The sequence below is a fragment of the Streptomyces sp. NPDC051563 genome (genome assembly GCF_044454225.1).
GTDB lineage: Bacteria > Actinomycetota > Actinomycetes > Streptomycetales > Streptomycetaceae > Streptomyces.
The window spans coordinates 57,672-114,483 of the sequence record NZ_JBITDL010000006.1 but is presented as its reverse complement, the minus strand read 5'-3'; the positions used below and the strand labels follow the sequence as shown (position 1 = coordinate 114,483).

52 protein-coding genes and 1 tRNA gene (2 of these 53 only partly in view) are annotated in these 56,812 nt (G+C 71.9%); 38 read left to right on the top strand and 15 right to left on the bottom strand.

What is annotated here, in order from left to right:
* Window positions 1-415 carry the start of a sensor histidine kinase gene (locus ACIA8F_RS09890; protein WP_399377770.1) on the bottom strand. The gene continues 797 nt to the left of window position 1, outside the view, so only the first 415 of its 1,212 coding nucleotides appear in the window; the start codon lies at window positions 413-415; its stop codon lies off the left edge, out of view.
* Window positions 416-549: 134 nt separating this feature from the next.
* Between ACIA8F_RS09890 and ACIA8F_RS09885 the strand changes: the two genes are divergently transcribed.
* On the top strand, window positions 550-1,641 hold the full coding sequence (locus ACIA8F_RS09885; RefSeq protein WP_399377769.1) for an ABC transporter permease: 1,092 nt from the start codon (window positions 550-552) through the stop codon (window positions 1,639-1,641).
* A complete protein-coding gene (locus ACIA8F_RS09880) occupies window positions 1,638-2,330 on the top strand; it encodes an ABC transporter ATP-binding protein (RefSeq protein ID WP_399377768.1) in 693 nt (230 codons plus the stop codon). Before ACIA8F_RS09885 ends, ACIA8F_RS09880 begins: the two co-directional genes overlap by 4 nt.
* Window positions 2,331-2,525: 195 nt before the next feature.
* Here the strand turns inward: ACIA8F_RS09880 and ACIA8F_RS09875 are convergent, their stop codons facing one another.
* A complete protein-coding gene (locus tag ACIA8F_RS09875) occupies window positions 2,526-3,329 on the bottom strand; it encodes an IclR family transcriptional regulator (RefSeq protein ID WP_399377767.1) in 804 nt (267 codons plus the stop codon).
* A gap of 337 nt (window positions 3,330-3,666) precedes the next feature.
* Here ACIA8F_RS09875 and allB point away from each other — a divergent pair, with 337 nt between their 5' ends.
* Window positions 3,667-5,001 carry an allantoinase AllB gene (gene allB / locus ACIA8F_RS09870; protein ID WP_399377867.1) on the top strand — a complete coding sequence of 445 codons (1,335 nt, stop codon included), beginning with the start codon at window positions 3,667-3,669 and terminating at the stop codon, window positions 4,999-5,001.
* A gap of 2 nt (window positions 5,002-5,003) precedes the next feature.
* A complete protein-coding gene (gene alc, locus ACIA8F_RS09865) occupies window positions 5,004-6,122 on the top strand; it encodes an allantoicase (protein ID WP_399377766.1) in 1,119 nt (372 codons plus the stop codon).
* Between the two features lie 134 nt (window positions 6,123-6,256).
* Here alc and ACIA8F_RS09860 read toward each other — a convergent pair whose 3' ends face one another.
* Window positions 6,257-6,991 carry a 3-oxoacyl-ACP reductase family protein gene (locus tag ACIA8F_RS09860; RefSeq protein ID WP_399377765.1) on the bottom strand — a complete coding sequence of 245 codons (735 nt, stop codon included), beginning with the start codon at window positions 6,989-6,991 and terminating at the stop codon, window positions 6,257-6,259.
* A gap of 172 nt (window positions 6,992-7,163) precedes the next feature.
* Complete coding sequence (locus tag ACIA8F_RS09855) at window positions 7,164-7,919, bottom strand: GNAT family N-acetyltransferase (RefSeq protein ID WP_399377764.1); 756 nt, start codon at window positions 7,917-7,919, stop codon at window positions 7,164-7,166.
* A 144-nt stretch (window positions 7,920-8,063) separates the two neighbouring features.
* Here ACIA8F_RS09855 and ACIA8F_RS09850 point away from each other — a divergent pair, with 144 nt between their 5' ends.
* From ACIA8F_RS09850 to ACIA8F_RS09840, 3 genes are all read left to right on the top strand, one after another.
* The gene (locus tag ACIA8F_RS09850) at window positions 8,064-8,492 is read left to right on the top strand and encodes a universal stress protein (protein WP_399377763.1); all 429 of its coding nucleotides are present in this window, start codon (window positions 8,064-8,066) and stop codon (window positions 8,490-8,492) included.
* A 151-nt stretch (window positions 8,493-8,643) separates the two neighbouring features.
* Complete coding sequence (locus tag ACIA8F_RS09845; protein WP_399377762.1) at window positions 8,644-9,558, top strand: DMT family transporter; 915 nt, start codon at window positions 8,644-8,646, stop codon at window positions 9,556-9,558.
* A 54-nt stretch (window positions 9,559-9,612) separates the two neighbouring features.
* On the top strand, window positions 9,613-10,797 hold the full coding sequence (locus ACIA8F_RS09840; RefSeq protein ID WP_399377761.1) for a cytochrome P450: 1,185 nt from the start codon (window positions 9,613-9,615) through the stop codon (window positions 10,795-10,797).
* A 32-nt stretch (window positions 10,798-10,829) separates the two neighbouring features.
* Here ACIA8F_RS09840 and ACIA8F_RS09835 read toward each other — a convergent pair whose 3' ends face one another.
* Window positions 10,830-11,834: a Gfo/Idh/MocA family oxidoreductase gene (locus ACIA8F_RS09835; RefSeq protein WP_399377760.1), complete on the bottom strand. Its 1,005-nt coding sequence runs from the start codon at window positions 11,832-11,834 to the stop codon at window positions 10,830-10,832.
* Window positions 11,835-12,040: 206 nt separating this feature from the next.
* Between ACIA8F_RS09835 and ACIA8F_RS09830 the strand changes: the two genes are divergently transcribed.
* The 13 genes from ACIA8F_RS09830 (at window position 12,041) to ACIA8F_RS09770 (ending at window position 22,304) form a co-directional block, all read left to right on the top strand.
* Window positions 12,041-13,060, top strand: coding sequence for a sugar ABC transporter substrate-binding protein (locus ACIA8F_RS09830; protein ID WP_399377759.1), 1,020 nt, complete (start codon window positions 12,041-12,043; stop codon window positions 13,058-13,060).
* On the top strand, window positions 13,057-14,118 hold the full coding sequence (locus ACIA8F_RS09825) for an ABC transporter permease (protein ID WP_399377758.1): 1,062 nt from the start codon (window positions 13,057-13,059) through the stop codon (window positions 14,116-14,118). Before ACIA8F_RS09830 ends, ACIA8F_RS09825 begins: the two co-directional genes overlap by 4 nt.
* A gap of 2 nt (window positions 14,119-14,120) precedes the next feature.
* On the top strand, window positions 14,121-15,002 hold the full coding sequence (locus ACIA8F_RS09820) for an ATP-binding cassette domain-containing protein (protein ID WP_399377757.1): 882 nt from the start codon (window positions 14,121-14,123) through the stop codon (window positions 15,000-15,002).
* Between the two features lie 16 nt (window positions 15,003-15,018).
* Window positions 15,019-16,182 (top strand): ROK family glucokinase, encoded by a 1,164-nt coding sequence (locus ACIA8F_RS09815; RefSeq protein WP_274550214.1) that lies wholly within the window; start codon window positions 15,019-15,021, stop codon window positions 16,180-16,182.
* The gene (locus ACIA8F_RS09810) at window positions 16,179-16,769 is read left to right on the top strand and encodes a hypothetical protein (protein ID WP_399377756.1); all 591 of its coding nucleotides are present in this window, start codon (window positions 16,179-16,181) and stop codon (window positions 16,767-16,769) included. The genes ACIA8F_RS09815 and ACIA8F_RS09810 overlap by 4 nt, the downstream gene beginning before the upstream one ends.
* A 48-nt stretch (window positions 16,770-16,817) precedes the next feature.
* Window positions 16,818-16,892 (top strand) — tRNA-Trp (locus ACIA8F_RS09805).
* A 51-nt stretch (window positions 16,893-16,943) separates the two neighbouring features.
* Window positions 16,944-17,576, top strand: a complete 633-nt coding sequence (locus ACIA8F_RS09800) for an MBL fold metallo-hydrolase (protein WP_399377755.1) — start codon at window positions 16,944-16,946, stop codon at window positions 17,574-17,576.
* 30 nt (window positions 17,577-17,606) lie between these two features.
* Complete coding sequence (locus ACIA8F_RS09795; RefSeq protein WP_399377754.1) at window positions 17,607-18,386, top strand: exodeoxyribonuclease III; 780 nt, start codon at window positions 17,607-17,609, stop codon at window positions 18,384-18,386.
* A 97-nt stretch (window positions 18,387-18,483) separates the two neighbouring features.
* Entirely contained in the window at window positions 18,484-18,924 is a 441-nt protein-coding gene (locus ACIA8F_RS09790) for a DUF6278 family protein (RefSeq protein ID WP_399377753.1), read from the top strand.
* A gap of 143 nt (window positions 18,925-19,067) precedes the next feature.
* Window positions 19,068-19,811, top strand: coding sequence for an amino acid ABC transporter ATP-binding protein (locus tag ACIA8F_RS09785; protein WP_266885175.1), 744 nt, complete (start codon window positions 19,068-19,070; stop codon window positions 19,809-19,811).
* A gap of 23 nt (window positions 19,812-19,834) precedes the next feature.
* Entirely contained in the window at window positions 19,835-20,758 is a 924-nt protein-coding gene (locus tag ACIA8F_RS09780) for a glutamate ABC transporter substrate-binding protein (protein WP_399377752.1), read from the top strand.
* Between the two features lie 17 nt (window positions 20,759-20,775).
* Window positions 20,776-21,420, top strand: coding sequence for an amino acid ABC transporter permease (locus ACIA8F_RS09775; protein ID WP_274550219.1), 645 nt, complete (start codon window positions 20,776-20,778; stop codon window positions 21,418-21,420).
* Entirely contained in the window at window positions 21,417-22,304 is an 888-nt protein-coding gene (locus ACIA8F_RS09770; protein ID WP_399377751.1) for an amino acid ABC transporter permease, read from the top strand. The genes ACIA8F_RS09775 and ACIA8F_RS09770 overlap by 4 nt, the downstream gene beginning before the upstream one ends.
* A gap of 50 nt (window positions 22,305-22,354) precedes the next feature.
* On the opposite strand, the gene ACIA8F_RS09765 is transcribed toward ACIA8F_RS09770, so the two are convergent.
* Entirely contained in the window at window positions 22,355-23,968 is a 1,614-nt protein-coding gene (locus ACIA8F_RS09765; RefSeq protein ID WP_399377750.1) for a CocE/NonD family hydrolase, read from the bottom strand.
* A 158-nt stretch (window positions 23,969-24,126) separates the two neighbouring features.
* Complete coding sequence (locus tag ACIA8F_RS09760) at window positions 24,127-25,341, bottom strand: Ig-like domain-containing protein (RefSeq protein ID WP_399377749.1); 1,215 nt, start codon at window positions 25,339-25,341, stop codon at window positions 24,127-24,129.
* A 226-nt stretch (window positions 25,342-25,567) separates the two neighbouring features.
* Here ACIA8F_RS09760 and ACIA8F_RS09755 point away from each other — a divergent pair, with 226 nt between their 5' ends.
* The 6 genes from ACIA8F_RS09755 to ACIA8F_RS09730 all read left to right on the top strand — a co-directional run bounded on the left by ACIA8F_RS09755 (window position 25,568) and on the right by ACIA8F_RS09730 (window position 32,542).
* Window positions 25,568-26,743 carry a lipid II:glycine glycyltransferase FemX gene (locus ACIA8F_RS09755; protein ID WP_399377748.1) on the top strand — a complete coding sequence of 392 codons (1,176 nt, stop codon included), beginning with the start codon at window positions 25,568-25,570 and terminating at the stop codon, window positions 26,741-26,743.
* The gene (gene murJ / locus ACIA8F_RS09750) at window positions 26,689-28,461 is read left to right on the top strand and encodes a murein biosynthesis integral membrane protein MurJ (protein WP_399377747.1); all 1,773 of its coding nucleotides are present in this window, start codon (window positions 26,689-26,691) and stop codon (window positions 28,459-28,461) included. Before ACIA8F_RS09755 ends, murJ begins: the two co-directional genes overlap by 55 nt.
* Before the next feature lie 76 nt (window positions 28,462-28,537).
* On the top strand, window positions 28,538-29,221 hold the full coding sequence (locus ACIA8F_RS09745) for a response regulator (protein WP_399377746.1): 684 nt from the start codon (window positions 28,538-28,540) through the stop codon (window positions 29,219-29,221).
* A 9-nt stretch (window positions 29,222-29,230) separates the two neighbouring features.
* Window positions 29,231-30,679: an ATP-binding protein gene (locus ACIA8F_RS09740; protein WP_399377745.1), complete on the top strand. Its 1,449-nt coding sequence runs from the start codon at window positions 29,231-29,233 to the stop codon at window positions 30,677-30,679.
* Window positions 30,676-31,215: a hypothetical protein gene (locus ACIA8F_RS09735; RefSeq protein WP_399377744.1), complete on the top strand. Its 540-nt coding sequence runs from the start codon at window positions 30,676-30,678 to the stop codon at window positions 31,213-31,215. The genes ACIA8F_RS09740 and ACIA8F_RS09735 overlap by 4 nt, the downstream gene beginning before the upstream one ends.
* A 70-nt stretch (window positions 31,216-31,285) precedes the next feature.
* Window positions 31,286-32,542, top strand: coding sequence for a cytochrome P450 (locus ACIA8F_RS09730; protein ID WP_399377743.1), 1,257 nt, complete (start codon window positions 31,286-31,288; stop codon window positions 32,540-32,542).
* Here the strand turns inward: ACIA8F_RS09730 and ACIA8F_RS09725 are convergent.
* Entirely contained in the window at window positions 32,502-33,227 is a 726-nt protein-coding gene (locus ACIA8F_RS09725; RefSeq protein WP_399377742.1) for a hypothetical protein, read from the bottom strand. The two genes, ACIA8F_RS09730 and ACIA8F_RS09725, sit on opposite strands and share 41 nt — an antisense overlap.
* Before the next feature lie 101 nt (window positions 33,228-33,328).
* On the opposite strand from ACIA8F_RS09725, the gene ggt reads away from it, so the two are divergent.
* A complete protein-coding gene (ggt, locus tag ACIA8F_RS09720; protein ID WP_399377741.1) occupies window positions 33,329-35,128 on the top strand; it encodes a gamma-glutamyltransferase in 1,800 nt (599 codons plus the stop codon).
* A gap of 2 nt (window positions 35,129-35,130) precedes the next feature.
* On the opposite strand, the gene map is transcribed toward ggt, so the two are convergent.
* Window positions 35,131-35,898, bottom strand: a complete 768-nt coding sequence (gene map / locus ACIA8F_RS09715) for a type I methionyl aminopeptidase (protein WP_399377740.1) — start codon at window positions 35,896-35,898, stop codon at window positions 35,131-35,133.
* Window positions 35,899-35,962: 64 nt separating this feature from the next.
* Here map and ACIA8F_RS09710 point away from each other — a divergent pair, with 64 nt between their 5' ends.
* Window positions 35,963-36,214, top strand: a complete 252-nt coding sequence (locus ACIA8F_RS09710; protein ID WP_383947188.1) for a helix-turn-helix domain-containing protein — start codon at window positions 35,963-35,965, stop codon at window positions 36,212-36,214.
* A 142-nt stretch (window positions 36,215-36,356) separates the two neighbouring features.
* Window positions 36,357-37,574, top strand: coding sequence for an alginate lyase family protein (locus ACIA8F_RS09705; RefSeq protein WP_399377739.1), 1,218 nt, complete (start codon window positions 36,357-36,359; stop codon window positions 37,572-37,574).
* Window positions 37,575-37,622: 48 nt separating this feature from the next.
* On the opposite strand, the gene ACIA8F_RS09700 is transcribed toward ACIA8F_RS09705, so the two are convergent.
* The gene (locus ACIA8F_RS09700) at window positions 37,623-38,513 is read right to left on the bottom strand and encodes an MBL fold metallo-hydrolase (protein ID WP_399377738.1); all 891 of its coding nucleotides are present in this window, start codon (window positions 38,511-38,513) and stop codon (window positions 37,623-37,625) included.
* Between the two features lie 134 nt (window positions 38,514-38,647).
* On the opposite strand from ACIA8F_RS09700, the gene ACIA8F_RS09695 reads away from it, so the two are divergent.
* From ACIA8F_RS09695 to ACIA8F_RS09665, 7 genes are all read left to right on the top strand, one after another.
* Window positions 38,648-39,091 (top strand): MarR family winged helix-turn-helix transcriptional regulator, encoded by a 444-nt coding sequence (locus ACIA8F_RS09695; RefSeq protein WP_399377737.1) that lies wholly within the window; start codon window positions 38,648-38,650, stop codon window positions 39,089-39,091.
* A 10-nt stretch (window positions 39,092-39,101) separates the two neighbouring features.
* Window positions 39,102-39,500 carry a PPOX class F420-dependent oxidoreductase gene (locus ACIA8F_RS09690; protein ID WP_399377736.1) on the top strand — a complete coding sequence of 133 codons (399 nt, stop codon included), beginning with the start codon at window positions 39,102-39,104 and terminating at the stop codon, window positions 39,498-39,500.
* Window positions 39,501-39,545: 45 nt separating this feature from the next.
* Window positions 39,546-41,705, top strand: a complete 2,160-nt coding sequence (locus ACIA8F_RS09685) for a hypothetical protein (RefSeq protein WP_399377735.1) — start codon at window positions 39,546-39,548, stop codon at window positions 41,703-41,705.
* A 174-nt stretch (window positions 41,706-41,879) separates the two neighbouring features.
* Window positions 41,880-42,722, top strand: coding sequence for a nitrilase-related carbon-nitrogen hydrolase (locus ACIA8F_RS09680; protein ID WP_399377734.1), 843 nt, complete (start codon window positions 41,880-41,882; stop codon window positions 42,720-42,722).
* The gene (locus ACIA8F_RS09675; RefSeq protein ID WP_399377733.1) at window positions 42,719-44,014 is read left to right on the top strand and encodes an aspartate aminotransferase family protein; all 1,296 of its coding nucleotides are present in this window, start codon (window positions 42,719-42,721) and stop codon (window positions 44,012-44,014) included. The genes ACIA8F_RS09680 and ACIA8F_RS09675 overlap by 4 nt, the downstream gene beginning before the upstream one ends.
* A 17-nt stretch (window positions 44,015-44,031) precedes the next feature.
* Window positions 44,032-45,432 carry a dihydropyrimidinase gene (hydA, locus tag ACIA8F_RS09670; RefSeq protein WP_399377732.1) on the top strand — a complete coding sequence of 467 codons (1,401 nt, stop codon included), beginning with the start codon at window positions 44,032-44,034 and terminating at the stop codon, window positions 45,430-45,432.
* 35 nt (window positions 45,433-45,467) lie between these two features.
* Complete coding sequence (locus ACIA8F_RS09665) at window positions 45,468-46,484, top strand: TIGR03842 family LLM class F420-dependent oxidoreductase (protein ID WP_399377731.1); 1,017 nt, start codon at window positions 45,468-45,470, stop codon at window positions 46,482-46,484.
* Between the two features lie 137 nt (window positions 46,485-46,621).
* On the opposite strand, the gene ACIA8F_RS09660 is transcribed toward ACIA8F_RS09665, so the two are convergent.
* The 3 genes from ACIA8F_RS09660 to ACIA8F_RS09650 are packed head-to-tail and all read right to left on the bottom strand — an operon-like array spanning window position 46,622 to window position 49,382.
* A complete protein-coding gene (locus tag ACIA8F_RS09660) occupies window positions 46,622-47,320 on the bottom strand; it encodes a response regulator (RefSeq protein WP_399377730.1) in 699 nt (232 codons plus the stop codon).
* On the bottom strand, window positions 47,317-48,552 hold the full coding sequence (locus ACIA8F_RS09655; protein WP_399377729.1) for a histidine kinase: 1,236 nt from the start codon (window positions 48,550-48,552) through the stop codon (window positions 47,317-47,319). Before ACIA8F_RS09655 ends, ACIA8F_RS09660 begins: the two co-directional genes overlap by 4 nt.
* 26 nt (window positions 48,553-48,578) lie before the next feature.
* Entirely contained in the window at window positions 48,579-49,382 is an 804-nt protein-coding gene (locus ACIA8F_RS09650) for a lysostaphin resistance A-like protein (protein WP_399377728.1), read from the bottom strand.
* Window positions 49,383-49,766: 384 nt separating this feature from the next.
* Here ACIA8F_RS09650 and ACIA8F_RS09645 point away from each other — a divergent pair, with 384 nt between their 5' ends.
* Together ACIA8F_RS09645 and ACIA8F_RS09640 are read left to right on the top strand one after the other, a co-directional pair.
* On the top strand, window positions 49,767-50,888 hold the full coding sequence (locus tag ACIA8F_RS09645; RefSeq protein ID WP_399377727.1) for a glycoside hydrolase family 19 protein: 1,122 nt from the start codon (window positions 49,767-49,769) through the stop codon (window positions 50,886-50,888).
* 137 nt (window positions 50,889-51,025) lie between these two features.
* Window positions 51,026-54,253 carry an FG-GAP-like repeat-containing protein gene (locus tag ACIA8F_RS09640; RefSeq protein WP_399377726.1) on the top strand — a complete coding sequence of 1,076 codons (3,228 nt, stop codon included), beginning with the start codon at window positions 51,026-51,028 and terminating at the stop codon, window positions 54,251-54,253.
* 211 nt (window positions 54,254-54,464) lie between these two features.
* On the opposite strand, the gene ACIA8F_RS09635 is transcribed toward ACIA8F_RS09640, so the two are convergent.
* Window positions 54,465-56,063: an alpha/beta fold hydrolase gene (locus ACIA8F_RS09635; protein WP_399377725.1), complete on the bottom strand. Its 1,599-nt coding sequence runs from the start codon at window positions 56,061-56,063 to the stop codon at window positions 54,465-54,467.
* 235 nt (window positions 56,064-56,298) lie between these two features.
* On the bottom strand, window positions 56,299-56,812 hold the 3' portion of the coding sequence (locus ACIA8F_RS09630; RefSeq protein ID WP_399377724.1) for a 4'-phosphopantetheinyl transferase family protein. 95 nt of this gene lie beyond the right edge of the window; the window shows 514 of its 609 coding nt (coding positions 96-609); the start codon falls outside the window, past its right edge — the gene reads right to left on this strand; the stop codon is at window positions 56,299-56,301.

Here is a 56,812-nt window from a genome sequence, read left to right as displayed (position 1 = left end):
GGAACCCGCCGATCGCCGCCGCGGCCGTCGCCGCGACGGCGGCCACGCCCCAGCGCAGCCGCAGCAGGTGCAGCTCCAGGAAGTACAGCGGGAAGGCGATCCACAGCCCGTCGGGGGAGACCACCAGCAGCGCGGCCCAGGCCGCGCACACTCCGGCCAGCCACACCGCCCCGGCCCGCGCCGAGCGGTGCACCGCGGGGGTCCGTACGCCCGCGAGGTACACGGCGGCCAGCAGCGCGCAGGCCGCGACCACCCAGCCGGCGTCCGGCGCGGAGTCGGCGACGGCCCGGCCGGCGGCGAGGGCGAGCAGGCCGAAGAGCAGCGCGTGCAGGCACAGCCGCAGGATCCGGGAGACCGGGGTGAGGGTGCGGACGCCGGCGGGCGTCGGCGACGGGGGCGGGAGGGCAGCAGTCATGGCCTGACCAGCGTAAGTCCGGGTCCGGGGGCCCCGGTCAACCAAAGGATTGATGTCTTGGTGCGCCCTTCGATACGAGGATCTCTCCTGTGGCGCGATGCCTTGTGTCCACGCGGAACACCAAGGTGGGGAACATGTTCGTCGCATGGAGAGATCTCCGGTTCGCCAAGGGCCGCTTCGCCCTGATGGGCTCGGTCGTACTGCTGATCACGCTGCTGGTCGGCCTGTTGTCCGGGCTCACCGCAGGCCTGGCCCGGGAGAACATCTCGGCCATCACCGGCCTGCCCGCCACCACCCGCCTCGCGTTCGCCGCGCCCGCCGGGGACCAGAAGGTCTCCTTCACCAACTCCCAGGTGCCCGAGAAGGCCTGGCTGGCCTGGCGGGAGCGGCCCGGGGTGACCTCGGCGCAGCCGCTGGGCATCCGCACCACCAACGTCGTCTCGGGTGAGCGCACGGCGGCCGTGTCCGTCTTCGGCGTGGATCCGGCGGGCTCCCTCGCACCCCGGGGGAGCGGCCTCGCCCAGGGCGGGGTGGTCCTGACGCAGAAGGCGGCCGAGGAGCTCGGCGGGCTGACCGCCGGAGCCAGGATCAGGATCGGCCAGGTCGAGATGACCGTGGCCGGCGTCTCCGGCACCGCCTCCTACAGCCACACCCCGGTCGTCTGGATGGACCTCAACGACTGGCAGCGCGTCGGGAACCCCGGCACCTCCATCGACACCCTCGCCACCGTCGTGGCCCTGGACGGCGAGGACGGGACCGACTGGGCGGCCGGCGACGAGGCCACCGGCACCAGGGCGCAGACCGTCGACGAGGCCCTGAGCGCGATCGGCTCGTACACCTCGGAGAACGGCTCGCTCCAGCTGATGCGCGGGTTCCTCTTCGCCATCTCGGCCCTCGTCATAGGAGCCTTCTTCACCGTGTGGACCATCCAGCGCAGCGGGGACATCGCCGTGCTGAAGGCCCTGGGCGCCTCCACCCCGTACCTGCTCAAGGACGCCCTCGGGCAGGCCGTGGTGATGCTGGCCCTCGGCACCGGCGCGGGCACCGCGCTCGCGGCCGGCTTCGGAGCACTGATCAGCGGCGGTGACGTGCCCTTCGTGCTCGACGCCGCCACCGTGCTGGTCCCGGCCGCCGTCATGATCGCGCTCGGCGCGCTGGGCGCCGCCCTGTCCATCCGGCGGATCACCGCCGTAGACCCCCTGACCGCTCTCGGGAGCGCCCGATGACCCTGCTCGTACACGACGTCACGCTCACCTACCCGGACGGCGACGGCCGGCTGACGGCACTGGACGCGGTCGGCCTGGAGGTGCCCGCCGGCACCCTGACGGCCGTGGTCGGCCCGTCCGGTTCCGGCAAGTCCAGCCTGCTGGCGGTCGCCGCCACCCTCGTGACGCCCGACGCGGGCCGGGTGGTCGTCGCCGGGCAGGACACCTCGGCGCTCGGCCCGGGCGAGAAGTCGGCGCTGCGCCGCGAGAAGATCGGCATCGTCTTCCAGCAGCCGAACCTGCTGGCCTCGCTCACCGCCGCCGAACAGCTCCAGGTGATGGCCCACCTCTCCGGCCGGCCCGCGCGGGCCCTGCGCCGGCGGGCCCTGGAGCTGCTGGACGCCGTGGGGCTGGCCGACAAGGCCGACAAGCGGCCGCACCAGCTCTCCGGAGGGCAGCGCCAGCGGATCAACATCGCCCGCGCCCTGATGAACGAGCCCGCCGTCCTGCTGGTCGACGAGCCCACCAGCGCCCTCGACCACGAGCGCGGCTCCGCGATCCTGGACCTGCTGGTCACCCTCACCCGGGAGCGCGCCACCGCCACCGTGCTGGTCACCCACGACCACGCGCACCTGGAGCGGATGGATGCCACGGCGACGATGACCGATGGCCGTCTGACGCGGAGCGCGCGGTCCGTCCCCGCGGCCTGAACCGCGCGGTCTGCCGCGTTTCCCCGTTTCCCCGTTTCCCCGTTTCCCCTCCGGCGGCCCGGCCGCCGGAGGGGTTTTCGCTGCGGCCCCGGGCGGACCCGGCCGCCGGACCCCGCCCCGGGGAGTACGCGAGAGCCCGGCGCCCCCATGGGAGTGGGCGCCGGGCTCCTTCCGCGTCTACCGCCAGGCCAGGGCCTACGCCGGGTTCTGGCTCTGCAGGGCCACCGACAGCTCGGCCGCGACGCCCTGGAGGATCGGCACGAAGGACTCGGCCACGGCCTCGGTCACCCGGCCGGCCGGGCCGGAGATGGAGATCGCGGCGGCGGTCGGCGAGTTCGGCACGGAGACCGCCAGGCAGCGGACTCCTATTTCCTGCTCGTTGTCGTCGACGGCGTAGCCGACCCGCCGGACGACCTCCAGGGCGTCCAGGAAGCCCTCGGGGGTGGTGATGGTCTTCTCGGTCGCGGCGGGCATCCCGGTGCGCGAGAGGAGCGCCCTGACCTCGTCCGCGGGGGTGTAGGCGAGCAGCGCCTTGCCCACGCCGGTGGAGTGCGGCAGCACCCGGCGGCCGACCTCGGTGAACATGCGCATCGAGTGCTTGGACGGCACCTGGGCGACGTAGACGATCTCGTCCCCGTCGAGCAGGGCCATGTTCGCGGTCTCGCCGGTCTCCTCCACCAGGCGCGCCAGGTAGGGGCGGGCCCAGGTGCCCAGCAGCCGCGACGCGGACTCGCCGAGGCGGATCAGCCGGGGTCCGAGGGAGTACCGTCGGTTGGGCTGCTGCCGGACATAGCCGCACGCCACGAGGGTGCGCATGAGGCGATGGATGGTGGGCAGCGGCAGACCGCTGGCGGCGGAGAGCTCGCTGAGGCCGACTTCGCCCCCCGCGTCGGCCATGCGTTCGAGCAGATCGAAGGCGCGCTCGAGGGACTGGACGCCACCGCTGGCGGCGGTGGGCTTGCTGGAGGCGTCGGTGGTGCTGGCGCTGGACGTCGGCACGGGCGCGGTCCTTTCGGTGCTGGCAGGCAAGCAAGCAGCCTACCGGTCGGTCTGCGTCGGCCCTAGAGCCGGGGCGATGCCGTCCCCGCCGGTCAGAGGCGGTTTGTCCGGGTGGCGGACGCCCTCGGGAAGTTGCCCGTCCGGTTCCTGGTGGTGGTAGCTACATTCTGCATAGCGAAATCTTAATTCCATCCTGTGGAAACATCCAATTGCGGTACGTGGTCGTCAGTGGTCCGTCCGGGCGCTCTTGACTGGTTCCGGATCGACGGGAAGACTCCGTCAACAGAACGTTGAATTTCGCTCTGTGGAAGTAGATGGGGAGGTTCCGGTGTCCGACCTGGCTGTGGAACTGGTACTGCGCTCGACGCGCGTCATCACCCCCGAGGGGACGCGTGCCGCTTCGGTGGCCGTCGCCGGCGGGAAGATCGCGGCCGTGCTGCCGTACGAGGCCGACGTACCGGCCGGTGCCCGGCTGGAGGACTTCGGCGACGACGTGCTCCTCCCCGGCCTGGTCGACACCCACGTCCACGTGAACGACCCCGGTCGCACGGAGTGGGAAGGCTTCTGGACGGCCACCCGCGCCGCCGCGGCCGGTGGCATCACCACCATCCTCGACATGCCGCTCAACTCCCTGCCGCCGACCACCACGACCGCCAACCTGGTGGTCAAGCAGGACGTCGCCCGGGCCAAGGCGCACGTGGACGTGGGCTTCTGGGGCGGTGCGCTGCCGGACAACGTCAAGGACCTGCGCCCGCTGCACGACGCCGGCGTCTTCGGCTTCAAGTGCTTCCTGTCGCCCTCCGGCGTCGACGAGTTCCCCCTGCTCGACCAGGAGCAGCTCGCCGCCTCGCTGGCCGAGATCACCGGCTTCGGCGGCCTGCTGATCGTGCACGCCGAGGACCCGCACCACCTGGAGTCCGCGCCGCAGAACCCGGGCCCCAAGTACGCGGACTTCCTGGCCTCGCGTCCCCAGGACGCCGAGAACACCGCGATCCAGAACCTGATCGACCAGGCGAAGCGGCTGAACGCGCGCGTTCACGTCCTGCACCTGTCCTCCGCCTCCGCGCTGCCGCTGATCGCCGCGGCCAAGGCCGAGGGCGTACGGATCACGGTCGAGTCCTGCCCGCACTTCCTCACCCTCACGGCCGAGGAAGTCCCGGACGGCGCCACCGAGTTCAAGTGCTGCCCGCCGATCCGCGAGTCCGCGAACCAGGACGTCCTGTGGGACGCGCTCGCCGACGGCACGATCGACTGCATCGTCTCCGACCACTCTCCGTCCACCGCGGACCTCAAGACCGGCGACTTCGCCACCGCGTGGGGCGGCATCTCCTCCCTCCAGCTCGGCCTTCCGGCCATCTGGACCGAGGCGAAGAAGCGCGGCCGCACCCTCGAGGACGTCGTCCGCTGGATGTCCGCCGCACCGGCCGCCCTCGCCGGTCTGGCGAGCAAGGGCGCGATCGAGGCCGGCTGCGACGCCGACTTCGCCGTCCTGGCCCCTGAAGAAACGTTCACTGTGGACCCGGCCCACCTGCACCACCGCAACCAGGTCACGGCGTACGCGGGCAAGACCCTGCACGGCGTCGTGAAGTCCACCTGGCTCCGCGGAGCGCAGATCGCCGACCACGGCACCCCGTCCGAGCCCACCGGCCGACTCCTTGAAAGGCAGAACTGACAGTGGCGATTGAATCCTTCACCGGCAACGCGAACCCGTACGGAGGCGGCGACCCGTACGCGGACTACCGCAGCGCGGACTTCCCGTTCACCCAGTACGCGAACCTCGCCGCCCGTGAGCTCGGCGCCGGTGTCATCGAGGCCAACGACGAGTTCTTCGCCCAGCGCGAGAACCTGCTGATCTCCGAGGCCGCGCACTTCGACCCCGAGGACTTCGGCCACAAGGGCAAGGTCATGGACGGCTGGGAGACCCGCCGCCGCCGCGGCATCTCCGCCACCCAGCCCTGGCCGACGCCCGAGGACCACGACTGGGCGCTCGTGCGCCTGGGCGCCCCCGGTGTCATCCGCGGCATCGTCGTCGACACCGCCCACTTCCGCGGCAACATGCCGCAGGCCGTCTCCGTGGAGGCCACCAACTGGGAAGGCGCCCTCGCGCCGACCCCGGCGGAGCTCCAGGGCGACGACATCAAGTGGACGACCATCGTCGCCCGCACCCCCGTCGGCGGCCACGCGGCCAACGGCTTCGAGATCGACGCCGAGCAGCGCTTCACGCACCTGCGCGTCAACCAGCACCCCGACGGCGGCATCGCCCGCCTGCGCGTCTACGGCGAGGTCGTGCCCGACCCCAAGTGGCTCGCGGCGCTCGGCTCCTTCGACGTGGTGGCCCTGGAGAACGGCGGCTCCGTCCAGGACGCCTCCAACCGCTTCTACTCCCCGCCGACCAACACCATCAACCCGGGCCGCTCCCGCAAGATGGACGACGGCTGGGAGACCGCCCGCCGCCGCGACAACGGCAACGACTGGATCCGCTACCAGCTCGTCGCCGAGTCCGAGATCCGCGCCGTCGAGATCGACACCGCGTACCTCAAGGGCAACTCGGCCGGCTGGGCCTCCCTGTCGATCAAGACCGGCGAGGAGGGCGAGTGGACGGAGTTCCTGCCGCGCACCCGCCTGCAGCCCGACACCAACCACCGCTTCGTGCTCGACGCCCCGGCGGTCGGCACGCACGTGCGCATCGACATCTTCCCGGACGGCGGCTTCTCCCGCCTGCGCCTGTTCGGCGCGCTGACGGAGGCCGGCACCGCCGCGCACACCGCCCGTCACCAGGAGCTGGGCGGCTGACGCCACCCTCGTGACCGCCCCGGGGGCCGACACCCCCGGGGCATGCGCGAACACCCCGCAGGGGCGCACCGTTTCGACGGTGCGCCCCTGCCGGCTGTCCTGACGGCGCCCGCCCGTGCGCGGGGCCCGGCGGGCTACGCCGCGTGGCCGCCGTCCACCGAGAACTCGGCGCCCGTGACGTACGCGGAGTCCGGGCCCGCGAGGAAGGACACCATGGCGGCCACCTCCTCAGGGGTGGCGAAGCGGCCCAGGGCCGTCATGGCCGACTGCGACGCGGCGTAGGGGCCGTCCGCCGGGTTCATGTCGGTGTCCACCGGGCCCGGGTGGACCAGGTTCGCGGTGATCCCGCGCTCGCCGAGCTCCCGCGAAAGGGCCTTGGTCAGGCCGGTCAGCGCCGCCTTGCTCATCGCGTACAGGGTGCCGCCCGGGCCCGGCACCCGCTGGGTCATGCAGCTGCCGATGGTGATGATCCGTCCGCCCCGGTCCAGTCGGCCGGCCGCCGCCTGGGAGGCCAGGAACGTGCCCCGGACGTTGACCGAGAGGACCCGGTCCACGTCCGCGAGGGTGAGCCCCTCCAGCGGGCCGAGCACTCCGGCCCCGGCGTTGTTCACCAGGACGTCCAGCCGGCCCAGCGTCCGTACGGCCTCGTCCACCGCGCGGCCGGCCCCCTCGGCGTCCCCCGAGTCGACGCGCAGGGCCAGGCCGCGCCGGCCGAGCGCCTCGATCTTGCCGACCACTTCGGCCGCCGCGGCCGCGTCGCTGACGTAGGTGATCGCCACATCCGCCCCGTCCTGCGCCAGCCGCAGCGCCGTCGCCGCGCCGATTCCCCTGCTGCCACCCGTCACCAGGGCCACTGCGTTGCCGTTCATGGTGTTCCTCCCGCGTTGGTTGGTTGCGAGTTCAATGAAATCGCCGGGAGGGCAGCGGCGCTGGCAGGAAACGGACATCGCGTTCGCGCGCGCCGGACTCCGACCGGGCCGGGTCTTCCTGTTCGGGCGCCGGAGCCACGAGATCTTCTGACCCCGGGTCAGGGCCCGTACGTCACGGCCGGGCAGGGGCGGCGGCCGTGCGCAGTTCCGCCAGCGAGCGGCGCTGGACCCCCTGGCCGTCGAAGTTCCCGGGGGCGAGCCAGGCCTCGAAGCCCTGCTTGACCGCCGGCCATTCGGTGTCGGTGACGGAGTACCAGGCGGTGTCGCGGTTGCGGCCCTTGTAGACGACCGCCTGCCGGAAGATCCCCTCGAAGGTGAAGCCCAGACGCTCCGCCGTCTTGCGCGACGGCGCGTTGAGGCTGTCGCACTTCCACTCGTAGCGACGGTAGCCGAGGTCGTCGAAGACGTACTCCATGGCGAGGAACTGGGCCTCGGTCGAGACCGGGCGGCGCTTCATCACCGGGGAGAACATCACGTTGCCGACCTCGACGACCCCGTGGTCCGGGTCCTGCCGCATCAGCGCGAGGGTGCCGGTCGCCGTTCCGGTGGAGAGGTCGATGACCGCGTAGTGCCGCGGGTCCGCGCAGGCGGCCGCGTCCTCGGCGTAGCGGCGGTAGTCCTCCGCGGACTCGAACGGGCCCGTGAACATGTACGTCCAGTCCCGCTGGTCGGCCCCGCCGACGTAGGCCGCATGGAGCTCGGCGGCATGCCGGTCCGCGTCCAGCGGTTCCAGCTGGCAGCGCCCGCCCGCGAGCGTGACCGCGGCGGGCCGGGGCCGGGGGGACCAACCGGGCACGGGCTCGCCGATGGGCTGGTCGTACGCGTTGAGGCGAGGGGGCCTTGCTCCTGCGCCGCTGGGAGTGCTCATGGATCCCATATCACCACGAATGTCCGACGCGGTCCCGCGCGGACGAGTGGCCCCGCCCCTACCGAGAAATTCCGCATCAATTACCTATAGTCGCCAACGAAGCGGACACGTGGACACGTGGACACGGGCAACGGAGGCAGGCGCATGGGCAGGATCGTGGTGGGCGTCGACGGGTCCACGCCCTCGTTGAAGGCACTGGCCTGGGCCCAGCGCCAGGCCGAACTCTCCGGCGCCGCACTGGAGACCGTCACCAGCTGGGAGTACGAAACCTGGGCCGCCACGGTACCCGGCGGCATCACCCCCGATGTCAACCCCGAAGAGCTGGCGCGGCAGATCCAGGACGAGGCCATCGACAAGTCGCTCGACGCCGAAGCGGCCAAGACCCTGACCCGCAGCGTCATCAACGGCGGCCCCGCCCGCGTCCTCCTGGAACGGGCCGAGGGCGCCGACCTCCTCGTCGTCGGGGACCGCGGCCACACCGGACTCGTCGCCACCCTCCTGGGCTCCGTATCGCTCCACGTCACCCAGCACGCCCCCTGCCCCGTCACCGTCGTCCGCGGCGCCGTTTCCTGACCGGGCCAGGCCGTCGACCGGCCAGGCCGTCGACCGGCCCGGCCGTCGGCCCGGTAAAACGCTCGACCGGCCGATCATGCTCGGGTAGCGTGGGCGGGCCCCCCGTGCGAGCCGCCGAAGTCTCCACCTGCCTTCTGCCGTTGGAGAACCGGTGTCCACCCTCGCCGCCCCCGCTCCCGTCGCCGCACCCCGCCGGGCCTGGCTCGCCGATCTGCCGGTGCTGCTCGTCGCCGTCGTCTGGGGCGGCAGCTACCTCGCCGCCAAGGGCGTCACCACCACGCACACCGTCATCGCGGTGCTCGTCCTGCGCTTCGCGCTGGTCCTGCCCGTCCTGGCCGTCGCCGGCCGGCGAAAGCTGCGCGCGCTCACCCCCGCCCAGCTGCGCGGCGCCGGAGTGCTGGGACTCGTACTCGGCGGAATCTTCCTGCTGGAGACCTACGGGGTCGTCCACACCTCCGCCACCAACGCCGGGCTCATCATCAGCCTGACCATGATCTTCACCCCGCTCGCCGAGTCGGCCGTCCGGCGCACGGCCCCCTCGCCGGCCTTCCTCGGCGCCGCGGCCGTCTCCGTGTGCGGGGTCGTGCTGCTCACCCAGGGGGCGGGCTTCACCACCCCGAGCTCCGGGGACCTCCTCATCCTCGGCGCCGCGCTCGCGCGGACCGCGCACGTCCTGCTCATGTCCCGGATCAAGGCCGTGCAGGAGGCCGACTCGCTCTCCCTGACGACCGTCCAGCTCGGGACCGCCGTCACCGTGTTCGCCGTACTGGCCCTGCTGCCCGGCACCGGCGCGAGCCCCTGGGCGGCCGCCGCCGGCTTCGGCGCCGCCGAGTGGGCCGGACTCGCCTTCCTGTCCGTCTTCTGCACCCTGTTCGCCTTCTTCGTCCAGATGTGGGCCGTCCGCCGCACCTCGCCGTCCCGCGTCAGCCTGCTGCTCGGCACCGAACCCCTCTGGGCGGCCGCGGCGGGCATCGCCCTCGGCGGCGAGCGGCTCGGCGCGGCCGGTTTCGCGGGGGTCGCGCTGGTGCTCGCGGGTACCGCCTGGGGGCGGCGCGCGGCTGGCTGAACGAATGGCCGAAAGCCGCTCCGGGCAGTTCAACTCCCGGTCTAGGGTGACCACATGCCGGTTCTGGACCTCAGTACGATCGCCGCAGACTTCAACGAGAACCCGTACCCCCACTACGCCCGCATGCGTGCGGAAGGGCCCGTCCACCGGGTGAAGGCGGCGGACGGCCAGGAGGTCTGGCTGATCGTCGGCCACCAGGAGGCCCGCCAGGCCCTCACCCACCCCGCGGTGTCCAAGAACTGGCTGTCCTCCGGGCTCTACACGGACCGGGAGCGGACCGAGGCCAGCGCCAACATGATGCGCGCCGACCCGCCCGACCACACCCGGCTGCGCCGGCTGGTCTCCCGTTCCTTCGCCCCCGGCCGGATCGAGGGACTGCGCCCGCGCATCCAGGAGATCGTCGACGGACTGCTCGACGGGATGGAGGCCCTTCCCGAGTGCCGCGCCGACCTGATCGAGGCCTTCGCCCAGCCGCTGCCCATGACCGTGATCTGCGAGCTCCTCGGGGTCCCGGAGGCCGACCGCGGCGCCTTCCGCGGCTGGATCACCGAGATGGTCTCGCCCACCGGGGTCGAGTCCGAGAACGCGGCCGTGCGCGCCATGACCTCCTACACGGCCGAGCTCGTCGACGCCAAGATCGCCCGTCCCGGCGAGGACCTGCTCAGCGACTGGGTGACGAGCCGGGGCGACGGGGGAGACCGGCTCTCCCGGCAGGAGCTGGTCGCCATGGCCGTCCTGATGATGGTCGGCGGGCACGAGACCACCGTGCACCTGATCTCCAACGGGATGCGGGCGCTGCTCACCCACCCCGAGCAGCTCGCCGCGCTGCGCGCCGACCCCGGCGGCCTGATCGACGGCGCCGTCGAGGAGATCCTGCGCTACGACGGCCCGGTGGAGACGGCCACCTTCCGTTTCGCCGGCACGGACCTGGAGATCGGCGACACCTTCATCGAGGCGGGCTCCGCCGTCCTCGTCTGCCTCGCCGCGGCGGACCGCGACCCGGCCCGCTTCGACCGCCCGGACGCGTTCGACATCCGCCGCACCGCCCGCGGCGGGCACATCGCCTTCGGGCACGGCATCCACCACTGCGTCGCCGCCCCGCTCGGCAGGCTGGAGGGCCGGATCGCGATCCGGTCCCTGCTGGAGCGCTTCCCGGACCTCCGCGCGGAGCCGGCCGTCCTCACCTGGACGCCCGGGACCCTGGTCCGGGGGACGACCCGGCACCCGGTGTGCTGGTAGCGGGGATGCGCCGGACTGACGGTTTACGGGCCTCAGAGGTCCGGGAGCTCCTCCAGGGCCACCCGGCGCCGCTCCCGCCGCGAGAGCTCGCAGGCCTCCGCCACCCGGAACGCGGCGAGCGCCTCGACGCCGTCGCAGGGATTGGGGCCCTCGCCCCGCACCAGCCGGACGAAGGCCGCCAGCTCGGCCTCGTAGGCGGGGGCGAAGCGTTCCAGGAACCCCGGCCACGGTTTGGTCGCCGGGGGCGGGCCCTGCGGTTCGGTCGAGGCGATCGGCGTGCGGTCGTCCAGCCCGGTGGAGACCTGGTCCAGCTCCCCGGCCAGCTCCATCCGGACGTCGTACCCGGCGCCGTTGCACCGCGTACCGGTACTGGAGACCAGCGTCCCGTCGTCCAGGGTGAGGACGGCCGCGGCCGTGTCGATGTCGCCCGCCTCCCGGAACTGCGCCGGCCCCGCGTCCGACCCGGCGGCGTACACCTCGCGCACCTCGCGGCCCGTCACCCAGCGGACCATGTCGAAGTCGTGCACCAGGCAGTCCCGGAACAGCCCGCCCGAGGTCCGCAGGTACTCGGCGGCCGGCGGAGCGGGGTCCGCGGTCGTGGTCCGTACGGTGTGCAGCCGGCCCAGGGCCCCGGAGCGGACCAGGTCGCGCGCCGTCGCGTAGCCCGCGTCGAAGCGGCGCATGAACCCGAGCTGGAGCACCCCGCCGGCCGCCGCCACCTCGCGCAGCACCGCCAGGGTGCGGTCCAGGTCCGGGGCGACCGGCTTCTCGCAGAACACCGGCAGCCCGCCGCGGACCGCCCGTACGACGAGGTCGGCGTGCCCCTCGGTGGCGCAGGACACCACCAAGGCGTCCACGCCCCAGGTGAAGATCTGCTCGACGGTGGGCGCGGCGGTGGCCCCGAGCCGGTCCGCGAGCCGCACCGCCCGCGCGGGGTCGGCGTCCGCGAGCAGGAGCGAGCCCGCGTCCGCCTGCCGGGCCAGTGCCGCCGCGTGGAAGGAACCGATCCGGCCCGTTCCGATGAGCCCGATGCGCATGCACTCAACGTGGCCCCGTCCGGGGGAGCTGTCAATCTGTCCCGCTGTGTCCGACACGGTCCGCAATGGCCCCGATGACCTTGCATGGTGCACTGTGACGGATACTGGGCGGCTGCGGCTTGAAACATATGACCGTTTTGACGACCGGGTACCGCGGCGGGACAGCGCTCGCGGAACGGCCCGACAAGCGAAAGGCACGGGCAGACGTGGCTAGGGTTCGGACAGGGGTACGCCTCGTGGGCGCGGTGCTCGCGGCGGTACTGGGCGCCTCCCTCGTGGGCTGCAGCAGTACGGGCGGCAAGCGCGCCGAGGACCGCGCGAAGGCCGAGGCGGCGGGCCGGCCCGCCGTTTCCACTCCGCGCTGGACCTTCGCGATGGTCACCCACGCGGGAGACGGGGACACCTTCTGGGACATCGTGCAGAAGGGGGCCAAGGAGGCCGCGGCGAAGGACAACATCAACTTCGTCTACGCCCACGACGACCAGGCACAGCAGCAGGCCCAGTTCGTCCAGAACGCCATCGACCAGAAGGTCGACGGGCTGATCGTCTCCCTGGCCAAGCCCGAGGCCCTCAAGGACGTCCTCGCCAAGGCCGTCAAGGCCGGCATCCCGGTGATCACGGTCAACTCCGGATCCGCCGAGTCCGCCGCCTACGGAGCGCTCACCCACATCGGCCAGGACGAGGTCATCGCCGGCGAGGCGGTCGGCACCGAGCTGGGCAAGCGCGGCCGCAAGAAGGCCGTCTGTGTCCTGCACGAGCAGGGCAACGTGGGCCACGAGCAGCGCTGCGCCGGAGCGAAGAAGACCTTCGCCGAATCCGGCGGGACGATGGAGAACCTGTACGTCGAGGGCACCAACATGCCGTCCGTCCAGGCGGCCCTGCAGGCCAAGCTCCAGGCAGACCCCTCCGTCGACGCGATCGTCACCCTCGGCGCGCCCTTCGCCCCGACGGCCGTCAAGGCCAAGGAGGCGGCCGGCAGCAAGGCCGAGGTCGACACCTTCGACCTGAACGCCTCCGTGGCCCGCGACCTGAAGTCCGGCGCCCTCGGATTCGCCGTCGACCAGCAGCCCTACCTCCAGGGCTACGAGGCCGTGGACCTGCTCTGGCTCTACCGCTACAACGCCGACGTCCTCGGCGGCGGCAAGCCGGTGCTCACCGGGCCGCAGATCGTCACCGGGGCCGAGGCGGCCACCCTGGAGAAGTTCATCAACCGGGGCAGCCGATGAGCACCACCACCAAGGCCCCCGCTCCGGCCCCCGCCCCCGTCCCGCGCGACGAGCGGCTCGCCCCCACCTCGCTGCTGCGCCGCCTGCTCGGCCGCCCCGAGCTCGGCGCGGTGGTCGGCGCGGCCGCCGTCTTCGTCTTCTTCTCCTTCGCCGCGGACAGCTTCCTGCGGGCCTCCAGCCTGAGCACGATCCTGTACTCGGCCTCCACCATCGGCATCATGGCCGTCCCGGTGGCCCTGCTCATGATCGGCGGCGAGTTCGACCTGTCCGCCGGGGTCATGGTCACCTCCTCGGCGCTGCTCAGTTCGATGTTCAGCTACCAGATGACCGCCAACGTCTGGGTGGGCGTCCTCGTATCGCTGCTGGTCACCCTGGGGATCGGGTTCTTCAACGGGTTCATGCTGACCCGCACGAAACTCCCCAGCTTCATCATCACGCTCGGCACGTTCCTGATGCTGACCGGCCTGAACCTCGGCTTCACCAAGCTGATCAGCGGCTCGGTCTCCACCAAGACCATCGCCGACATGGAGGGCTTCTCCTCCGCCCGCGCGCTCTTCGCCTCGCAGTGGACCTTCGGCTCGGTCACCCTCAAGGTCACCATCCTGTGGTGGCTGGTCCTGGTCGCCGTGGCCACCTGGATCCTGCTGCGCACCCGCGCCGGGAACTGGATCTTCGCCGTCGGCGGCGGTGCGGACGCCGCCCGGGCGACCGGCGTACCGGTCGTGAAGACCCGTATCGGCCTGTACATGGGCGTCGCGCTGTGCGCCTGGATCTCCGGGCAGCACATCCTCTTCTCGTTCGACGTGGTCCAGTCGGGCGAGGGCGTCGGCAACGAGTTCCTCTACATCATCGCGGCCGTCATCGGCGGCTGTCTGATGACCGGCGGCTACGGCTCGGCCATCGGCTCCGCCGTGGGCGCCTTCATCTTCGGCATGACCAGCAACGGCATCGTGTACGCCCAGTGGAACCCGGACTGGTTCAAGTTCTTCCTCGGCGCGATGCTGCTGCTGGCCACGCTGCTCAACGCATGGGTCCGCAAGCGGGCGGAGGCGAAGTGACGATGACCGAGACCGCAGCCGGGGCCACCCCGGACACCGCACCCGCCCTGGTGAAGCTGACCGACGTCAGCAAGTACTACGGCAACATCCGCGCCCTCCAGGATGTCTCCCTGGAGGTCTCGGCCGGCGAGATCACCTGCGTCCTGGGAGACAACGGCGCCGGCAAGTCCACCCTGATCAAGATCATCGCGGGGCTGCACCGACACGACGCCGGCACCTTCGAGATCGAGGGCGAGGAGACCGTGCTCGCCAACCCGCGCGCCGCCCTCGACCGCGGCATCGCCACCGTCTACCAGGACCTCGCCGTGGTCCCGCTCATGCCCGTCTGGCGTAACTTCTTCCTCGGCTCCGAGCCCACCAAGGGCCGCGGCCCGCTCCGCCGCCTCGACGTGGAGCTGATGCGCCGGACCACCCGCGCCGAGCTGCTGCGCATGGGCATCGACCTGCGGGACGTGGACCAGCCCATCGGCACCCTGTCCGGCGGCGAGCGGCAGTGCGTGGCCATCGCCCGCGCCGTCCACTTCGGCGCCAAGGTCCTCGTCCTGGACGAGCCCACCGCCGCCCTCGGCGTCAAACAGTCCGGGGTGGTCCTCAAGTACGTCGCCGCGGCCCGTGACGCGGGTCTCGGCGTGGTCCTGATCACGCACAATCCGCACCACGCCCACCTGGTCGGGGACCGCTTCGTGCTGCTCAAACGCGGCACCATGGCGGGCAGCCACACCCGGGACTCGATCACCCTGGACGAGCTCACCCGGCAGATGGCGGGCGGCTCCGAGCTCGACGAACTGAGCCACGAGCTGGAGCGAGTGGCAGAATCAGGACCTGACCACACGCCCCGACCCGAAAACACCGCCGGCCCCACCACGGGCACCACCGCATCCTGAGGGACGACACGACTCGATGAGCACGTACCGGGACTTCACGCTCGCCCACCGGGGGGCGGCGCGGGGCACCGTCCTGCGGACCATCGGGACCCGTGAGCGCAGGTCGCACCTGACCGCCCCGCGCGTTCCGACCGTCGGCATCGACATCGGCGGCACCAAGGTGATGGCCGGGGTCGTCGACGCCGACGGGGTCATCCTGGAGAAGATCCGGACCGAGACCCCGGACAAGTCCAAGAGCCCCAAGGTGGTCGAGGACACCATCGTCGAGCTGGTCCTCGACCTCTCCGACCGGCACGACGTGCACGCCGTGGGCATCGGCGCCGCCGGCTGGGTCGATGCCGACCGCTCCCGCGTGCTGTTCGCCCCGCACCTGGCCTGGCGCGACGAACCGCTGCGCGACGCCCTCCAGTCCCGGCTCGCGGTCCCGGTCATGGTGGACAACGATGCCAACACCGCCGCCTGGGCCGAGTGGCGCTTCGGCGCCGGCCGGGGCGAGGACCACCTGGTCATGATCACCCTGGGCACCGGGATCGGCGGGGCCATCCTGGAAGGCGGCCAGGTCAAGCGCGGCCGCTACGGGGTGGCCGGCGAGTTCGGCCACATGCAGGTGGTCCCCGGCGGCCACCGGTGCCCCTGCGGCAACCGCGGCTGCTGGGAGCAGTACAGCTCCGGCAACGCCCTGGTCCGCGAGGCCCGCGAGCTGGCCGCCGCCGACTCCCCGGTCGCGTACAACCTCATCGCCCGGGTCGGCGGCAACGTCCACGAGATCACCGGGCCGCTCATCACCGAGCTGGCCCGCGAGGGCGACGCCATGTGCGTCGAGCTCCTCCAGGACATCGGCCAGTGGCTCGGCGTCGGCATCGCCAACCTCGCGGCGGCCCTCGACCCCTCCTGCTTCGTCATCGGGGGCGGCGTCAGCGCCGCCGACGACCTGCTGATCGGCCCCGCCCGAGATGCCTTCCGCCGCCACCTCACCGGCCGCGGCTACCGCCCCGAGGCCCGCATCGCCAAGGCCCAGCTCGGCCCCGAGGCCGGCATGGTCGGCGCCGCCGACCTCTCCCGGCTGGTCGCCCGCCGCTTCCGCCGGGCCACGCGCCGGCGCGTCGAGCGGTACGAGCGCTACGCGCAGTTCGGCCGCCGCGACACGACCACCGGCCCCGAGGACCAGGACCAGCAGTGACCCCGCCTTCCCTGCCCCGCCAGGCCCCGCCCCCCGACGAACGGTCCGACGCGTCCACCCCCGCAGAGGACCGCAAGCACGTGGTGCGGCGCCGCTGGATCACGGCGATCATCATCCTGCTCCTCGTCGGCGTCCCGGCGGGCTACCTCGCCGTCTCCGCCCAGCAGAGCCGCCAGAGCGGCCGGGACAAGGCCGCCAAGGTCGGCGCCGCGAAGGTCCGCGGCGGCTGGCCCTCCAAGGTGCAGCGCAGCATCTACGAGGTCCCGATCCCGGTGAAGGCCTCGCGGGTGGGGTACCTGGAGACCAACAACTGGCACACCAGCCGCCTGTACGTGCAGTTCGGGGTCACCCCCCAGGAGCTCGACACCTTCCTCACCGATGTCGGCACGAGCCGCGAGGCCCTGACCCGCGGAGTGTCGATCTCCCCGGGCGACACCACGTCCGCGGGCTGGCGCTGGGGCCCGAAGGGCAGCTGGTACGGGATCACCCTGGACGCCCCGGACCCCCGCCCCACCCGTGACATCACCGTCGACCTCAGCCACCCCGGGTACCCCAAGGTCTACGTGGTCTCCACGGCGGTGCCGTAGGCGGCACCGGGGGCATCACCCCGCGGGGGTACAGTGCGTCCCGGAGGCGGGGCCGTAGCGCAGAGGTCGTCGCGCGCGGTCTCCAAAACCGCGAGGACGCCGGTTCGAATCCGGTCGGCTCCGTCTTCCCTCCTTCCCTCCGCCCGGCGGCGCCCGCGGCGCTAGCCTTGGATCATGAAGCTCACCAAGCGGCTGCACTCCTGCGTCCAGCTGGAGAAGGACGGGCTCGTGCTCGTCATCGACCCGGGCGCCTTCAGCGAACCGGACGCCGGTCTCGGCGCCGACGTCCTGCTCGTCACCCACGAGCACCCCGACCACTTCGAGGAGGGCCGGCTGCGCGCCGCCCTCGACGCGAACCAGGCGGCCCAGCTGTGGACCCTGCGCAGCGTCGCGGAGAAGCTCGCCCCCGCCTATCCGGGCCGCGTCCACACCGTGGGCCACGGCGACGCCTTCACCGCGGCCGGCTTCGACGTCCAGGTGCACGGCGAGCTGCACGCCGTGATCCACCCGGACATCCCGCGGATCACCAATGTCGGCTACCTGGTGGACGGTTCCGTCTTCCACCCGGGCGACGCGCTGACCGTGCCCGCCACCCCCGTCGAGACCCTCATGCTCCCGGTGCACGCGCCCTGGAACAAGATCGCCGAAGTGATCGACTACGTGCGCGAGGTCAAGCCGCTCCGGACCCTCGCCATCCACGACGCGGGCCTGACCGACATCGTGCTGCCGATCTACGCCAACCAGATCGGCAACCTCGGCGGCGCCGAGTACGGCCGACTCACCGCGGGGCACACCGCCGACCTGTGACTGTCGGTGCCGGGCGGTAGGTTGGACGGCATGCGTATCGCCACGTTCAACGTCAACTCCATCACCGCCCGGCTGCCGCGCCTGCTGGCCTGGCTGGAGAGCTCCGCCGCCGATGTCGTGTGCATCCAGGAGACCAAGTGCTCCGCGGAGCAGTTCCCGTACGAGGAGCTCCGCGCCCTGGGCTACGAGTCCGCCGTCAACGCCACCGGACGGTGGAACGGCGTGGCCCTGCTCTCCAAGGTGGGCCTGGAGGACGTGGTCGTGGGGCTGCCCGGCGGGCCCGACTACGAGGGCGTCGAGGAGCCCCGCGCCATCTCCGCCACCTGCGGCGGCGTGCGGGTCTGGTCGGTGTACGTGCCCAACGGGCGCGAGGTCGAGCACGACCACTACGGCTACAAGCTGGAGTGGTTCCGGGCCCTGTCCGCCGCCGTCGCGGAGGACGCGGCGGGGGAGCGCCCCTTCGCGGTGCTCGGCGACTTCAACGTGGCCCCGACCGACGAGGATGTCTACGACCCGGCGGTCTTCGAGGGCCTCACCCACGTCACCCCGGCCGAGCGGGCCGCCCTGGAGCAGCTGCGGGCCGCCGGACTCTCCGACGTCTTCCCGCGCGCGCTCAAGTACGACCGGCCCTACACCTTCTGGGACTACCGGATGCTGGCCTTCCCGAAGAACAGGGGCATGCGCATCGACCTGGTCTACGGCAACGCCGCCTTCGTCAAGGCCGTCACCGACTCCTACGTGGACCGCGAGGAGCGCAAGGGCAAGGGCGCCTCCGACCACGCACCGGTGGTCGTCGACCTGGAGGTCTAGCTCCCGCCCCGGTGCCGGAGGAGGGATGGGGCCTTCGCGCGTGATCCTTCAGGCGCGCCCTATGGCCGGTCGCGGATCCTGGTGTCAGGCTGGCTCCATGAACATCCCTTTCCTGGCCAACTGGATCAACCGACATGAAACGGACCGCGGCGCGGGGCTCGCCGCGGCCCTCGCGGACGATCCCGAGGGCATCAACGAGTTGTTCGCGGAATGCGAGATGCTGCGCGCCCACGCCCGCTCGGCAGGTCTCGAACTCGACGAGAGCCCGGGCTCGTTGGAGGGGATCGACCAGCTGATGCCGCGCTGGCGCCGGGATCCGGAGATCACCCCGTGGCTCGGCAACGACGCGGGCTTCTACCTCGGCACGGTGATCGTCCGCTCCGTTCCGGGCGCCGCCTGGCAGGTGTGGCCCAACGGCCAGCCGATGATCCGGCTGGCCTCGGGGCGCGAGCTGAACGTGGTCGAGTCGGGGGTGTCCTGGGCGATGACGGGATCCCCCGAGCTCAGCCAGGCGTACGCCGAGGCCTCGGAGGGCTGAACTGCCCCGGAATTCCGCGCCGCCACGAAAGGCTGACCTCGGGCGCCTTTATGCGGCATTTAGGCGTGTCGCGATGAAGTGCCCTTCCGCGGCTGGATAGTTTGCGCTGACCTCGACACACCGACAAGTGGGCAGGGCAGCGTATGGCCGTCGATCCGTTGATCGAGCTGCGGGACGTCAACAAGCACTTCGGACAACTGCACGTCCTCCAGGACATCAACCTCACCGTCGGCCGCGGGGAGGTGGTGGTGGTCATCGGCCCCTCCGGCTCCGGGAAATCCACCCTGTGCCGGGCGATCAACCGGCTGGAGACCATCGAGTCGGGCACGATCACGCTCGATGGGAAGCCGCTGCCGGCCGAGGGCAAGGAGCTCGCCGCGCTCCGCGCGGACGTGGGGATGGTCTTCCAGTCCTTCAACCTCTTCGCGCACAAGACGGTCCTCGCCAACGTCTCCCTCGCGCAGGTCAAGGTCAGGAAGCGCAAGAAGGAGGAGGCGGACAAGCGCTCCCGCGAGCTGCTGGAGCGGGTCGGCCTGGCGAACCAGGCCGAGAAGTTCCCGGCCCAGCTCTCCGGCGGCCAGCAGCAGCGCGTGGCCATCGCCCGGGCGCTCGCCATGAACCCCAAGGCCCTCCTCTTCGACGAGCCCACCTCCGCGCTCGACCCGGAGATGATCAACGAGGTGCTGGAGGTCATGCAGCAGCTCGCCGCGGAGGGCATGACCATGGTCGTGGTCACGCACGAGATGGGCTTCGCCCGCTCCGCCGCCAACCGCGTGGTGTTCATGGCCGACGGAAAGATCGTCGAGGACCGGACCCCGGAGGCCTTCTTCACCGCCCCCGAGAGCGACCGGGCCAAGGACTTCCTCTCCAAGATCCTCAAGCACTGAGGGGCGGCCCGATGAGACACCCGATGGAACGCGCGCGCCCGCGCATCCGCACCGCCGCCCTCGCCCTGGCCCTCGTGCTCGTGGGGGCCCTCGCCGGATGCGGGAAGTCCGGCAGCCCGCCGGTCAAGGGACCGCAGCCCGAGGACCTGCCCGTCTACCAGGTCGCGACCGGCTTCCAGCTGCCGGACTCCCCGACCTGGGAGAAGGCCAAGCGGCGCGGCCACCTCGTGGTCGGCGCCAAGGAGGACCAGCCGTACATGGGGGAGAAGGACCCCGCGAGCGGCCGCTACTCCGGCTTCGACATCGAGATCGCCAAGATGATGTCGGCCTCGCTCGGCTTCGACCCCAAGACGATCGAGTTCAAGACCATCGCCTCCGCGAACCGCGAGACGGCTCTGCAGAACGGCCAGATCGACTACTACGTGGGCACCTACACGATCAACGACAACCGCAAGAAGCAGGTCGGCTTCGCCGGCCCCTACTTCATGGCCGGCCAGTCCCTGCTGGTGCGCAAGGGGGAGACGGAGATCAAGGGTCCCGAGGACCTCGCCGGCAAGAAGGTCTGCTCGGCCGCCGGCTCCACCCCGTATCAGCGGCTCCAGAAGGAGTTCCCGCGGGCCGTCCTCGTCGCCTACGACACGTACTCGGTCTGCGTGGACAACCTGCTCACCTACCAGGTCGACGCCGTCTCCACGGACGACTCGATCCTCCTCGGCTACGCGGCCAAGGTCCCCGAGGAGCTCAAGGTGGTCGGCAAGCCCTTCTCCGAGGAGCCCTACGGCATTGGCGTCCCGCGCTCCGACAACGCCCTGCGGTTCGCCCTCGACGACGCGCTCGCCGCGAACGAGAAGAACGGCAACTGGAAGAAGGCCTACGAGGCCACGCTCGGCCTCTCCGGCCAGCCCGCGCCGACACCGCCCGCCATCGACCGCTACCCGGCGAGCTGAGGGGAGAGCGCACCGCCATGGACGTACTCACCGAAAACTTCTCGCTCTACGGGAAGGGCTTCCTCGGCACCGTGGAACTCACGGTCTACGCCTCCCTCCTGGCCCTGGTCCTCGGTTTCCTGATGGCCTCCTTCCGCGTCGCCCCCGTCGGCTCCTTCCGGGTCTTCGGCACCGTCTGGGTGACCATCCTGCGCAACACCCCGCTCACCCTGCTCTTCTTCGCCGTCCTGCTCGGCCTGCCCCGCTTCGGCCTGGTGCTGCCCTTCCAGCTCTTCGCCGTGCTGGCCCTGGGCTGCTACACGTCGGCCTTCATCTGCGAGGTCCTGCGCTCCGGCATCAACACCGTGCCCAAGGGCCAGGGCGAGGCGGCCCGCAGCCTCGGCATGTCCTTCGGCCAGACCCTGGGCACGGTCGTCCTGCCCCAGGCCTTCCGGTCCGTGATCCCGCCCATCGGCTCCACCCTGATCGCGCTCGCCAAGAACTCCGCGATCGCCGGGGCCTTCAGCGTCACCGAGCTGCTGGGCACGTACAAGACCCTCAACGAGCTGGGCTACAGCATCATCTGGACCTTCGTCTGGATCGCGGTGGGCTACCTGATCATCACCCTGTCCATCAGCGCGCTGTTCAACGTGCTCGAAAAGCGCTACGGAGTCGCCCGATGACCGCGCACGCGCTCCACGGTGACCTGGAGTCCACCGCCCTCTACGACCTGCCGGGCCCGCGCGCCCAGCGCCGCCACTTCTTCTACGGGATCGCCTCGACGCTCGTCATCCTCGCCCTGCTCGGCTGGCTGCTCTACCTGCTCTTCGACACGAACCAGTTCACCGCCGCCAAGTGGAGCCCCTTCACCTACACGGGCATCCAGGAGCTGCTGCTCAAGGGGCTCTGGAACACCCTCAAGGCCTTCGCCTACGCCTCGGTCCTCTCGCTCGTGCTCGGCGCGGTGCTCGCGACCGGCCGCCTCTCGGTCCACCGGCCGGTGCGCTGGCTGTCGACGCTGTGCGTGGAGTTCTTCCGGGCCATGCCCGTGCTGGTGATGATCTTCTTCATCTTCGTCGCGCTCAAGGTCCAGCCGCTGCCCGCGCTGGTCGCCGGACTGACCCTGTACAACGGCTCGGTGCTGGCCGAGGTCTTCCGCACGGGCATCAACTCGGTCGAGAAGGGCCAGCGCGAGGCCGCGTACGCCCTGGGCATGCGCAAGACCCAGGTGATGACCCACGTCCTGGCCCCGCAGGCGGTCCGGGCGATGCTGCCCACGATCATCAGCCAGCTCGTGGTCGCCCTGAAGGACACCTCGCTCGGCTACCTGATCACCTACGAGGAGTTCCTGCACGCGGGCAAGCTGATCGCATCCAACCTCGACTACGACCTGCCCTTCATCCCCGTCGTGATGATCATCTCGCCGATCTACATCGGGATGTGCATGCTCCTGTCCTGGTTCGCCACCTGGGTGGCCCGGCGCGAGCGCCACAACCCCAAGACGAAGGCGGTCGGCATCGACATCGACACGGCCGACCCCTCGGCGGCCCTGCCGGGCCGGATCTGACCCGGAGGGCGAACCCCCAGAGCCACACCCGGCCCGGCTGCAGCCGTGGATCACTGCTCGCGCAGCGGCACCGAGACGTACGAGGGATCGGTGCGCGGCGAGGAGAAGGTCAGCTGCGCGCCGGTCGGGTTGTGCTCGATGTACAGCGGATCCACGCTGTCGACGACGACCGCGAGGCGGTGCCCGGCCGGGACGTCGTAGGCGGTGGAGAAGAGCTCCAGGTCCACGCCGAAGGAGCGGCCGGCCGGCTTGTCGTGGAAGGTGTACGGGGCGTTGCTGATCAGCTTGCCGATCCCGAGCGGGCCCACGTCGTAGAGGTACGCGACGAAGGTGCCGTCGGACTTCGTGGGCGTGAGCGTGGTGTGCAGCTTCACCGTGCCCCGCACCCGGCGCTCCTGCGCGTAGCGCGGCGACTGCCAGACGGCGGCGAAGGCGCGGGGGAGCAGCGGGATGGAGGCGGTGGGGGGCGCCTGGGCGATCTGGTCGAGCAGGCTGGACAGCATGACGATCCCGCCGTCTGCACCGGAGTCGATGCCGGTGAAGAGGTGCTCGCTGTCGGAGAGCATCAGCTTCTCGGCGCCGCCGGAGCCGACCGACTTCCAGTCGGCGTATCCCTCGTACCCGCCGTCGCTGCGGGGTTTGATCTGTACCGGGGCCTCGGCGTCCACGCCGTTGGGCGCGCCCTTGAGGTAGTGGTCGAACCAGCGGTGGGCGTTGGTCCAGGTGTCGTTGGGCAGTCCGAGGAGCCCGGTGGCCTCGGCGGTGGCGTGGTCGCCCGGGCGGAACTCCAGGCGCTTGGGGCCGGTCAGCTTCTCGAAGAACTTCGCGTACTGGTTGGGCGGGAAGATGGTGTCGCCCCAGGCGTTGCCGAGCATGATCGCGGCGCCGTTGGCGTTGATCGCGTCCACCTTCTCGGCGGCGGAGCGCTTCTTGCCCCACTCGATCATCTGCGGTTCCCGGTCCAGCTTCGATCCCAGGAAGTCGCCGAGGATCCCCTGGAGTTCGGGGCCGGGGCGGCCGGTGAGGAAGCCGGCGCCGCCGAGCAGGGCGGCCGCCTGGAGGTGCTGGGTGCGGCCGGAGTAGATGGACTCGATGAGATCGGCCCAGCCGCTGAGCGCGACCACGGCCTTGATGCGCGGATCGCTCGCGGAGGCCAGCAGGCTGATGCCCGCACCGTACGAGACCCCGCCCATGCCGATGTGCGCGGCGTCGGCCGGGGTGTTGGCGAGGGCCCAGTCGATGACGGCGGAGACGTCCGCGACGTCCGCGGGGCCGGCGGTCTCGATCTCGCCGCCGGAGAGCCAGAACCCGCGCGAGGTGTAACTGACCACCACGTAGCCGGAGTCGGCGAGCTGCTTGGCCTGCGCGATGTATTCGATCTGCGGCAGGCCCCAGCTGGTCGGCAGGACGATCAGCGGATACTTCGTGCCGGTGCCGGCCGCGGCGCCCGCCGGGGCGAAGACGTTGCCCTTGAGGGTGATGCCACCGGAGCCGGGGATGTCGTGGAAGGTGATTCCCGAAGCGGCTGCCGTGGTGTCCGCGGAGACGGCGGTCGTGCGGGCGGGAGCCGCCTGGGCCTGATGGGGGGCCAGGCCCAGGGCGGCTGCTGCCAGTACGGCTGCCATGGCAGTCGCGGTTCTGGTGGTGCGGACCGTGCGGACCATCGATCGCTCCTCGCGTGCGCCGGGTGTCAAAGTGACCCGACGGTAACGGGAGGGGATTACCGGAAGTAACCCGTGAGTAAGTTACGTGCCGGTAACGATTGAATGATGGTCAACTTCGCATGATGCGCACGAGGGGGTGCGGACCGGCCCGTCCGGGCTCAGCCGGCCTGCGGGGCTCCGGCCGCGGCGCTCTTGCCCTGCCACTGCTCCCAGGTGAGGTTCCACTCGCCGTAGCCGTTGCCCACGTCCGGGTTGCCCTTGGAGCCCTGCCCCACGACCTCGAACGGGTCCCCGGCCTGGGCGGCGGCGAAGAACGCCTTGGCGTTCTCGTCGCTCATGCCCACGCAGCCGGAACTGGTGTTGGCGCGGCCGAAGTTGGCGGTGTTCCACGGCGCGGCGTGCACGTACATGCCCGACCAGGTCAGCCGGATCGAGTAGTCGACCATCTTGTCGTAGGAGTCGCCCAGGCCCACCGTCTGGGAGTCCATCCGGATGGTGCCCTCCTTGGCCATCATCACCATCTTCCCGTCCCAGGAGGCCTTCTTGCCGCCGGGCGTGCCCGCCGAGACCGGGATGGTGCTGACGACCTGGCCGTCTTCGGTGACCGTGGCCTTCTTCGTGTCGAGGTTCACCTTCACCTCGCGGTCCTTGCCTATCTTGAACTCGGTGTTGTAGTCCTTCACGAACATCCCGCCGCCCGGGCCGGAGTCGACACCGTTCAGGTTCATCTGGACCTTCACGTCCGTACCGGACTTCCAGTACTCCTTGGGCCGCCAGTCCACCCGGTCCTTGCCGGAGTAGTCCGTGATCCAGCCCCACGAGCCCTCGGTGTTGTTCGAGGTGGTCACCTTGAGCTGCTTCTCGACCGCCGCCTTGTCCTTCACCGGGTTGTCGAAGACGATCGAGACCGGCATGGCCACACCCACGGTGCTGCCCTTGGGGATGTTGATCGAGACCTTGTTCACCTTGTCGGGGGCCGAGGTCTTGAACGTCGTCGTGGCGCTCTGGCTGTCCGTGTTCTGGGCCTCGACCTTGTAGTCGGCCGAGGGCAGGGCGTTGCCCTGCGAGGTCCAGGTCTTCCCGTCGGCGGTTATCTGCCCGGCCAGTTCCCCGCCCTTGGCGTCCGTGACCTTCACCGCCGCGAGCTTCCCCTCGGCGATCGTCACGGTCACCGGCACCCCCGCCTTCACCTGGTCGCCGGTGAGGTTCACCGAGACCGCCATGGCCGGCTTCTCCTTCATCTCCGCCTTGGCTCCGCCACCCGCGGTGGCGGAGCCGCCACCGCAGGCCGCCAGCGAGGCGACCAGCAGGGCGGTACCGGCCGCCACGGCGGTGCGGCTGCGAACAGAGAAGACCCGGCGTGTGCGGCTCAACGAAAACCCCTCCGAAGTAATGATCGTCCGCAAAAGGAGATGCGAACGGAACAACTCTAGGTTGCGGGAGATCAGGAAAACTTCAGGATTTCCTATGTGACATGGACCGCAGCGATACGGTCATCGTCCGGTCACAATCGCCGCGCACGGCGGTCACGGAGGCCTGTGAGAGTCCTGTACATCCACCGATTCGGACGTACAGGACGTACAGGAAGGCCGGTCAGCCGTGTGTGCACTGCTCGTGACCCCCACCCAGCAGGACCAGACCCGAAGCCGGGACCGGGAGCTCACGGTGCGCCCGCTGTCCGAAGCGGAATACCGGGGATTCCTTTCGCGGCACGGCCGGGCCAGCTTTCTCCAGTACCCGTCCTGGGGCAGCGTAAAGGACCTTTGGCGATCCGAAAGGGTCGGATGGCACTACCCCGGAGGTGAAATAGAAGGTGCCGGACTCGTTCTCTACCGCCAATTCCCCGGCACCCGCAAATACTTCGCCTACCTCCCCGAGGGACCCGTCGCCGACTGGGCCGACCCCGACATCGACCGGTGGCTGACCCCCCTCAAGAACCACCTCAAGGCCTCCGGCGCCTTCGCCGTCCGCATCGGTCCCACCCCCGCCTACCGCCGCTGGGACGCGGCCACCGCCAAGGCCGGCACCGGCCCGGGCCGGCAGATCTCCGACGTGCTCGCCACCGAGGTGGACCCGGTCGGCGCCGCGCTCGCCGACCGGCTGCGCACCCGCGGCTGGAAGCGCTGCGGGGGCGAGGACGACGGCGACGCCCAGCCCCGCCACGTCTTCCGCGTCCCGCTCGCCGGGCGCACCCTCGACGACCTGTGGTCGGGGCTGAACCAGGAGTGGCGGCGCAATGTGCGCAAGGCCACGAAGGCGGGGGTCGAGACGGTCGTCGCCGGGGCCGCCGAGCTGCCCGAGTTCTACCGGCTGTTGCGCATCACCGAGGAGCGCGACGGCTTCCGGCTCGGCCGCTCGCTCGCGTACTACCAGCAGCAGTACGAGGTCCTGAACGCCGAAGAACCCGGCCGCATGCGCCTCTACCTGGGCGTTCACCAGGGCGAGATCCTCGCCGCGCACACCATGATCGTGGCCGGCGGCAGGGTCTGGTACCAGACCGGCGCCTCCGCCGACCACCGCCGCGAGGTCCGCCCCAGCAACGCCCTGCAGTGGCGCATGATGTGCGACGCACATGCCCTCGGAGCGGACGAATACGACATGCGCGGGGTACCCTCCACCCTCGACCCCGACGAACGTTCCTTCGGGCTGCTGCGCTGGAAGCTCGGCACCGGCGGACAGGTCGTCGAAACCCTCGGCGAGTGGGAGACCTCCATGGACGGATGCGCCAACACGGCCCTCTACAAGGCGTTCCAGGCGTACATGGCCCGCCGGTGACCCTCGCAGACCCCCGAGCAGAGGCCACGGCAGCGGCCGCGGCCGAGGCCACGGCAGAGGCCCGCACCGACCGCGCGGCACCGGAGAAGACCTCGGTGCTGCGCAGCGGCGCGCTCATGGCCGCCGGCTCGATCGTCTCCCGCGCCACCGGCTTCGTGCGCTCCGCCGTGATCGTCGCCGCGCTGGGCACCACCCTGCTCGGCGACGGCTACGCGGTCGCCAACACCGTCCCGAACATCCTGTACATCCTGCTCATCGGCGGCGCCCTCAACGCCGTCTTCGTCCCCGAGCTGGTCCGCGCCGCCAAGGAGCACCAGGACGGCGGCGCCGCCTACACCGACCGGCTGCTCACCGTCTGCACGGCCGCGCTGCTGGTCCTCACCGCCGCCGCCGTCCTGGCCGCCCCGCTCATCGTCTCGGCGTACACCGGCTACAGCGGCGGCCAGGAGTCCGTCACCGTGGCCCTGGCCCGGTACTGCCTGCCGCAGATCCTGTTCTACGGACTGTTCACGCTGCTCGGGCAGGTGCTCAACGCCCGCGGCCGGTTCGGCGCCATGATGTGGACCCCGGTCCTCAACAACCTCGTCGTCATCGCCGTCTTCGGGCTCTTCCTCTACGTCTCCCACGATGCGGCGGACGGCCTCAGCGCCTCCGAGACCCGGCTGCTCGGCATCGGCACCACCGCCGGCATCGTCGTCCAGGCCCTCGGCCTGATCCCCTCGCTGCGCGCCGCCCGCTTCCGCTGGCGCCCGCGCTTCGACTGGCGCGGCAGCGGCCTGGCCCGCCCGCTGCGCAACGCGGGCTGGCTCGTCCTGCTCGTCCTGACCAACCAGATCGCCTACTGGGTCGTGACCCGGCTCTCCACCGCCACCGGCGAGCACGCCGTCGCCCAGGGCCTGGCCGGCGGCGCCGGATACACCGCCTACAGCAACGCCTACCTGTTGTGGATGGTCCCGCAGGGCATCGTCACCGTCTCCCTCGTCACCGCCCTCATGCCCCGGATGAGCTCCGCCGCCGCCGACGGCGACCTCGGGGCCGTGCGCAAGGACGTCTCCTACGCGCTGCGCTCCAGCGCCGCCCTGGTCGTCCCCGCCGCCGCGCTCTTCGCCGCCCTCGCCCCCTGGGTGATCGGCAGCGTCTTCGAGTACGGCCGCACCGGCCCCTCCGACGTCGCCGTCATGGCCGGCATGCTCGCGGCCTTCGCGCCCGGCCTGATCGCCTACTCCGCGCAGTACGTGCTCTCCCGCGGCTTCTACGCCCTCTCCGACACCCGGACCCCCTTCTTCCTCAACCTCTCCATCGCCGCCCTCAACGCCGGGCTCTCGGCCGCCGCGTACCTCCTGCTGCCGCCGCGCTGGGCGGTCACCGGCATGGCCGCGGCCTGCTCGATCGCCTACGCCGTGGGCGCGGCCGTCACCGCGTACGTCCTCTCCCGGCGGCTCGGCCCGCGCACCGGCACCCGCACGGAACGCCGCAGCACCGCCGTCCGCACCCACCTGCGGCTCCTCTGCGCCTGCGCCCCGGCGGGCGCCGCCGGGTACGCGGCCGCCCGCTCCGTCGACCGGTTCGCGCACCTCGCCGGACCCCTCGGCAACTTCGCCGCGGCCGCGGCGGGAACCGCGGTGATCCTCCTCGTCGTCGTACTCCTCGCCCGCCCCCTGCGGCTCACGGAGATCACCGACCTGCTGGACTCCGTACGGCGCAAGACCGGCCGTTGAACCGGGCCCGCTCCCGGCCGCCCATATCGGCCGAAAGCGGGAGGGGATCGATCGACGACCCTGGAATACTGACCCGATGCCACGCGTACTGCTGATCGAGGACGACCCTTCCATCAGGGAGGGCGTGGGCCTCGGCCTGCGCCGGCGGGGCCACGACGTGAGCGCGGCCGAGACCGGCGAGGCCGGACTGAGCCTCATGGCGAGCTTCCACCCCGAGCTCGTCCTGCTCGACCTCATGCTGCCCGGCATCAACGGGGTCCAGGTCTGCCGCCGGATCCGCGAGACCAGCCAGGTCCCGATCATCATGCTCACCGCGCGCGGGGACGACTTCGACATAGTCGTCGGCCTGGAGGCCGGCGCCGACGACTACATCGTCAAACCGGCCCGCACCGAGGTCATCGAGGCCCGCATCAAGGCCGTGCTGCGCCGCCTCAGCGAGCCCGCGGGCGGCCGCCCCGACGTGGAGTTCCACGGGGAGCTCGCCGTCGACCGGGCCGGGCTCACCGTCGCCAAGAACGGCGAGCGCGTCCCCCTGGCCCCCAGCGAGATCAAGCTGCTCCTCCACCTGTCGGCCTCGCCCGAACAGGTCTTCTCCCGCCAGCAGCTCCTCGAATACGTGTGGGAGCACAGCTACCACGCCGACGCCCGGCTGGTGGACGCCTGCGTACGCCGCCTGCGCCACAAGATCGAGGACCCTGAGGGCGCCCCCCGCTACATACAGACCGTGCGCGGCTTCGGCTACCGCTTCGGACCCCTGTAGGCCGCCCGCATGAGACGCTTCGCACCGCTGGGCCTGCGCACCCGGCTGATCGCCGCCTTCCTGCTGGTCGCCGCCATCTGCGCGGTGAGCACGGCCGCGCTCACCTACCAGCAGGCCCGCAACGCGATCCTCAAGCAGAGCCAGGACACCGCCGTCAGCACCCTGCGCGACCTGGTCGACTCCCAGTACACCCAACTGCCCATGGGGCAGGCGGAACTCCAGCGGCTCGTCGGGGAACTGGGCAAGCGCGGCCAGCCGCACCCCTGGATCGTCTACGGGGAGTACGGCAAGCTCCGCGCCACCTCGAACCAGGGCGGCCCGATCACCTCGCCCGCCGTCACCGAACAGCTCCGCAGCCAGGTGACCGCCCATCCGCACGGCGCCTTCCAGCGCACGCAGGACCGCAACGGCAACCTCTCCCTCGTCGTCGGCATGCCCGCCGTCTTCAAGCGCGACGAGGTCTACGAGACCACCGGCGCCGTGTTCTACGCCGTCGTGCCCCTGACCACCGAGCAGACCACCGTGGAGGCCCTGGTCGCCGCCGCCAGGAGGGGCGCCGTACCGGGCCTGGCGATCTCCCTGATCCCCGCCCTGCTCGCGGCGCGCAGCGTCCTCAGGCCCGTGCGGGACATGCGCAAGGCCGCCCAGCGGCTGGGACGCGGCCGTCTCGACACCCGGATCGAGGTCCGCGGATCCGACGAACTCGCCGGACTCGCCCGCACCTTCAACGAGACGGCCCGCGCACTCGAACAGTCGGTCAGTGAACTCCGGGAAGCCGAGGCCCGCGCCCGACGCTTCGCCGCCGACGTCTCCCACGAACTGCGCACCCCGCTCGCCGGGATGCTCGCCGTCACCGAGGTCCTCGACGAGGGCGCCGAGGACCTCGACCCCGACACCGCCAAAGCACTGCGCCTGATCAGCGCCGAGACCGGGAAACTCGCCGTGCTCGTCGAGGACCTCATGGAGATCTCCCGCTTCGACGCCCGCGCCGCCGAACTCAACCTCGACGAGGTCGACGTCGCCGAGACCGTCACCAAGACCCTGGAACGCCGCCACTGGACCGACGGGCGGGTCACTACCGAACTGCCCCCGGACATCCGCGCCCGGCTCGACCCGCGCCGCTTCGACGTGGTCCTCGCCAACCTCGTGGGCAACGCCCTCAGACACGGCGGGACCCCGGTCCGCGTCACCGTCCGCACCGAGACCCGGCCCGACGGCGAGCGGCTGCTCGTCGAGGTCGCCGACAACGGGCCCGGCATCGCCCCCGAGGTGCTGCCGCACATCTTCGACCGCTTCTTCAAGGCCGACGCCGCCCGCACCCGCTCCACCGGCAGCGGTCTGGGCCTGGCCATCACCCTGGAGAACGTCCGCCTGCACGGAGGCACCCTGCACGCGGCCAACGGCCCCGGCGGCGGCGCCCTCTTCACCCTCGACATGCCCCTGGAGGCCCGCGCATGACCCGCGTGCGCAGGGCCGCGGCCGCGTTCGCCCTGACCCTCCCGCTGCTGCTCGCCACCGGCTGCGGCATCGCCACCACCGGGGTCGTCGAGAGCGGCCGCGCCGGAACCGTGAAACTGGCCACCGCGCCGGACCCGGGCCTGCTGTACTTCATCGCGCCCGACGGTGCGCTCGTCCCCGTCCCGGTCTCCGACCGGATGCAGCGGCCGGACAGCGGCTTCACGATCGGGATGCTGCTGGAGGGGCCGAACGAGACCGCGCGGGAAGCCGGTCTGACCAGTCAGATCCCCCTGCCGGACAGCATGACCCCGGAATCCGGAGCGGGCGTCCGCAGACCGGTCAAGGTCGCAGCCGACGGGAAGACCATCCGCCTGGTCCTGCCCCTCCCGGTCGGGCCGCTGTCCGGACCGGCCCGCAGCCAACTGGCCTGCACGGCCCTCGCGGCGGTGACCGCCAGCCCGGCCCCCGAGATCGTCCTCATCGGAACCGACGGCAAGGAGCAGTCCGCCACTTGCGAGACCAGGCCCGCGCAGTGACACCCGGCCGGGCCGTCGGAGCCCCGCGGGGCCCCTTGCGGGCCGGGCCGCTCCCCGCCACCGTGTGCGCATGGACCAAGGACCGGCCCCCGACGTCTTCGACCCGCGCCTCTACGCCGAAGGCGTCCCGTACGACCGCTACCGCCTGCTGCGCGACCGCCACCCGGTGTCCTGGCAGGAAGAGCCGGAGGTGCTCGGCTGGCCCGCCGGCCCCGGCTTCTGGGCCGTCACCCGGCACGCCGACGTGGTCCGGGTGCTGCGCGACCACCGCACGTACTCCTCGCACCTGGGCGCCACCCAGATCCGCGACCCCGACCCGGCCGACCTGCCCTTCCTGCGGCGCACCATGCTCAACCAGGATCCCCCCGAGCACGGAACCCTGCGCCGCACCGTGGCCCGCGCCTTCACCCCGGCCCGCGTCGACGCCTTCGCCGCCCGGGTCCGGGGCCGCGCCCGTACGCTGCTGCGCGCCGCCCGCGACGGAGCCGAGGACGGGTCCGCCGACCTGGTGCGCACCGTCACCGACCCGTACGCGCTGCTGAACCTCACCGACCTGCTGGGCGTCCCGGAGACCGACCGGGGGCTGCTGCTGGAGTGGACCGTACGGATCATCGGCTACCAGGATCCCGAGGACGCCCCGGCTCCGCTGCTCGGCCCGGACGGCAAGCCGCTGAACCCGCGCTCGCCGGCGCTGCTGGGCGAGATGTTCGCCTACGCCCGCGAGCTCGCCGCCGTCAAACGGTCCCGTCCCGGCGACGACGTGATGACCGCCCTCGCCCTCGCCGGACTGGAGGACGCGGAACTGGAGATGTTCTTCTTCCTGCTCACCGTCGCCGGCAACGACACCGTGCGCAGCGCCGCCCCGGGCGGTCTGCTCGCCCTGGCCCGTGACCCGCAGGCCTACGCCGGACTGGCCGACGGGCGGGTCCCGTTGGACCGGGCCGTCGAGGAACTCCTGCGCGTCCACCCGCCGGTGCTGAGCTTCCGGCGCACCGCCGCCGCCGACACCGAGCTCGCCGGACGGCGGATCCGGGCGGGGGACAAGGTGGTGGTCTTCCACGCCTCCGCCAACCACGACGAGCGCGTCTTCACCGACCCCGGCCGCCTCGACCTCGGCCGCGCCCCCAACCCGCACGTCTCCTTCGGGGACGGCCCGCACGTGTGCCTGGGCGCGCACTTCGCCCGGCTCCAGCTCCGCGTCCTCTACGAGGAGTGGATCGCCGCTATGCCGCCGCCCGAACCGGCGGGCCCGCCCCGCCGGCTGGTGTCGAACTTCATCAACGGGATCACCCGGCTGCCGCTGCGGGTGTCCGGGCCGGGCCGGTGACGTCGGCGACTAGCTCGGTCACATCGGGGCCGTAGGCGTCGGAGTTGACCACCTTGAGCAGGATGCAGAAGGAGTCGTCGCCGTAGGAGCCGGCCAGCTTTCGGTGGTGCCGGGCCAGGTAGCGGGCCGCGGCCTGGTTGCTGATCGCGGTCTGCCCGCACAGCAGGAACACCGGCCGGGACCCCTGCCCGGTCGTCAGCCGCGCCAGGAGCACGTACTCGACGAGGCCCTTCTGCCAGCGGTAGGTCTCCCCGCCGACGGTGATGGCCCCGCGGTCCGGTACCGGCTCGCTGGAGACGATGATCCGCACCCCGGGGAGCATGGAGGCCAGGTGGGCCGTCGTGCGGGCGTTGGAGGAGGGGCCGCCCACGCAGAACTCGGCCCGCTCGCCGAAGCCCTGCCGGGCCCCGTCGTGGGTGACGATCTGCACGTTCGCCCCGCAGTCCTTGATCAGGGCGGATATCTCCAGCAGCGCGAAGGCGTCGTTGCGGTGCAGGGAGGAATCGGTGCCGCCCATCTGCCGGTTGACCACGAACAGGCAGTCCGAGCCGGTGGGCAGCCCGAAGAAGGCCTGCTTGCGGCGCAGCGCGCGGCGCCACAGGTAGGTCCGGGTGAACCAGCCGAACCCGCCGCTGCACGCGGTGGCGATCACCCCGAGCACGATGTTGCGGACGTCCTCATTCATGCGGCGGATGGTAGCCGTCACATGGCCTTCATGACGCGGCGGGTGCACGGAAGTTAGGCTGCCGCTCCAAGGTCTGACAGGCAGTCGACTGGAGGAACGGAATGCGCGGTCCCGCCGCACGTCACTTAGCGTTCATCGCGCTCGCCGGTGCGCTCGTCTCGACCGGGGCGAGCGCCCCGTCGTCGAAGAGCCCCGCCCCGCCCAAGGTCCCGGTGGCCACCGGCTACGGAGGGGCCGTCGCCAGCGTCGACGCCGACGCCAGCGCGGCCGGCATCGCCGTCCTGCGCTCCGGCGGCAACGCCGTGGACGCCGCCGTCGCGACGGCCGCCGCGCTCGGGGTCACCGAGCCGTACTCCGCCGGCATCGGCGGGGGCGGCTACTTCGTGTACTACGACGCCCGCTCCGGCCGGGTGCGCACCATCGACGGCCGGGAGACCGCCCCGGCGACGGCCACGGCCGGGCTGTTCCAGGAGAACGGCCTGCCCATCCCCTTCGCCGAGGGCCAGACCAGCGGCCGCGGCGTCGGAGTCCCGGGCACCCCGGCGACCTGGCAGAGCGCCCTGGAGTCCTGGGGCACCCGCCCCCTGGGGCAACTCCTCAAGCCCGCCGAGAAACTGGCCCGCGAGGGCTTCACGGTGGACTCCACCTTCCGGGACCAGACCGCCCTCAACGAGGCCCGGTTCAGGGACTTCCCCGACACGAAGAAGCTCTTCCTGCCCGGCGGCGCCCTCCCGGTGGTCGGCTCCACCTTCAAGAACCCCGACCTGGCGGCCACGTACGCGGAGCTCGGCCGCAAGGGTGCGGGCACGCTCTACCGGGGCCGGCTGGCCGAGGACATCGTCCGGGCCGTGCGCACGCCCCCGGTGGACCCGGCGGCCACCCGCGTGGTCCGGTCCGGCGACCTGACCACCGGGGACCTGCGCGCGTACGCGACCAAGCGGCAGGACCCGACCCGGCTCGGCTACCGCGGCCTGGACGTGTACAGCATGGCCCCGTCCTCCTCCGGCGGCACCACCGTCGGCGAGGCGCTGAACATCCTGGAGCGCAGCGACCTCGGCGCGCTCGGCGAGGCCCAGTACCTGCACCGCTTCATCGAGGCCTCCCGGATCTCCTTCGCAGACCGGGGGCGCTGGGTCGGCGACCCGGCCGCCGAGGACGTGCCCACGAAGGAACTGCTCTCGCAGGGCTACGCGGACACGCGCGGCTGCCTCATCGACCCGGCCAGGACGCTGACCAGCCCGCTGGCCCCGGGGGACCCCCGCCACCCGGTCGCCTGCGGCGGCTCCGGGCAGGCCGCCCCGACCACGTACGAGGGGGAGAACACCACGCACCTGACCGTCGCCGACCGCTGGGGCAACGTGGTCTCCTACACGCTGACCATCGAGTCGACCGGCGGCAGCGCCATCACCGTCCCGGGGCGCGGCTTCCTGCTCAACAACGAGCTGACCGACTTCTCCTTCGCCCCGGCGGCGCCCGGCGTCCCCGACCCCAACCTGCCGGGTCCCGGCAAGCGGCCGCGCTCGTCGATGGCCCCGACCATCGTGCTGGAACACGGACGCCCGGTGCTGGCCGTGGGCTCCCCGGGCGGGGCGACCATCATCACCACGGTGCTCCAGACCCTGACCGGGTACCTGGACCGCGGGCTGCCGCTGGTGGACGCCATCGCCGCGCCGCGGGCCAGCCAGCGCAACCAGACCACCACCGAGCTGGAGCCGGGGCTGTGGAACAGCCCGCTCCGGGCCGAGCTGGAGGCCCTCGGACAGGGCTTCCGGCAGAACCCGGAGATCGGCGCGGCCACCGGGGTCCAGCGGCTCCCCGACGGGCGGTGGCTGGCCGCCGCCGAGACGACCCGGCGGGGCGGCGGCTCGGCGATGGTGGTGCACCCGTACGGGAGGCCGTAGGGCTACAGGGCGGTGAGGATCCTCGGGCCGGCGGCGGTGATCGCGACCGTGTGCTCGGAGTGCGCGGCGCGGCTGCCGTCGACGGTCCGCAGGGTCCAGCCGTCGGCGTCGCAGGCGTAGTCGTCCGTGCCGCCCGCGATGAGCATCGGCTCGATCGCGATCACCATGCCGGCGCGCAGCCTCGTACCCTGCCCCGCCGGGCCCTCGTTGGGCACGCCCGGCTCCTCGTGCATGGAGCGTCCGATGCCGTGGCCGCCGAAGCCGTCGGGGATCCCGTACCCGGCGGATCGGCAGACGGTGCCGATGGCGTGGGCGATGTCGCCGACGCGGTTGCCCGGCCGGGCGGCGGCGATGCCCGCCGCGAGGGCGGCCTCGGAGGTCGCGATGAGCCGCAGGTCGGCGGGGCGGGCGGCGCCCACGGTGAAGCTGACGGCCGCGTCGCCGACCCAGCCGCCCAGTTTCGCGCCGCAGTCGATGCTGACCAGGTCGCCGTCGCGCAGCCGGTAGCCGTCGGGGATGCCGTGCACGATCGCGTCGTTCACGGAGGCGCAGATCACCGCGGGGAAGGGGACGGGGGCGAACCGCGGCCGGTAGCCGAGGAAGGGCGAGCTCGCCCCGGCCTCGCGGAGCACCTCGCGCGCCACCAGGTCCAGCTCCAGCAGGGAGACCCCCACGGCGGCCCGGTCCCGGGCGGCGGCGAGGGCGTGTGCGACGACGCGCCCGGCGGCGCGCATCTGGTCGATCGATCGGTCTGTCTTGAGTTCCACCATGCCAATAACTATACCGGTATAACTGTAACGGGATACTTATTGGGTTCCGGGGTAGGATGACGTCATGGTCCGTACCCCCCTCACCCCCGAAGAGCGCGAGCGCGGCGAGCGGCTCGGCGCCCTGTTGCGCACGGCCCGCGGCGGCCGCAGCATGGTCGAGGTCGCGGCCAGCGCCGGACTCTCCGCCGAAACCCTCCGCAAGATCGAGACCGGCCGGGCCCCGACCCCGGCCTTCTTCACCGTCGCCGCGCTGGCCGGGGCCCTCGGGCTCTCGCTGGACGACGTGCTGCGCAGCTGCGCCCTCGTGCCCGTGTGAGAACCGGGGGAGCGGGCGGGCAGCGGCCGTTCGGCCCGCGGGCCCGCCCTTCGGCGTGCCGTTAGGGCGGGCCCGCAGGCCGAACGGCCCAATCGGCGGTGGGAGGGCCGGGGCGTGGGGCAAGTCTGAAGGCGTGTCAGACATGAACGCATCCACAACCAAGCGACTCGGCCTCGGACTCGTGGGCGCCCTCCTCGCGGGCGGCCTGCTCCTCGCGGCATGCGCCGCCCCCGAGGGCCGGGCCCAAGCCCAGGACCCGGGCGACGTGGTCTTCCGCCACCCGGGCGTCGTCGTCAGCCACACCCGGCTCCAGCACGCGAAGCAGATGGTCGCGGCCGGCAAGGAGCCCTGGAACTCGGCGTACCGGGCACTCCTGAAGAGCCGCTACGCCTCCCTCGACTACCAGGCGCACCCGGCCGACGTCGTCCCCTGCCCCTTCAACTCGGGGCCGCAGTCCTGCCTGGACGAGCGGCAGGACGCGATCGCCGCCTACACCCACACCCTGCTCTGGTCGGTGAACGGCAAGACCTCCCACGCCCGCAAGGCCGTTCAGATCATGGACGGCTGGTCGGCCGTGATGAAGCGCCACGCCGAGGACAACGCCGGGCTCCAGGCCGCCTGGTCCGGCTCCACCTGGGCGCGCGCCGCCGAGATCATCCACGCCGACTACCCGGGCTGGGGGGACGAACGGGTCGCCCGCTTCAAGGAGATGCTCCGCACCGCCTACCTCCCGGCCGTCCGCGCGCAGGTGCCGGCGTACAACGGCAACTGGGAGCTGGCCATGACCGATGCCGCCCTGGGCATCTCCGTCTTCCTGGAGGACCCGGCCGTCTTCCGGGAGTCCCTCGAGCGGTTCCGCGAGCGCGTCCCGGCGTACTTCTACCTCAAGCGGGACGGCGTGCACCCGCTGGCCCCGCCGCGCACCGCCATCGACTCGCCGGACAAGGTCGCGGCCTACTGGTTCGGCCAGGGGACGTACGTGGACGGCGTCGCCCAGGAGACCTGCCGCAACCTCATGCACGTCGGCTACGCCCTCGCGGCCTCCGCGCACATCGCGGAGACGGCCTGGCACCAGGGCGTCGACCTGTACGGGGAGCAGGGCGAGCGGCTCCGGGCGGCCCTGGAGTTCCACGCGAAGTACCAGCTCGGCGAAGAGGCCCCCGCGTGGCTGTGCGGCGGCAAGCTGGAGCGCACGATGGGCCCCGACCTGGAAGTGGCGCTCCAGCACTACGCGGGGCGGACGGGCGCGAAACTCCCCTACACCCGCGAGCTGGTCGAGAAGACGCGGCCGGCCGGGACGGACGACCTGTTCGTGGCGTGGGAGACCCTCACCCACGGGGAGGCGGCTCCGGCCGCCTGAGGCGCGGGCCTGCCGGGGCCTGGGGCGCGGCCTGGGGATTGGCCGGGTTCAGGCGTCCACGGGGTGCCAGGTCTGGCCGTCGCCGGTGGCGCGGACGTGCCCGAACGGCGCGTCGGCGAAGTGGACGCCGAAGCCGATGGTGTCCGGCTCCGCGAGCTCGGCGACCAGCCGGCGGCGGTGGACGGCGGTCCGGGCGAGGTCGTGGTCGAAGGCCGAGGACCAGTCGGGGCGGTCGATCTGGACCGGCGAATGGGCGGCGTCGCCGAAGGCGATCAGCCGCCGCCCGCCCCCGGTGACGACGTACTCGGCGTGCCCCACGGTGTGGCCGGGGGCGATCCGCACGTGCACCCCGGGGAAGATCTCCTGTCCGTCGTCGAGCGTGCGCACGCGCGGGGCGAGGGCGGCGACCCGCTCGGTCGTGCCCTCCCCCGTGAGGAGGTCGATCCGGTCCCACTCGGGCGCGGTGATCAGGTACTCGGCGCGGGTGAAGAGGGGCCGGTCCCCGCCGGGGACGGGGTGGACGGCCCAGCCGATGTGGTCGGAGTGGAGGTGGGTGAGGGCCACCGCCTCGATGTCCCCGGGGGCGAGGCCGAGTTCGGCCAGGCTGTCCGGGAGCGCGCCCCCGTGGATTTCGGCGATCGGGCCGTCCGGGGCTCGCAGCGTCTGCGGGCCGACGCCCGCGTCGATCAGCAGCGCGCGGCCGCCGTGCTCCACCAGCAGGGCGCCGACGCTCGCGACGAGGCGGCCCTCGGGGTCCAGGTACTCCGGGCGGGCGGCCCACACCTCGTCGGTGGTGTCCGGGAGCAGGGCCGACGGCCGGAGCCGTGCGTCGCCGTCCGGTACGTACGAGACCTTCGTGTCGCCCAGCCACAGCGAGCGGATTCCCGAGGGCCGGTTCAGCCGTTCTTCGCGCGTCGCCGTCGTCGTCAAGTCGGACATGAGAGCTCCCTCGTGAGTGTGCGTCAGATCGTCACCGGCCGGTCTGCCGGGGCGGTGGGGCCAACCATAAACATCAAGCTTGAATCATTCAAGCTGTAAATGTTCTTGCTTGATGGATTTGCTAAACTCGGGTCATGACGACACCTCCCGAGCACCAGGTCCTCGCCGAGCGGCAGCTGTGCGGGCTGGTGGACGGACTGGCCCACCGCATCGCCGAGCACGTACGGGAGCGCGCCGCCACCCTGGGCCTCACCGCCTCCCAGGCGACCGCGCTGCGGGAGATGAGCGGCCCGATCACCATGCGGGAGCTCGCCGAGCGGATGAGCTGCGAGCCCTCCAACGCCACCTTCGTCGTCGACAAGCTGGAGAAGCAGAGCCTGATCGAACGGCACCCGCACCCCACCGACCGCCGCGCCAAGCAGCTCGTCCTCACACCCGGGGGCACCGCCCTGCGCGAGCGGCTCCTCGCCCTGCTCTCCGTGGACTCGCCGGTCTCCGGGCTCGCCCCGGAGGACCAGCGGCTGCTGCGGAGCCTGTTGGAGCGGGCCGTCGCCTCCCGCGGACCGGCCGGCGCGTAGGGTCGGGCGCATGACGATCGAGGAGCTGGGCAGGGCGAGGTACGTCAGTCTCACGACCTTCCGCAAGGACGGCACGGCGGTGCCCACACCCGTGTGGGCCGTGGCGGACGGCGACGAGCTGTACGTGTGGACGCGCGACGACGCGTGGAAGGTGAAGCGGATCCGCAACAACGGGCGGGTCACCGTCGTGGCCTGTGACGTACGCGGACGGGTCGCCGAAGGGGCCGCCGCGGCCGAGGGCGAGGCGCGGCTGCTGGACGAGCAGGGGCTGAAGCGGGTGCGCAAGCTGATGCTGCGCAAGTACACCTGGCAGTTCTGGATGCTCGACGTGCCGGCCGCCATCGTCCGGCGCGGGCGGCCCCACACCGCGATCGCGGTCAGGCTTGCCCCGCCCGCCGTCAAGCTTTGAGACTCCTGTAGCCCGCCCGTAACACCCATGGGGTCCAATGCGGGGATGGAGACCGCGACTTCGCAGGTGATCGGCCAACTCTCCGGATACATGCGGGGATTGACGCAGCGACTGGATCCGGGGACGGGCTGGTACGGGGAGTTCCTGCGGCGGGACCCGGAGGGGATGCGGGCCTGCCTGGACGGGGCGGCGATGCCTCCGTGGGACGTACTGGAGTCCCTGCTCGGCGACTTGACCGCATCGACGGGCGCGATGGCGATCGCCCGGGAGACGCAGTACGCGGCCGGTCTGCGGGCCGCCGCGGTCGCGGTCTGGGACCGGCTGCCGGGCGGCGTCGAAGAACTGCGCACGCTGCTCGCCTCGGCCGCGGAGCAGCAGGCCCGGGCCCGGTCGGCGCTGACCGTGCTGTCGGCGCGGCTCGCGGAGTCGGCGGACCCTGCGCAGGCGCAGGCCCTGTCCCGGGAACTCTCCTGGACCCGCGACGACGCCGCCCGTGCGGCGGCCCGCCACGAGGACCTGACGATCCGCCTGGAGGCGGTGGCCCCGGCGGGCGGCCGCCCCGGATCCCCACCGCAGGCCGGCCCGGAGCCCCTGCACGCGGTACCCGCCCAGCGCGCCGCGACCTCGCCGGGCGCGGACCCCGCACCGGCATGGCCGGGCCCCCGGGCCGCGGGGTGGGGAGCGGGGCCCGCGGATGCGGGGAGTGCGGCTTGGGATGCGGGGCCCGCGGATGCGGGGGCGGGCGGGACTTGGGACGCGGCGTCGGACGCGGGAGCGGGTCGGGCGGCCGGCGCGGCTTGGGATGCGGCGTCGGGTGGGGCTTCGAGCGTGGCGCGGGGCGCGGGATCGGACGGGACGCCGGGTGTGACGTCGGACGGGACATCCGGCGTGGGACCGGGCGCGGCCTCCGCCCCGGTGCCGGAAGGGGCGGCGGAGCCGGTCCGGCGGGCCGAGGGGCGGTGGCTGCGCGGTGGGCGGCGCAGTGGCGGCGCCCGGTTCGCGGGGGCTGCGGAGCCCGAAGCCCGGGCCGTCGTCGTACCCCCGGGGCACCCCTCCTCGGCCACACCCCTGCGCGGCGCCCGCTTCGGGCGGCCCGCCCCTGAGGCCGCCGAGCCCGCCCCGGCGGGGGATCCGGTACCGGAACAGGCCACCTCGGCGGCCGGGGCCGGGCACCCCGACCGGGCAGGGGGAGCCCGCTACGACGAGCACCTCGACCGGGCGCCGGGGGCCCACCACGACGAGCACACCGGCCAGCCCCGGGGAACCCTGCACGAGCCCGCCCGAACGGGCGCCGAAGGCCTGCCCGCCGGGCAACCGTCCGCCGCTCCGAGCCCGGGCGGCCACACCGGGCCCGGCGGCCCGCACGGCGCGGCCACGCAGTGGTCCGACGCGGCCCCTGGTGGAGCCCCCCGCGGCGCGGCTCCCCAGCGAATCGATGCGGCCTCCGGTGCCGGCCCCCACGGGCCCGGCGTCCACGGGCCGGGCGGGGCCTCCGCCGACCCCCGCGGCGCGTCCCCCCGGTGGGCCGACGGGTCCTCCGGCGATGGCCCGCACGGCGCGGCCCCCCAGTGGGCCGGCGCGCCCTCCGGCGACGGCCCCCGTGGTGCAACCCCCCAGTGGGCCGGTGCGCCCTCCGGCGATGGCTCCCGCAGCGCGGCCCCCCAGTGGGCCGATGCCGTCGGAGCCGGTGGGCCTCAGGGGCCGGCCGGGTTCGTGGAGGGGCTCGTGGCCCTGCGGGGGCAGGGGCGGAGCGGGGAGGCGCACGTGCTGCTCTGCGAGGCCGCGGCCGGGCCCGCCGAGCGGCTGGTGCGGCTGGGGGAGGAGCTGGGGCGGGCCGGGCTGGCCGCGGACTGGGCCACCCTGCTCTGGGAGGCGGCCTCCCTGCCGCCCGCCCGGTTCGCCGCGGCGGCGGCCGCGCTCGGGCCGGCCGACCGCGACGCCCTGCTGCGCCAGGGCGCCGCCCGCCCGGCCGCCGAGATCGCCGAGGCGGCCCTCGTGCTCGCGGCGGCCGACCACGCGGAGGAGGCCGACGCCCTGCTCGCCGCCTTCGTCCGGGTCCGCACCGCGGAGGAGTCGGCCCGGCTCGCCCGCCGCGATCCCCGGTGGTTCGCGCCCCGGCTGCTCCGCGCCGCCGAAGCCCTCTCGGTGGCTCATCACCGTGACCTGTTGCACGCCCTTCGCGTCGCGAATCTGCCCGTCGCCTGACCGGAAACGATCAGGTGCCGACGTAACTCCTGCGTTTGTTGATCCACTACTCCAACCGCGCAACGCGGTCTTGCCCCGGGCCTGGCCGAGGCCTACCTTCAACTCCCTACGCGCAGCCGTCGTACACCCTCTACGTGCGTAGAAGCCGGCGTACCCCGTCGCGAGGAGCAGCTCATGGCCCAAGTCGTCCGCGCCGCACTCGTCCAGGCCACCTGGACGGGAGACACCGAGTCGATGATCGCCAAACACGAGGAGCACGCCCGCCGGGCAGCCGCCCAGGGTGCGCAGATCATCGGTTTCCAGGAGGTCTTCAACGCCCCCTACTTCTGCCAGGTCCAGGAACCCGAGCACTACCGCTGGGCCGAGGCCGTCCCCGACGGCCCCACCGTCCGGCGGATGCAGGCCCTCGCCCGCGAGACCGGCATGGTGATCGTCGTACCGGTCTTCGAGCTGGAGTCCGAGGGCTTCTACTACAACACCGCCGCGGTCATCGATGCCGACGGCAGCTACCTCGGCAAGTACCGCAAGCACCACATCCCCCAGGTCAGGGGCTTCTGGGAGAAGTACTACTTCCGCCCGGGCAACCTCGGCTTCCCCGTCTTCGACACCGCCGTCGGCCGGATCGGCGTCTACATCTGCTACGACCGGCACTTCCCGGAGGGCTGGCGCGAACTCGGCCTGAACGGCGCCCAGCTGGTCTACAACCCCTCCGCAACCTCCCGCGGCCTGTCCGGGTACCTGTGGCAGCTGGAACAGCCCGCCTCCGCCGTGGCGAACGAGTACTTCGTCGCCGCCATCAACCGCGTCGGCCAGGAGGAGTACGGCGACAACGACTTCTACGGCACGAGCTACTTCGTCGACCCGCGCGGTCAGTTCGTCGGGGAGGTCGCCAGCGACAAGGAGGAGGAACTCCTCGTCCGCGACCTGGACTTCGACCTCATCAAGGAGGTCCGCGACCAGTGGGCCTTCTACCGCGACCGCCGTCCCGACGCCTACGGAGGACTCGTACAGCCGTGAGCAACCCGATCCCCCTGCACAGCCGGCACCGCTCCGTCCTGCCCGACTGGCTCGCGCTCTACTACGACCGCCCCCTCGAACTCACCCACGGCGAGGGCCGCCACGTCTGGGACGCGGACGGCAACCGCTACCTCGACTTCTTCGGCGGCATCCTCACCACGATGACCGCCCACGCCCTGCCCGAGGTCACCAAGGCCGTCGCCGAACAGGCCGGGCGGATCATCCACTCCTCCACCCTGTACCTCAACCGCCCGATGGTCGAACTGGCCGAGCGGGTAGCCGCGTTGTCCGGCATCCCCGACGCCCGGGTCTTCTTCACCACCTCCGGCACCGAGGCCAACGACACCGCCCTGCTGCTCGCGACGACGTACCGCCGCTCCAATCAGATCCTGGCGATGCGCAACAGCTACCACGGCCGGTCCTTCTCCACCGTCTCGATCACCGGAAACCGCGGCTGGTCCCCGACCAGCCTCTCGCCGCTCCAGACGTACTACGTCCACGGCGCCGTCCGCACCCGCGGCCCCTTCGCCCACCTCGACGACACCGCCTTCACCGCCGCGGCCGTCGCCGACCTGGAGGACGTGCTCGGCCAGGCGCGCGGCGGAGTCGCCGCGCTCATCGCCGAACCGGTGCAGGGCGTGGGCGGGTTCACCTCGCCGCCCGACGGGCTCTACGGGGCCTTCCGCGAGGTCCTCGACCGGCACGGCATCCTCTGGATCAGCGACGAGGTGCAGACCGGCTGGGGCCGTACCGGCGAGCACTTCTGGGGCTGGCAGGCCCACGCCCAGAACGGCCCGCCGGACATCATCACCTTCGCCAAGGGCATCGGCAACGGCATGTCCATCGGCGGGGTCGTGGCCCGCGCCGAGGTGATGAACTGCCTCGACTCCAACTCCATCTCCACCTTCGGCGGTTCCCCGGTCACCATGGCGGCGGGCGTGGCCAACCTCGGCTACCTCCTCGAACACGACCTCCAGGGCAACTCCCGACGCGTGGGCGGCCTGCTGCTGGAGCGGCTGCGGGCCATCGCCGCGACCGTGCCCGCCGTACGGGAGGTGCGCGGGCGGGGCCTGATGGCCGGGCTCGAACTGACGAAGCCCGGCACCGACCAGGCCGACCCGGACGCGGCCGCCGCCGTCCTGGAGGCCGCCCGGGCCGGCGGCCTGCTGCTCGGCAAGGGCGGCGGTCACAACACCAGCGTGCTGCGCATCGCGCCGCCGCTCTCCCTCACCGTCGCCGAGGCGGAAGAGGGCGCCGAGATCCTCGCCGAGGCCCTCAGAAGTCTCAACTAGCACCGGGGGAGACGTACATGAGCAACCGCACCCTCATCCGAGGCGGGCTCGTCATCACCGCGTCCGACGAGCTCCACGCCGACGTGCTGATCGAGGACGGCCGGGTCGCCGCCCTCGCGGCACACGGCACGGCCGCCGCCGGGACGTGGACGGCCGACCGGACGATCGACGCGAGCGGGAAGTACGTCATCCCCGGCGGGGTCGACGCCCACACCCACATGGAGCTGCCCTTCGGCGGCACCGCCGCCTCCGACACCTTCGAGACCGGCACCCGGGCCGCCGCCTGGGGCGGTACCACCACCATCGTGGACTTCGCCGTCCAGACACCGGGGCACGCCCTGCGCGAGGGCCTCGACACCTGGTACGACAAGGCCGACGGCAAATGCGCCGTCGACTACGCCTTCCACATGATCCTCTCGGACGTCAACGAGCGGACCCTGAAGGAGATGGACCACCTGGTGGGGGAGGGGGTCACCTCCTTCAAGCTGTTCATGGCGTACCCCGGGGTCTTCTACAGCGACGACGGGCAGATCCTGCGCGCGATGCAGCGGGCCTCGGGCAACGGCGGGCTGATCATGATGCACGCCGAGAACGGCATCGCGATCGACGTGCTCGTCGAACAGGCCCTGGCCCGCGGGGAGACCGACCCGCGCCACCACGGCGAGGTCCGCAAGGTCCTCCTCGAAGCCGAGGCCACCCACCGCGCCATCCAGCTCGCCCGGGTCGCGGGCTCCCCCCTCTACGTCGTGCACGTCTCGGCGGAGGAGGCCGTCGCGGAGCTGGCGGCGGCCCGGGACAAGGGCCTTCCCGTCTTCGGCGAGACCTGTCCGCAGTACCTCTTCCTGTCCACCGACAACCTCGAAGAACCCGACTTCCAGGGCGCCAAGTACGTCTGCTCCACCCCGCTGCGTCCCCGCGAGCACCAGGCGGCGCTGTGGCGGGGCCTGCGCACCAACGACCTCCAGGTGGTCTCCACCGACCACTGCCCCTTCTGCTTCCGGGGCCAAAAGGAACTGGGCCGGGGCGACTTCTCCAAGATTCCCAACGGCCTCCCCGGTGTGGAGAACCGCATGGACCTCCTCCACCAGGCGGTCCTGGACGGGCACATCAGCCGCCGGCGCTGGATCGAGATCGCGTGCGCGACCCCGGCCCGGATGTTCGGCCTCTACCCGCAGAAGGGCACGATCGCGCCGGGTTCCGACGCCGACATCGTCCTCTACGATCCGCACGCCGAGCAGGTCATCTCCGCCGAGACGCACCACATGAACGTGGACTACTCGGCGTACGAGGGCAAGCGGATCACCGGACGCGTCGACACGGTCCTCTCGCGCGGCGAACTCGTCATCGACCGCCGGGAGTTCACCGGCCGGGCCGGCCACGGAGCCTTCATCCCCCGCTCCACCTGTCAGTACCTGTAAGCCGCAAGCCCGCACGCAGCAGCAAGGAGCCATGCATGGACTTCGGCCTCGTCCTGCAAACAGACCCGCCGGCCTCCCAGGTCGTCAGCCTCATGAAGCGCGCCGAGCGCAACGGTTTCCGCTACGGCTGGACCTTCGACTCCGCCGTGCTGTGGCAGGAGCCGTTCGTCATCTACAGCCAGATCCTGGCGAACACGCAGAGGCTGCACGTGGGGCCGATGGTCACCAACCCGGGCACCCGCACCTGGGAGGTGACCGCCTCCACCTTCGCGACGCTGAACGACATGTTCGGCAACCGCACGGTCTGCGGGATCGGCCGCGGGGACTCGGCGATGCGGGTGGCCGGGCGCGCGCCCAACACGCTCGCCCGGCTCGGCGAGGCCATCGACGTCATCCGGGACCTCGCCGAGGGGCGCGAAGCCGAGGTGGACGGCAAGCCGCTGCGGATTCCGTGGATCCGCGACGGGAAGCTGCCCGTGTGGATGGCGGCGTACGGGCCGAAGGCCCTCGCGCTGGCCGGGCAGAAGGCGGACGGGTTCATCCTGCAGCTCGCCGACCTCTACCTCACCGAGTGGATGATCAAGGCGGTCCGGCAGGCCGCGGTCGAGGCCGGCCGGGATCCGTCCGCGATCACCATCTGTGTGGCGGCCCCGGCGTACGTCACGGCCGACGACTCGGCGCAGGCCCTGGCGCACGCCCGCGACCAGTGCCGCTGGTTCGGCGGCATGGTCGGCAACCACGTCGCCGACCTGGTCTCCCGCTACGGCGAGCACTCCTCGATGGTCCCGGACGAGCTCACCGAGTACGTCAAGTCCCGCCAGGGCTACGACTACAGCCACCACGGCCGCGCCGGAAACCCGTCCACCGACTTCGTCCCCGACGAGATCGTCGACCGCTTCTGCCTCCTGGGCCCCGCCGAAGCCCACATCGCCAAGCTCCGCGCCCTGCGGGACCTGGGCGTCGACCAGTTCGCCGTCTACGACATGCACGACGCACGGGAGTCGACGATCGACGCCTACGGCTCCGAAGTCATCCCGGTGCTCAGCGGCTGAACGCCGCGGCAGCGCCCGTCCAGCGCATGGCGCCGGCCCTGTCCGCGTCGGCGCGGGTGCTGCCCGACCCGTCGCTCGCGGCGTTCTTCCCCTACCCGGGCTGGGCTACCGCTCCGGGCTTCCCCCCTCCGCCGTGTTCACGCCGCCCCTGAGGCGAGTCCTGTCCGGTGGGCGAGGACGACGGCCTGGACGCGGTCGCGGAGGCCGAGTTTGGCGAGGATGCGGGACACGTAGGTCTTGACGGTCTCGGGGGTGATGTACATCGCGGTGGCGATCTCCGTGTTCGAGAGGCCTTCGGCGATGTGCTGGAGCACTTCCAGTTCACGAGGGGTCAGTGCGCGCACGACGTCGTCCATGGCCGGCCGTCCATGGCCGGCCGGGCGCAGGTGTCCGGCGAAGTGGCCGATGAGGTGGCGGGTGACGGCGGGCGCGAGGAGGGCCTCGCCGCGGGCGACGGTGCGGATGGCGTTCACCAGCTCGGCGGGTGGAGCGTCTTTGAGGAGGAAGCCGCTGGCTCCGGCGCGCAGGGCGTCGTAGACGTAGGCGTCGACGTTGAAGGTGGTGACGACCAGGACCTTCGGTGGGACCGGGTCCTTGACGTCGGGACCGGCGAGCTGCCGGGTGGCCTGGATGCCGTCGAGCAGGGGCATGCGGATGTCCATCACGACCACGTCGGGGTTCAGCCGGCGCGAGGCCGCGACGGCCTCGTGCCCGTTCGAGGCTTCGCCGACGACTTCCATGTCGGGTTGCGAGGAGAAGATCGTGACGTAGCCGGTGCGGACGAGGGCCTGGTCGTCGCAGACGAGGACGCGGATCGGGTCGGGAGGGGTGCTCACGGGGTTTCCGCCTGACGGGGCTGGAAGGGGACGACCGCACGGACCTCGAACCCGCCTTCGGGCCGGGGGCCGGCCTCGAAGCGGCCGTCGAGCATCATCACGCGTGCGTGCAGTCCGACCAGCCCGCGTCCGCCCCCCTCGCGATGCGGATTCCCCGCGATCGGCGCGTCGGGGGTGCCGCTGGTCGTCACGGTGATCTCGGTGTGCTCCGCGATGTGCCGCAGCTTGACGTGAGTCCGTTGCCCGGCCGCGTACTTGACCGCGTTGGTCAGTGCTTCCTGCACCACCCGGTACGCAGCGAGCTCGACCTCCAGGCTCTGCGGCCTGCGCTCACCCTGCTCGGCGAACGTGATCGGCTGACCTGATCTGCGGGTCTGCTCGACGAGGTCGCCCACCTGCCCCAGGGCGGGGGAACGGTCGCCCCCGCGCGACAGTTGCGCGGCGGCCGCCTCTCCGGTCGCCTCCAGTACGCCGAGCAGGTACCGCAGGTCGGTCAGGGCCCGGCGGCCGGTGTCGCTCACGTGCGTCAGCGACTCCCCGGCACGCTGGGGTGCGGAGGTGAGCAGGAACTGGGCGGCATCGGCCTGGACCACCATGGCCGTGACGTGGTGGGTGACCACGTCGTGCAGTTCCCGCGCGATCCGGGCCCGCTCGGTGGCCGTGGCCACTTCGGCCGCCAGCCGTCGCCGGTCTGCTTCTTGTGTCCGTTGCTTGCGCACGGTCCTCCCTACCAGCCAGAAAGCGGCCAGGAACAGATAGAAGGCGAGATAGTCCAGGAACGTCTGGGGCGAACCGATGCGGTCCAGCGCGAGGGCCAGCACGGCGAAGCCGCCGCTCAGGGCGAGGACCGCGTCGCGTCGGTGGCGGACCTGGTGCGCGCCGGCGGAGTACAGCGCCAGGTACAGGCCCATGCTGGCGAACGTGGTGGGGAAGCCCAGCATTTGGTGCAGGGCGAACGCGCCCGAGACGACGGCCAGCGTGCCCGCGGGCCATCGGCGGCGGGCGGCCGGTGGCAGGATCTGGGCCAGGACGAGTACCAGGGTCAGCGCGTTCTCCGGCCGGCGAGGCAGGTCGCCGATCTGTGCGCCAATGTGGGAGAAGTTCGGGACGAAGGCCGCAAGCGTGAGTGCCAGGGCTAGGACGGTGTCCTGGATGAAGGCGTCCCGCTGCTTCCACCAGTCGTACGGTGCCCGGAACGGCGGGAGACGCAAGGCCTCCTGAGGCGATATCACGTGTGTCTCCTCCGGTCCGGTCGCACTCAGCGGCCGGTATGGGTGCGGGGCTTGATCCCACCGCTGCGGCGGGCGCGGCGCAGCATCCAGACGGCGATGGCCGCGCCGACCAGGACGGGCACGATCGATGCCTCCAGGCCGAAGCCGCCGCCGGTGAGGAAGGCGGGGCCGTGGGCGTCCAGGGTGAACCAGCCTTCGGGGGTGTGGCCGGAGACCGGGATGCCGAGCAGCTGTTCCGCTGCGTTCCAGGTGAAGTGCACCCCGGCCACGAACCAGATGTTACGACGCCACAGGAACGCGGCTCCGAGCAGGACGCCCGCTTCCACGGCGATCGCCAGGGCGCTCCACAGGGTGGCTTCCGCGGCGCCGAGGTGGGCGACGCCGAAGAACAGCGAGGTGATCACGACGGCGGCCCGGCTGCCCCACAGCTGTTCCAGGGCCTGCAAGGCAAGGCCGCGGAACAGCAGTTCCTCGGTGACCGAGCCGCCGAGCTGCACCATGACGGTGGTCCAGAGGACCGGCACGAAGCCGTGGTCGGCCCAGGAGAAGGAGTAGCCCCCGAACACGGTGAGCAGGAGGACGGGGACGAGGATGAAGCCCAGGCCGATCCCGCCACCGAGCAGTGCTTCCCGGCCGGCTCCGCCGCGGGAGATCTCCGGCACGGGGCGTCCGGCGATGCGGTGCATCACCCACCCGTACACGGCGACCGCCGCGGCCGCGCCCAGGAGCGGTACCGGGCCGGGGCCGGTGGCCGTCAGGCCCGAGACCAGGCCGACACCGACCACGCCCGTCACCAGCCAGCCGATCGGCGAGCGGGCGATTCTGCTCAAGCGCCCACCGCGTTCGTCCGGGCCGGGTCCGGGGCCGGATCCGGTGGTGTGCTGAGTTTCGGACGTCGCGTCCATGGTGGTCTCCCGTCGCAGTGGCACCGTGTGGTGATCCGGGGCCACGGTATGAATCCGCACACCGCCGCGGATCACCCGCGCAGGGACAGGGTGTGTAGCTCTCACGGGGGATGCGCGGACGCGACGGCGAGCACCACGGCCGCCCCGTCCGTCGCCGAACGGACGGGAACGTGGGGTGCATCCCCCGTGAGAGCTACGCGGGTTGTCCACTCACGGGGGATCCTCATTGGTCCAGACCATCTCCTAACGTGGTGGAGGACGGCCCGCCGTGGTGGCGAGGCCCCCTTCCCCCCTCCCGAGGAGTGGCACGTGTCCCAGCAGAGGCTCATCGCCATGTCGGCCGCCGCGGTCACCGTTGCGGCCCTCGCCGCCCTGACCCCGTTCGGCTCCCGCGCCTACGCGGCGGAGTGCGCCACCCCGTATGCCGCCGCCACCGTCTACACCGGCGGCATGTCCGCTTCCTCGGGCGGCCACAACTGGCAGGCCAAGTGGTGGACCCAGGGGGAGACGCCCTCCGCCGGTGGCTCCGGTGTCTGGGCCGACCAAGGCGCCTGCGGGGGAGGCGGTGGCGGGGGCGGCACCACGCCGAGTCCGACCCCGACCACACCTGCGGCCTGCAACCACCCGGTCTGGGCCGCCGGCACCGAGTACGCCACGGGAGCGATCGTCAAGTACGGCCCCAACGGGCAGTACTACATCGCCACCCACGACAACCCCGGCTACGACCCGACCATATCCACGTGGTTCTGGAGCCCCTACGCCTGCACGGGCGAGCCGACGCCCTCCCCGACCCCGACCACCCCCAACCCGGGCGGATTCGTGGTCTCCGAGGCCCAGTTCAACCAGATGTTCCCGAGCCGGAACGCCTTCTACACCTACACCGGCCTGGTCAACGCGCTGTCCGCCTACCCGGCGTTCGCGAACACCGGTTCCGACATGGTGAAGAGGCAGGAAGCGGCCGCGTTCCTCGCGAACGTCCACCACGAGACCGGCGGACTAGTCTACGTGGTGGAGCAGAACACCGCCAACTACCCGCACTACTGCGACACCAGCCAGCCGTACGGCTGCCCGGCCGGCCAGGCCGCGTACTACGGGCGCGGACCCATCCAGCTCAGCTGGAACTTCAACTACAAGGCCGCCGGAGACGCACTCGGCATCAACCTGCTGAACAACCCCGGCCTCGTGCAGACCGACGCGGCAGTCGCCTGGAAGACCGGCCTGTGGTACTGGAACACCCAGAACGGTCCCGGCACCATGACCGCGCACAACGCCATGGTGGGCGGCGCCGGCTTCGGCGAGACCATCCGCAGCATCAACGGCTCCATCGAGTGCAACGGCGGCAACCCCGCACAGGTGCAGAGCCGCATCAACGCCTACCAGAACTTCGCCGCCGTCCTCGGCGTCCCGCCCGGCGACAACCTCTCCTGCTGAAGACACCGACCACCTCGACCGCGGCCCCTTCGCCGAAAGCAGGACGACGCGTGCCTCCTTCCCGATTCCCTTCCCCGCGTGACCGGACGTCCCGGGGCCGCCCACCCGGCGGTCGCGGTCGTACGGCGCCTGGCGCCGTGACCCTGGTCCTGGCGCTCCTGTCCGGTCTGATGGTCACCCTGGGCACGGCCGCTCCCGCCCTTGCCGGGCCCCTGCGGACGACGGGGGTGATCACCTACAACCTGCAGGGAGCGACGGCGGGCAGGGACAGCAAGTGGCACAACACCATCAGGAATTACGCGATAGCCGCCGATGTCGTCATGGTCCAGGAGGCCGGACCCGAACCGCCCGGCACGTTCGTGGAGAACCTCGTCATCGACCCCGCCGCGCCCGGCAGGTCCGGGTACGTCCAGCGCCATGACTGGAACGTCCGGGACGGGCGGGACCCCGTGACCTTCCACATCTATTACCTGCAGACCGACATCACGGGCGGCAGTTACGTCGGAGGGCGCAACAACCTTGCGATCGTGACGAGGCAACTGGCGAACGAAGTGCGCATCATCACCAACAACGATCCCGGTCGCACGGCGCGCAACGCGCTCGGCATCCGTCTGGGCAACGAGTGGTACTACAGCTTTCACGCCCTGTCCGGCTCCGCGGCCGACGCGCCCGCGATGACGCAGGCGATGGCGGACGCGGCAGGGGGCCGGCCGTGGACCATCGGCGCGGACTTCAACACGGAGCCGGGCCGGTTCGCGCAGCCGGCCAACTCCTACCGCTACGCCACCGGCCTGCCCACGCAGCAGAGCGGCCGTGAACTCGACTGGGTCCTGTCCTCGGAGCGGATCGCCGACCATCCGGTGGAGCGCCGTCCCGGGGAGCAGGCCGATCACTACGCGGTCCAGGTCGGGATGATGCGGGCCGCGGCCGAGCCGCCGGACCTGCGGATCCTGCCGCTGGGCGACTCCATCACCTACGGTGCCGGCAGCTCCAACGGAGCCGGATACCGCGGCCCCCTGTGGGAGGACCTGAGGAACCAGACCCACACCCTCACCAGCTTCGTCGGCTCGCAGCACGACGGGGCGGTCCCCGACAACGACCACGAGGGCCATTCGGGCTGGCTCATCGAGAACATCGCCGGCATCACGGACAACGCGATGTCCACCTACAAGCCCAACGTGGTGCTGCTGCACATCGGTACCAACGACATGAACACCAACCGCGACCCGGCCGGCGCACCTCGTCGCCTGGGTGAGCTGATCGACCGGGTGATCAGGGACCAGCCCGACGTGGCCGTCGTGGTCTCCACCCTGGTCCCCGCCCGCGACCCGGTCGTCCAGGGCCGTATCGCCGCCTACAACAACTCCATCCCCGGAGTGGTCGCCGAGCGACAGAACGCCGGCAAGCACGTGTGGATGGTCGACATGGACCCCGTCGAGGTCTCCGACCTGGCGGACCTGCTGCACCCCAATGACAGCGGCTACCGCAAGATGGGCGACATCTTCTACGAAGGCATCCGCTCCCTCGAAGTCGGCGGCTGGGTGAACCCGGCACCGGGAGGCGATCCCGGCGACGGCGGCGGACTGGGTGCGCCGAACTGGTTCGCCAAGGGGATCATCGCCTCCGGGTACGGGGCTTCGATCAACCCCGATCCGCAGCCGGGGGCCGACCCACCGGGCCCGCGCAGTACCTACCACCTGGCCGATCTCAACGGCGACGGTCGTGACGACTACGTCAAGGTCGGCGGTGACTGGCGGATCGCGGCCTGGCTCAATGGCAGCGACAACCCTGCCGGCACCCCGACCTGGAACTACCTGGGCTTGATCGGGCCGCCGATGGCGCCGACGGACATCGTCGAGCTGGCGGACATCAACGGTGACCACCGGGCCGACCTGCTGCAGATCGGCGGAGGCGGGAACGGATACATCGTCGCCTGGCTCAACGGCGGCCCCTCTCCCTCAGGCTGGACGTGGAATCCCGCGGGCCGGATCGCCCCCGGCGTCGGCGCGCCCGGCAGCCTGGTCCGGATGGCCGACATCAACGGCGACAGCCGGGCTGACTACCTCGTCATGGGCAAGGACAACGGCTCGGTCCAGGCCTGGATCAACAACGGGCCCTCCTCGTCCTCGGACTCCGGCTGGGCGTGGGACACGGCCGGCACCATCGCGTCCGGGGTCGGTGTACCCGCCCAGCAGGTCGTCCTCGCCGATGTCACCGGGGACGGCCGCGCCGACTATCTGTCCATGGGACGGGATGACGGTTCGGTGACCCTGTGGGAGAACGGCGGCCCCGCCACCGGCTGGGCCTGGTATGCCCGCGGACGCATCGCCGCCGGCACCGGCGCTCCGTCCGCGCGGGTCATGTTCGGCCGCGTGCACGCCCGTACGGGACCGAACGACAACGCCCGCGCCGACTACATCGTCTTCGACATGATCAGCGGAGCCATGGACATGTGGCTCAACGCGGGCCCGCCTCCCGGCGGCAGCGGCGACTGGAACTGGAACCCGCTCGGCACCATCGCCAACGGCGAGCGCGGCCGGGTCCTGTTCGCGCACATCGACGCCGATGCCCGCGACGACTATGTGTACCTCTCCGCCAACGGCGCCGTGTACACGTGGCTCAACGGCGGACCGGACAGGTACGACTGGCACTACAAGGGCCGGATCGCCCCCGGCGTCGGCGTCCCCGGCCGCGAGGTCACCTTCGCCGATATCGACGGTGACGGGGACGACGACTACCTCACCATCCACCCTGACACCGGCGCCGTCACGTTCTGGGAGAACCAGGGCGCCTCGGCGGCATCCGACAGCGGCTGGGCATGGCAGCCCCGGGGACGCATCGCCTCCGGAGTCGGCGCCCGCGGCGAGAACGTACGCCTCGCCGATGTCGACGGGGACCGCAGGGACGATTACGTGGTCCTCGGAGCCGCCAACGGCTCCATCACCGCCTGGTCCAACGGCGGCTACCGTCCCGGCTCACCCATCGACCCCTGGAACTGGAACCCGATCGGTCAGATCGCCCCCGGCGTCGGCTCACCCGCGAGCCACATCCGGCTCGCCCGGCTCTACACCTATCCCAACGACCCCACCGGCAGCCGCCGGGTCGACTACCTCGACGTCAACGACGACAGCTCCGTGCGCGGCTGGCAGAACGCCGGACCCAGCGGCAGCTCGCCCAGCGGCTGGGCCTGGAACCCCCAGGGCATCGTCGCGGCCGGCGTGCCCGCGGCCACGGGCGGAGCCCGCTCGGCCCCGGGTAGTCACATCCACTTCGCGGACATCAACGGCGACGGCCGCGACGACTACCTCGACATCGACCCCGGCAACGGAGCCGTCTGGGCCTGGACCAACACCAACCCTTCATAACGCCTCAGCCCACCGCCCGCGGCGCTCCCGACCCCACTCGGCCGGGAGCGCCGCGCAACCACGGGGGTATCCCGGGTGGCCCGCGCCGCCGCGGACGACGACCGGCTGCCGGGGGGCCGTAGGGTCCGAGCAGGACACACGTGGACCGTACGGCCGCCGGCCGTGATCGCCCGCCTCCGTCCGGAGCCGGGCACAGCCGTGCGCCAGGCCGTCATCTCACCTTGGCGTCGGTGCAGGAGGTGGTGTCCTGGCCGGGGAGGCGGCCGGTGGTGAGGAAGGTGATGGTGGCCTGGTCGGCGCAGGCGGATCCGGCGTCGTAGACGTAGTGGCCGCCGTTGTCGACGTCGACGAGCGCGGAGTTGAGGGCCTTGTGCATGCCTTCGCCGCCGGCCCGGGGGGTGGCGTGGTCGCGGCGGTTCTGCAGGACCAGGGTGTTGCGGGGGCCCGCGGTCATGGCGACCGGCTTCTCGGCGGGCTTCTCCCAGAAGGCGCAGGGCCAGACGTTGGCGGGCATGCCCGCCGTCAGCGGCCACTGCCCGCGGTCGGCGGCGCTGCGCTCGGCGTACCCGGCGACGTCCTGCGGCCACTCGGCGTCGCCGCAGGTGAGGGCCAGGAACATGGTGGCCTGGTTGTCCGCGGGAATGCCGTCGGCGGCCGGCGGCTCGGTCAGTACCTGCTTGAGGACCGCGGCGTCGGCTTCCGTGGGATTGCCGTCGGCGAGGTCGGCGGCGGCCCTCCAGAACCGTGCGGCCACCGGCAGGGTCTCGTTGTGCAGGAGGAGCGCGTAGGTGACGTTGCGCAGCAGCGCCCCGTCCAGCGGCACTGCTGCGCCCGGGATCGCGGCGGGCGTACGGTCGAGCCTGGCAGCCAGGGTGAGGTAGGTGTCGGTGACCTGGGCGGGGGTGGCGCCCAGCTCGAGGGTGGCGTGCTGCGCGGCGGCCGAGGCGGCGGCGTCGGGGAAGCGCTCGGCCATGCCCCGCCCCCAGCCTTCGGACACCTCGCGGGCCCAGACCTTCGCGGGGTCGATATTGCCTTCCAGGATCATCCGGTCGGTGCGGTCCTGGAAGAGGGAGCGGTAGACGGCGCCGAGGTAGGTGCCGTAGGACTGGCCCCAGTACGAGACCTTCTGCTCGCCGAGCGCTTCCCGGATGCGGTCCATGTCGCGGGCGGTGTTGGCCGTGGTGAAGTGGCGCAGGTCCCTGCCGAGGGTGTCCTTGCACTGGTGGGCGTAGAACTTGGCCAGGGTGACGTTCTTGTCGATGGATCCGTCCGCGGCCGGGTACGGGAAGATCGCCGCGACCGAGGGGGTGGGCAGCTTGCAGCTCTGCGGAGTACTGTGCTCGACCCCGCGGGGGTCGAAGCCGATCAGGTCGTACTGCTCCCGCACCGAGGCCGGAAGGGTCGGCGCCATGGTCTCCGGCATGGACAGCCCGCCCAGCGCCGGGCCTCCGGGGTTGAGCAGCAGGACGCCGTGGCGCCGGGTCTTGTTGGTGGCGGCCAGCTTGGAGATCGCCACCTCGATCTGCGGGCCGCCCGGGTTCTTGTAGTCGAGCGGGACTTCGAGGGTTCCGCACTGCAGTGCGGGGTTGCGGGTCTGACCGGCGGCCGGGGCCGGACAGGCACCCCAGACCATCGCCTTGGCGGCACCCGCGTCGACGGGAGACGGCGCGCCCTCTTTCAGGTCGCTGCCGTCACAGGCGGTCAGCGCGCTGCCGGCCAGGGCGGCGGTGACGACCGCGGCGGCGAGCCGTCGGCCCGAGGCCCGTGCGGCGGGAGAACGGTGGGTGGTGGAACGAGGGGCGGTGGTCATGTTCTGTCCTTGGCTGCTCGACCGGCTGACGCGAACGAGTCAACAAGGAGGGGGCGGTACCGCGCGTCACCCCGGGGAGGGCAAGGCGAGTAGCTCGCTCGGGGGATGTCAGTGGCAGCCCTCGATCATGTCAACGGACGTGTATGGAGAAGGAGTTGTCGACGTACTGTCCGTGTCGTGGCGCTGATGTCCGCAAGTCTCGGGCATGCGGATGTCGATGTCGATGAGGTCGGCTCTAGGCCCGGACCTGCCGAACGGTCATGGGGGCCGCCGCGGCGACCGCGGCGGTGGCTGCTCTTTCGGGGTCCGACCAGGTGAGCACGTGCAGGCCGTCCTGGCCGGCCTTCAGTACGGCCTCGGTGCGGACCCATAGCCGCAGCAGCGCAGGGCCCGGATCGGGCGCTGCGGCCGCCTCGCGGAGGTCTGACTCGGGGAGGAGACGGCTCAGTACCCCCGGGGGCCCGGGGCGGCGCGTCGAGGGCTCGACGTCGATGCCGACGGCCCCCGGGCCGACGGCCGCCGCGACCAGGCCGTCGGCGTGGCTCATGCTGAGGCCGAGTCCCGGTCGGCAGGGCAGGTACGGGCGCCCGTGGCCGGCCCGGCCGCAGCCGGGACAGAGCTGGGCCGGCGCCGATGCGCCCAAGGCCAGGCCGGTGTGGCGGGCGACGCACAGCCGGAGGAGAAGCCGGGCCGCCACCACGTCCCGGCGGCGTTCCGGTATCCGGATGCGGGCGATCCGCTGCTGTTCC

Coding starts and splice junctions, on each gene's coding strand:
- ACIA8F_RS09785 (WP_266885175.1), top strand. CDS start 19,068: ATGGCCGTCGATCCGTTGATCGAGCTGCGGGACGTCAACAAGCACTTC.
- ACIA8F_RS09840 (WP_399377761.1), top strand. CDS start 9,613: ATGCCGGTTCTGGACCTCAGTACGATCGCCGCAGACTTCAACGAGAAC.
- ACIA8F_RS09740 (WP_399377745.1), top strand. CDS start 29,231: ATGAGACGCTTCGCACCGCTGGGCCTGCGCACCCGGCTGATCGCCGCC.
- ACIA8F_RS09690 (WP_399377736.1), top strand. CDS start 39,102: ATGACGATCGAGGAGCTGGGCAGGGCGAGGTACGTCAGTCTCACGACC.
- ACIA8F_RS09885 (WP_399377769.1), top strand. CDS start 550: ATGTTCGTCGCATGGAGAGATCTCCGGTTCGCCAAGGGCCGCTTCGCC.
- ACIA8F_RS09820 (WP_399377757.1), top strand. CDS start 14,121: ATGACCGAGACCGCAGCCGGGGCCACCCCGGACACCGCACCCGCCCTG.
- ACIA8F_RS09855 (WP_399377764.1), bottom strand. CDS start 7,919: ATGAGCACTCCCAGCGGCGCAGGAGCAAGGCCCCCTCGCCTCAACGCG.
- ACIA8F_RS09705 (WP_399377739.1), top strand. CDS start 36,357: ATGAACGCATCCACAACCAAGCGACTCGGCCTCGGACTCGTGGGCGCC.
- ACIA8F_RS09710 (WP_383947188.1), top strand. CDS start 35,963: ATGGTCCGTACCCCCCTCACCCCCGAAGAGCGCGAGCGCGGCGAGCGG.
- murJ (WP_399377747.1), top strand. CDS start 26,689: ATGCGCCAACACGGCCCTCTACAAGGCGTTCCAGGCGTACATGGCCCG.
- ACIA8F_RS09745 (WP_399377746.1), top strand. CDS start 28,538: ATGCCACGCGTACTGCTGATCGAGGACGACCCTTCCATCAGGGAGGGC.
- ACIA8F_RS09825 (WP_399377758.1), top strand. CDS start 13,057: ATGAGCACCACCACCAAGGCCCCCGCTCCGGCCCCCGCCCCCGTCCCG.
- ACIA8F_RS09770 (WP_399377751.1), top strand. CDS start 21,417: ATGACCGCGCACGCGCTCCACGGTGACCTGGAGTCCACCGCCCTCTAC.
- ACIA8F_RS09880 (WP_399377768.1), top strand. CDS start 1,638: ATGACCCTGCTCGTACACGACGTCACGCTCACCTACCCGGACGGCGAC.
- ACIA8F_RS09685 (WP_399377735.1), top strand. CDS start 39,546: ATGGAGACCGCGACTTCGCAGGTGATCGGCCAACTCTCCGGATACATG.
- ACIA8F_RS09725 (WP_399377742.1), bottom strand. CDS start 33,227: ATGAATGAGGACGTCCGCAACATCGTGCTCGGGGTGATCGCCACCGCG.
- ACIA8F_RS09815 (WP_274550214.1), top strand. CDS start 15,019: ATGAGCACGTACCGGGACTTCACGCTCGCCCACCGGGGGGCGGCGCGG.
- ACIA8F_RS09795 (WP_399377754.1), top strand. CDS start 17,607: ATGCGTATCGCCACGTTCAACGTCAACTCCATCACCGCCCGGCTGCCG.
- ACIA8F_RS09735 (WP_399377744.1), top strand. CDS start 30,676: ATGACCCGCGTGCGCAGGGCCGCGGCCGCGTTCGCCCTGACCCTCCCG.
- hydA (WP_399377732.1), top strand. CDS start 44,032: ATGAGCAACCGCACCCTCATCCGAGGCGGGCTCGTCATCACCGCGTCC.
- ACIA8F_RS09665 (WP_399377731.1), top strand. CDS start 45,468: ATGGACTTCGGCCTCGTCCTGCAAACAGACCCGCCGGCCTCCCAGGTC.
- ACIA8F_RS09680 (WP_399377734.1), top strand. CDS start 41,880: ATGGCCCAAGTCGTCCGCGCCGCACTCGTCCAGGCCACCTGGACGGGA.
- ACIA8F_RS09765 (WP_399377750.1), bottom strand. CDS start 23,968: ATGGTCCGCACGGTCCGCACCACCAGAACCGCGACTGCCATGGCAGCC.
- ACIA8F_RS09850 (WP_399377763.1), top strand. CDS start 8,064: ATGGGCAGGATCGTGGTGGGCGTCGACGGGTCCACGCCCTCGTTGAAG.
- ACIA8F_RS09835 (WP_399377760.1), bottom strand. CDS start 11,834: ATGCGCATCGGGCTCATCGGAACGGGCCGGATCGGTTCCTTCCACGCG.
- ACIA8F_RS09800 (WP_399377755.1), top strand. CDS start 16,944: ATGAAGCTCACCAAGCGGCTGCACTCCTGCGTCCAGCTGGAGAAGGAC.
- ggt (WP_399377741.1), top strand. CDS start 33,329: ATGCGCGGTCCCGCCGCACGTCACTTAGCGTTCATCGCGCTCGCCGGT.
- ACIA8F_RS09635 (WP_399377725.1), bottom strand. CDS start 56,063: ATGACCACCGCCCCTCGTTCCACCACCCACCGTTCTCCCGCCGCACGG.
- ACIA8F_RS09780 (WP_399377752.1), top strand. CDS start 19,835: ATGGAACGCGCGCGCCCGCGCATCCGCACCGCCGCCCTCGCCCTGGCC.
- ACIA8F_RS09700 (WP_399377738.1), bottom strand. CDS start 38,513: ATGTCCGACTTGACGACGACGGCGACGCGCGAAGAACGGCTGAACCGG.
- ACIA8F_RS09860 (WP_399377765.1), bottom strand. CDS start 6,991: ATGAACGGCAACGCAGTGGCCCTGGTGACGGGTGGCAGCAGGGGAATC.
- ACIA8F_RS09790 (WP_399377753.1), top strand. CDS start 18,484: ATGAACATCCCTTTCCTGGCCAACTGGATCAACCGACATGAAACGGAC.
- ACIA8F_RS09775 (WP_274550219.1), top strand. CDS start 20,776: ATGGACGTACTCACCGAAAACTTCTCGCTCTACGGGAAGGGCTTCCTC.
- ACIA8F_RS09695 (WP_399377737.1), top strand. CDS start 38,648: ATGACGACACCTCCCGAGCACCAGGTCCTCGCCGAGCGGCAGCTGTGC.
- map (WP_399377740.1), bottom strand. CDS start 35,898: ATGGTGGAACTCAAGACAGACCGATCGATCGACCAGATGCGCGCCGCC.
- ACIA8F_RS09730 (WP_399377743.1), top strand. CDS start 31,286: ATGGACCAAGGACCGGCCCCCGACGTCTTCGACCCGCGCCTCTACGCC.